The organism is Demequina lutea, from assembly GCF_013409005.1.
Classification (GTDB): Bacteria; Actinomycetota; Actinomycetes; order Actinomycetales; family Demequinaceae; genus Demequina; species Demequina lutea.
This window is the reverse complement of record NZ_JACBZO010000001.1, coordinates 2118200-2175568: the sequence shown is the minus strand read 5'-3', so window position 1 is coordinate 2175568 and position 57369 is coordinate 2118200. Positions and strand designations below refer to the sequence as shown.

Below are 57369 nucleotides of genomic sequence, written 5' to 3'. Positions count from 1 at the left end.
TCCATCCAGACGGCAAAAGACCAGTCCGGTAAGTGGGGCGTCACGGACCTGCCCGCCCTTAGCGGCATCGCCGGCGCCACCAACTACTCCGCCAACGGTGGTTCCTCATGGGCGGTGAGTTCGAACGCAAACGTAGCGCTCGCGACGGACTTCCTCGCCAAGACGTTCGCCGGATCCACGAAGCTCTACGACACGATCCTCCCGGGTGCCGGCGCGATCGCGAACTGGACTCCAGCCTCCAAGAGCACCGTCTACGCCGAGCCGCAGCCGTTCTTCGGCGGCCAGCCGATTTACGCCGATGTCATCAAGTTCGGGGCCAAGGTGCCCGCAAACAACACCGGCGCGTACTACTACGAAGCGCGTGATGCGGTCAGTGCCGCGATCACGCAAATCATCGCCGGGAAAGACATGACCAGCGCGCTTGCAGAGGCGCAGGCCGCAGTCGAGTTCGCGCAGAATTAACTCCAACTAGCACAGGGGAGGGGGCCGGTCCACCGGCCCCCTCCCTCACAACACGCAAGGAGAGACTCTGTGTCAACGATGACACCGGTAGCGATTCCCGCTCGCCCTCCAAAGAGAGTCAAGACCCCCAAACAAAAGCCGTCGCCTGCCGCTCGCCGGCGCAGCCTCACCGGTTGGGTCTTCCTGATCCCGGCCGCCGCGCTCATCGGCATCATGATGTTCTGGCCGATGTTTCAGGCGCTCATCCTGTCGATGAAGTCAGGCCGCGGTACCGCCCTCAAATTTGCGGACCCGCTGTGGTTCAACTACTCGCGGATGCTTCATGATGAGGTCTTCAAGCTCACCATCACGAATACGCTGACGTACCTGGCGATCCAGGTGCCGCTCATGCTCGTCAGCGCCTTGGTCATCTCGAACATCCTTAACGATCCCCGACTGCGCCTCAAAGGTCTGTGGCGCACCGCGATATTCCTGCCGGCGGCAATCTCGCTGGTGTCCTATTCGCTGGTGTTCCGCACCATCTTCTCCAACGATGGGCTGGCCAACGACTGGCTGACGGCTCTGCACGTGATCGACTCGCCGGTCAACTGGCTGGGTCAGCCCGACACGGCCCGGTTCGTGATCATCCTTGGCCTGCTGTGGCGCTGGACCGGTTACAACATGATTTTCTATCTGGCTGGTCTTCAGAACATCGACCCGACCACTATCGAGGCGGCCAAGATCGACGGCGCTGGCGCCATCCGAACCTTCTGGTCCGTCACTCTTCCTCAGTTGCGACCCATGATTCTGCTCACCGTGATCATGTCCACCAACGGCACACTTCAGTTGTTCGACGAGTCGTACAACCTCACCAGGGGTGGACCTGCGTACACCTCAATGACGATGTCTCACTACCTCTACGAGGTGTCGTTCCAACGAAACCCCAACTTTGGCTACGGAGCGGCACTGTCGTACGTGATCTTGATCATGGTCGCGATATTGGCTGCGATTCAGATGAGAGTCGGTGATAGGCGTGACTAGGTCCGTGCGCGGTATTTCCAAGTACGTGCTCCTCGCGGTCGTGTCCCTGGTGTCCGTGTTCCCGCTGTACTTCATGGCAGTCGGGGCCACCAACTCCAGCAACGACGTGCTGGCGTCGAAGATGCTGCCGGGCTCCAACCTCATGCAGAACTGGCATAACCTTGTGGCGGCCCAGGACGTGGGCGCCGCGATGTACCACTCGACGCTCAACGCGGTAGCCACGACAGTGCTCGCGCTGATCGTCAGCTCGATCGCCGGCTACGGTTTCGAGGTCTTCCATTCGCGCAACAAGGACCGCCTCATGTGGGTCCTCTTGCTGGCGATGATGATCCCGTTCGCCGCGACGATGATCCCGCTGTTCCAGTTGTTCGCCGACTTTGGCCTGGTGAACTCCACCTGGGCCGTGGTGCTCCCGGTGGTCGCAACGCCGCTGTTGATCCTGTTGTTCAGGCAGTCGGCGCGGAGTTTTCCTCACGAGATCATCGAGGCCGCGCGACTGGATGGGCTCAGCGAGATCGGTATCTTCGCCCGGATGTTCGTACCCACCATGAAGCCCACGTACGCCGCGGCGGCGGTGATTACCTTCATGGCGGCGTGGAACAACTTCCTGTGGCCCAAGGTGATCTTGATCAATAACGATTATCAGACGATGCCCATGTTGATCTCCAACTTCACCGCTGGCTATGTGGTGGACTACGGAGCGCTGATGCTCGCCGTGTTGATCGCGTCGATACCGACGATCTTCATCTTCTTCGTTCTACAGCGCGCGTTCGTCGCGGGATTCACAGGAGTTGTCAAGTGACGTTTGAGGTCAATCGGATCTCCGATCCCGGGTACGTGTCCGAAAACCGTATGGTGGCCCACTCCGATCACCGCTGGTTCGCCAGCGGTGACGAGGTGGCCGCGGGCCGGAGTTCGTTCGAGCAGTCCCTGAACGGGCTGTGGAAGTTCCATCACGCCAAGAACCCGGCGATGACCCTTCCAGGCTTTCAACAGCCCGACTACGACACCGAGGGCTGGGACGACATCCCCGTGCCCGCGCACGTCCAGCTGCACGGGTACGACCGGCCGCAATACGTCAACGTGCAGTACCCGTGGGACGGGCTTGAGGATCTCGATCCCGGCCAGGTTCCTGAGCGCTGGAACCCGGTGGCGAGTTACGTCCGCGACTTCACGCTCGACTCCGCGCTGGCGTCGGGCGAACGGCTGTCGGTGTCCTTTCACGGGGCCGAGAGCGGGATCGCGGTCTGGCTGAACGGCGACTTCATCGGTTGGGCCACTGACTCGTTCACGCCGTCGGAGTTTGACCTCACCGACGGCGTGCGCGACGGCCGGAACCGGCTTGCCGTGCAGGTGTTCAAGTGGACGGCCGCGTCGTGGCTCGAGGACCAGGACTTCATCCGGTTCCATGGGCTGTTTCGCGACGTCACTCTGTACCGCCGCCCGGCGGTCCACGCTCAGGACGTCAAGGTCTCCACCGAGTTGGCCGACGATTACGGCAGCGCCGCGATCACGGTCGAGGTGACCGGCGTCGAGAACGGCTCGGTGCGCGCGGTCATTGACGGCGTCGGCCCCATGACTGCGGGCGACGGTGGCGGTTTGACGGCACACGTGGGCCAACCGCGCCTGTGGAGCAGCGAAGACCCATTCCTCTACGAGGTGACGATCGAGGTGCTGGGTGCCGATGGCGTTGTCACCGAGGTCATCCCTCAATTGGTGGGTGTGCGCCGCGTCGAAATCACCGATGCGATCCTCAGGGTCAATGGCAAGCGGGTCGTATTCTTGGGAGTCAACCGCCACGAGTTCGGTGCTCGCGGCCGGGCGATGACCGCAGCGGAGATCGAGCAGGACATCCAGATCATCAAGCGCGCGGGCATCAACGCAGTGCGCACCAGCCACTACCCGAACGCCAGCGTGTTCTACGCACTCTGCGACCGCTACGGGCTCTTCGTCATCGACGAGATGAACCTCGAGACTCACGCCATGTGGGACAAGATCATTCAGGGTGAGCTTCCTGTCGAGCGGGCGCTTCCGGGCGACCGTCCCGAGTGGTTACCGGCGCTCATGGACCGCGCGGCCAGCATGCTGGAGCGCGACAAGAACCACCCGAGCGTCATCATCTGGTCGCTGGGCAATGAGTCCTTTGGCGGCACCGACCTCCTTCAGGTGAGCGACTGGTTCCGAGCGACCGACCCGACCCGCCCGGTGCACTACGAGGGAGTGCACTGGGATCCGCGATACCCGGAGACCACGGACATCACCAGCCACATGTACACGCCCGCCGCGGACATCGAGGCACACCTGGCCGAGCACCGCGACAAGCCATTCATCCTCTGCGAGTACGCGCACTCGATGGGCAACTCGTTCGGCGCGGTTGACAAGTACCTGGACCTCACCGAGCGCGAGCCGTTGTTCCAGGGAGGGTTCATTTGGGACTTTGCCGACCAGACGCTCCCGCTTACTGATCGGTACGGCCAGCCGTTCATGGGTTACGGCGGCGACTTTGGCGAGGCTCCCAGTGACTACGACTTCAGTGCCAATGGCATCGTGTCCTCTGACCGCCAGCTCACCCCTGCCTATCAAGAGGTTCGCTATCTCTATCAGGCGTTCCGAACGGCCATCACGGCCGACACCGTGACCATCACTAACCGGCGCCTGTTCACCGGGCTAGATGACCTCGACGTGGTGGTCACACTGCGTCGCGAGGGCGTCACTCTTCGTGAAGAGACCCTCGAGGTCGAGGTCCTTCCCGGGGAGAGTCGCACGTATCCGCTTCCGTTCGCCGCGCCGACGGCGCCGGGGGAGTACACGATCGACGTCGCATACCGGTTGCGCGCCGCCACAGCGTGGGCGCACGTCGGATACACGGTCGGATGGGAGCAAGAGATTGTCGCCATTGCTGGTGACGCCAACCCAGTACGACCGGCGGCGCCGGCTCCCCGGGTCGTCGAGAGCACCCACAACATTGGCGTCCACGGCAAACACTTCTCGTTGCTGTTCTCGCGGCTTTATGGTCATCTGGTGTCCTACCGCTACGGGCGCACTTCCGACGGCGGCCGCGAACTGCTGCGCGACTTGCCGTATCCCAGCTTCTGGCACGCGCCCACGTCAAACGAGCGGGGCTGGGGCATGCAGTTCCGGGATGGACAGTGGCTGCTAGCGTCCAAGAGCCGCAAGCTCCGCGAGGGCTGGGAGAAGCCTCGTGTGACCCACCTCCAGAATTCGGTGGAGATCACGTATGGCTATGAGCTCCCCACCACGCCCCGCAGCGAGGTCGACGTCTCCTACGTGGTGGACGGCGATGGCCACGTGGGCGTCACCATGACTCTGCGTCCGGGCGAGGGACTGCCGGACCTGCCGGAGTTCGCGATGACCCTCACCGTGGACGCCGACCTACGACGGCTGCGCTGGTACGGCGACGGGCCGGGCGAGAACTACGTTGACCGTCGCGGTGGCGCCCGGCTCGACGTCTGGGAAGGCGACGTGCGCGACCAGCTCACCCGCTACATGACACCTCAGGAAGCTGGTAGCCACACCTCGGTGCGGTGGGCGGAGGTGCTCGATGATGCAGGCTTTGGCCTTCGCCTGGATGCCCCCGGCGGCATGGAACTGTCCGCCCTGCCGTGGACGCCGTTCGAGATCGACAACGCGCGGCACCACACGGACCTTCCTCCCATCCAGCGCACCATTCTGCGTCCCGCCCTCGCGCGCCGCGGCGTCGGGGGAGACCAGTCGTGGGGAGCCATGACCCACCCCGAGTACCTCGTTCCCGGCGGCGAGCTGACCTTTACGTTCGGTTTCCAGGGGGTGCTCCGCTAGCGGCGCACGCGGTTGACATCCATCGCACCAAGGCTTGCAAGGGACTCCGCCGAATGCGTCGCTGGCTTCTTCCCAGGCTGTAAGCGTGGCAGTGTCCTGGAAGGCCTTGATAGCTGCGTCGAAGCCCTTGGTGGTCATGGCAAGTCGTGCCTCCGCGCCTGACCCAAGGAATTCCGAACGAACAGGCTCAGAGCGTTCACCGCCTGGATCGTCGCGCGCGAGATTTTGGTGTGAGGACAGCCCTTCGTAGGCAATGTGTGTTGGAGGTACGGCCGTGACCTTCGCCACCACGACGCGGTGGGGTCAGCCAAGTATCAGCGTCAGGGGTATGCGATTCGGCGTGAACCGATGTGAACTCCGTCGATGAGATCAGTGGGTTCCGGGTTCAAGTCCCGGGGGTGTACCAACAGAAGGCCCGGTCCTCACGGACCGGGCCTTCGTCGTTGGCGAGCTGCTCGTTGGCGAGCTGCTCGTTGGCGAGTCCCTAAGAGGCGAGCTCGCCGTCAGAGCTGAACACGAGGCCCACCGCGATGTCACCCTTGCGGATGGCCGTCTTGGTGAGGGGGCCGCCCGCATCGAGAGCCGAGAAATCGGTCACGTTAATGCCGTACACCTTTTCAAGACCGGGCTGGCAGAATGTGCGCTGGGGGCACTCGGGAGGTCCACCGAGGGCGATCCCCGTGCAGTTCTTCGCGAGATCGGTCAGCGACTTCACGTTGTACTTGGCCGCGAAGGCGGTCGTCACGGCGAAGGCGTTCTGATCCTGTGCCGCCGAGGCGGTGCCGAACACGAGACCCACCTTTGCGCCGAGGTCGGCGAGCGCGGCAGTCGTCACCGCGATGTCTCCGGAGGCCACGGGCGGGGCGCTGTCGCCGTTGAGCTTGTGGTTGAGGAACTCCGCCGCGGTGGCCGCATACTCGGGCACGACGTTGACCTCGCCGGACTCGAGAGCCGGCATGTAGGTCTCGCGGTTGCCAATCGGGCGAACCGTAACGTCGTAGCCGGCGTCCCTCAGCACGGCGCCATAGATCTCCGCGATCGTGATGTTCTCGGAGAAGTTGGCCGCGCCCACGGTGAGCTTGCCGCTTCCCTTCTTAGGGGCGGTCAGGCCCTGGTCGGCAACGAACTTCGCGGCGACCTCGGACGACGTCTGGCGATCGATGTCGACCGCCTTGTTGAGCGTGATGAGCGTGCTCGTGTCGAGCGCGGCCGACACCACGTCGAGGGCCGCCATGACGGACGCGTCCTCCGCGGTCTTGGCGTTCACGGCGGGAATCACGTTGTCCGAGTTCTGCAAGTGCTTGTCGTCCGTGAGCACGACGAGCGAGTCGCCCGGCACGGGCAGGCACGCCTGCGCGGTCATCGCGGTGGGGGAGCTGGTCATCGCGGCGGCGGTGGTCGCAGCGGGAGTGCTCCCACCGGATGCGCAACCCGCGAGCAAGAAGGCCGATGTTGCGAGAGCGGCGAGTGGTCCGAGACGGCTGTGCATGAGGCTCCTCGTGGGTGGGCGTAGGTGACAAGGGATAAACCCATTTGCCGTTCGGCATCTTCCCCAAGCGCAGCGGATGACACCGATTCGTGACCAACTGCTTCGTCACCTCCATCTAAGCCGATGGGTGCGACATCACGCCACCGCGCGGGCTCCTACCCTCAGCGGAAGGGGAGTGAGCCGCCTTTGCAGCAAGCCCATCGCCGCATCGACCCCGAGGGTAAGCGCGGCCACCAAGACGCCCCCCGCGAGCACTTGTCCGTAGGCCTGAGTGGCCAATCCCGTGTTGATGATGACGCCGAGCCCCCCGCCCGCCACGAGGGCCGCCAAGGGCACGGTGGCGACCGTCTGAGACGCGGATGTGCGTAGGCCCGAGGCGACAAGGGGCCATGCGAGCGGAAGTTCCACGCGCAAGGCGACTTGGAGTCGGGTGAGACCTTGGCCGACAGCGGCCTCCGTGACGTCGGCGTCGACGTTTGCCATTCCCGTATACGCATTGGTCAGGATCGGGGGGAACGCGAAGATCGCCGCGGCGATGATCACGGCGCGGTTGCCGAATCCGATGCTCGACGCGGCAAACAGCGTCAGCAGCGCCAGAGTGGGCATGGCTCGCGACACGTTCGACAGCATGACGGTGAGGCCTCCACCGCGCCGCGCATGTCCCAGTGCCATTCCCAGCGGCAGCGCGATCGCCGCTGCGGTGATGACGGCGGCAGCCGACATGTACAAATGCTCGATCGTCAGCGCCGCGATCGAATCGTGGGCGAATTTCCAGCCACCATCAAACGTGGGGTGGGTGAGCCCGTGTTTGCCGGTCCAATTGACACCGGTGGAGACGTACGTCCACGCATCTGCCCAGATGCTCATGCGGACCTCCCCCGGCGGGCCCACGGCATGGCCGCTCTTGCTGCGGCCACGATTGCCAGATCAAGGACGAGCGCGAGGGCGACGCACAGCAGCGAGCTCGTCGCAATCTCCGCCCGATAGCTCGACTGGAATCCCCTGAACATCAGCTGACCGAGGCCGCCATAGCCGACAACGACGCCGACGGTCACGAGTGCAACCGTGGTGACGGTGGCAATCCGCAGGCCGGCAACAATCGAGGGAAGGGCGTTCGGCACCTCGACCGCGAAGAGCATCTTGCTCTTCGAGTAGCCGAGGCCGCGCGCGGCGTCGACGATGTCGGGGTCCACCCCCTCGAGGCCGGTGAGGATATTGCGCACCAAGACGAGTAGCGCGTACGTGACGAGGCCGACGAGCACCGTCGTGCGGCCGATGCCCGTGAATGGGGCGAGCAGGGCGAACAAGGCGAGCGAGGGGATCGTGTAGAGCACGCTCGCGGTTCCCAGGATGGGGCGCGTAAGCCACCGCACGTTCCGGGCCAACACCGCGAGGGGAAAGGCGAGGGCGAAGGCGATCGCAACGGCCTCGAGGGTGAGCGTCGTGTGAATGCTCAACTGGTGGCTGATCTCCGCCCAATTGGACTCGACGTACCGCCACGACAGCCAGGGGTTGGGTGCGGCGGAATGCATCTTGCCCACTTTAGCGGCGGGTATGACACACGGCCCATGTAGCGTGAAGCGCATGCACGGAATGGGAATCGTCTTTGAGCACACACGCAAGTCCTTTCCGGACGGCACGGTCGCCGTCGCTGACTTGAATCTTGAGGTGAAGCCTGGCGAATTGCTCGCGTTAGTAGGGCCTTCGGGGTGCGGCAAGTCGACGACGCTACGGATGGTCAACCGACTGGTCGAGCCCACGTCGGGTGTGATCAGCGTCGGTGGCACGGACGTGCTCTCCCAGGACGCGGTGCAACTCAGGCGCGGCATTGGCTACGTCATCCAAAACGTCGGGCTGTTTCCGCATCGCACGGTCGCGCAAAACGTCGCCACAGTTCCGGGCCTTCTCGGTTGGGACTCGCAGCGCACGGGCGAGCGCGTCGACGAGCTGCTGAGCCTCGTGGGCCTGGCGCCGGCGACGTATGGCTCGAGGTACCCCCACGAGCTCTCTGGAGGCGAGAGGCAGCGCGTGGGCGTCGCAAGGGCACTCGCCACCGAGCCTCCCGTTCTGCTGATGGACGAGCCATTCGGCGCGGTCGACCCGCAGGGGCGACGGCGGCTACAGAAGGAATTCGCCCAGATTCAGCGCGACCTGGGAACCACGGTCATGATGGTCACCCACGACATTCGCGAGGCGGCGCTGCTTGCCGACCGCATCGCCGTGTTCTCGGGTGGCGCGGTGGTTGAGCAGATCGGCACGCCTCAACAGGTCACCGAGGCTCCGGTGAATGCGTTCGTCGCCGACTTCGTGGCCGACTTCGCGGCCTAACTGCCGTTTGTCTCCGAGGAAACCTCCGGCGTTGCCCCGCTGTGCGGGTGGCTGTCGGAGTTCCTCTCCCCGTAACGCTCATAGCGCTCACGCCAGGAGCGCCACCACGCGACCTTCTCGCCGCGCGCGGAGGCGGCCTCGCGCTCGAGCCGTTCCTGGGTGAGCCTGATTTCCCTCGTGCGACGCCGCCGCCTGCCGGTGGTGACGATGTAGTACACCGCGCCGCCGATCGCCACGAGGAACACCGTGACCAGGATGGGCGCGAAGATGGCCGTGAGGCTGAGGCCTACGGCGGTAGCGTCCTCGGCGAAGGAAGCGAGAGGGGCGCCCGTGCCTCCCGTGGCCGCATTGATCGCGGGGCGCGAGGTGGATTTCCCCGTATGAACCAGGAACGCGATGATGGCGCCAACGATGCCGCCGATGAGCGGGTTGTGCGACCAGAATTGACCCTTGTCGATCTCCGCTGCCGATGCCACGGCGGAGAAGATCACGCCGCCAACGAGAGGACGCACGGTCGTCTGAATGAGGTCGTTGACGTGGTCGACGCCGGGAATCTTGTCGAGCACCAACTCGGCTGCGAGCAGGATCAGGCCGATGATGATGGTGGGCCAGTCCTGGAGCCACATGAGGTTTGCGGGCAAGTCGATGAACGTCGAGAAGCGCGCGAACACGCCGACGAGCACCAACGGGATGAAGGCGTTGAGGCCCGCGGCGGCCGAGAGCCCAGCGCCTGTCAGCGCGGCGATCATGGTGTCTCCTAGGGGTCCCTACTGCACGGCGGATCTTGCTCAACGATAGCCTGGCGGAGTGTAGGGATGCTCCCGGCATACCTTGGTGGGGGAATTGGCTGGCGGGCATCGACCGGATGCGAGAAGGCCCCCTGCGTGTGCAAGGGGCCTTCGTCGTCTGGGGTGAGTGACGGGACTTGAACCCGCGGCCGCCTGGACCACAACCAGGAGCTCTACCAGCTGAGCTACACCCACCATCGGCCTGACGGCCAGCGAGCAGTGTATCAAGGCCAAAGAGTCCCCGCACACCACCGCCTCGCCTCGCGGCTCGTCAGTTAGTGTCCGTTTGGAGGCGGAGCGTGCTCGGTGACCTCGGCCGCGGCTGCCTTCGCGGCGTCCGAGTCGGGGCCTGGCAACGGCGCGAATACGGTCTCGCGGTAGTAGCGGAGTTCTTGAATCGAGTCCTCGATGTCTCCCATTGCGCGGTGACCGCCCGTCTTGGCTGGGGCGTTGAAGAACACTCGGGGGTACCAGCGGCGCACCAGTTCCTTGATGGAGCTGACGTCGACCACGCGGTAGTGCAACAGCCCCATGAGCTCGGGCATGTCGCGGTCGAGGAACGCCTTGTCCATTCCCACGGTGTTGCCCGCGAGGGGGGCGCGAGTGGAGCCGATCTGCGACTTCACGTATTCCATTACCGCGCGCTGGGCATCGGCCATGGTCATGCCGCCGTCGAGCTCGGTGATCAGGCCCGACGTAGTGTGCATCGTGGTGACGAATTCGGACATGGCCGCGATCGCGTCCGCGGGGGGCTTGATGACGACGTTGACCCCGGTGCCCAAAGGGTTGAGCTCCGCATCGGTGACGATGCACGCCACTTCGATGAGCGCGTCCGCCTCGAGATCGAGTCCCGTCATCTCGCAATCGATCCATACGAGGGGGGCATCTGACATGACAACCACTCTAGGCCTAGCGGCGCGCGACGCCGCGCGCGTAGTAGGCCCGCAGGCCCGGCCGGTATCCCGTTCTAGACCCGCTCGTCCTCGGGCCACGCCCCGCGCGTGTACTGCTTGGGCAGCTCGATCTGTACCCCAAGCGCGTGAGCCCAGCGCATCGGGAGGTGCGGGTCGCGCATGAACTGGCGCGCCACGAACACCGCATCGGCGTCGCCCGATGCGACGATCGACTCCGCTTGGGCGCCGGACGTGATCAGGCCTACGGCCGTCGTCATGATGTGAGCGCCGCTCTTGATCGCCGACGCATGCGGGACCTGGTAACCGGGTCCCACCGGGATCGAAGCGCCGGCGATGTTTCCGCCGGTCGAGACGTCCATGAGGTCGCCACCCGCCTCGCGGACCCATCCGGCAACCGTCACAGACTCGTCGAGAGTGAGGCCTTCGGGCTCGAGCCAATCGGTCGCGCTGACGCGCACAAACACGGGGACCTCTCCTCCGACGGTCGAACGCACCTCGCGCACGACGTCGAGCAACAGTCGAGCGCGGTTCTCAAGCGAGCCGCCCCACTCGTCTGTGCGCTCATTGCTGAGCGGGGAGAGGAACTGGTGGATCAGGTAGCCGTGGGCGCCGTGAATGTCGATGACCTCGAAGCCCGCGTCGAGCGCCAGCCGGGCCGCCTTGCCAAAGGCCGCGACGACGTCGGCGATGCCCTGGGCGTCGAGCGCGATGGGGGCGTCATAGCCGGGGAAGGGGATGGTGGAGGGCCCGACGGTCTGCCAGCCGCCGTCGGCGACCGGAACCGTGCCCTTGCCTGACCAATCGCGATACGTGGATGCCTTACGGCCCGCGTGCTGGAGTTGGATGGCGGGGATGGCGCCCTGACCCTTGATGAATTCGGTCACCCTGGCCCAAGCGTCGCGTTGCTCCTCGTTCCAGATGCCGGTGTCCCACGGGGTGATGCGACCCTCCGGGAGCACCGCGGTGGCCTCGGCCATGACCAGGCCCGCGCCGCCGCGTGCGAAGGAACCCAGGTGGACAAGGTGCCAGTCATTCACCACGCCATCTTGGTTCTCGCACGAGTACTGGCACATGGGACTTACCCACACCCGGTTGCGCGTGGTGATCGAGCGGACGGTGAGGGGCGAGAACAGGGCTGACGTCATGCTTCTATCCTCGCGCACGTTGGACAATGCTCTTCCGTCGTTGGTCCCACCGGTCGCACAGAGAGGGACGTGCAGAAGTGGACCAAGAGTGCCCCCGACAGGATTCGAACCTGCGACCGCCGGATTAGAAGTCCGATGCTCTATCCAGCTGAGCTACGAGGGCGGGACTGCGGAGTGAGCGCCTTGCGCACCATATTCGGCGCGCATCGACGCTCGTTCCATCGTCGTGGGACAGATTACCCGGACTGGCGGGTTCGCCGTCTAACTCTGGACGAGCGCCGGGCGCCGAGTAGGGTTTTAACGGCGCCTATCGGCGTGCGTTTGCACGTTCGTCGGCGCGGTAGCCTCATGCCAAAGCGGCGAGGAGGCAGGCTAGCACCATGGACTTCAGGCCGATCAAGACGTGGTCGTATCCGGGAGCGCTACTTGACGCGCTCACGGACACGCGACGCGTGATCTCCGTGGTCGAGATGCCACTGCCCACCGGGCGCGAACGCGAGGCCAACGAACTCGTCGCGCAGATGATCGATCAGCTCGACCACCACCTGATTCCGCGTGTCCGTGAGGAGACCTCGCCGGCAGTTGTCGTGGTGGGCGGGCCCACTGGCGCAGGCAAATCCACGGTGGTGAATGCACTGCTCGGCGAGGAACTCACCGCATCGGGCGTTCTGAGGCCCACCACCAGGGTTCCTCACCTGTTTCACCACCCGCTCGACGGCATGGTGCTCGACGCGGTGGCGAAGCGAGCGACTACCCACCCCACCGAGGCGGTTCCCCGCGGGCTTGCGATCGTCGACAGCCCCGACCTCGACAGCGTGCGCGGCGAGAACCGTGCGGTCGCGGAGGATCTGCTCGAGGCAGCCGACCTATGGGTATTTGTGACGACTCCCGCGAGGTATGGCGATGCGATTCCCTGGAACGCGTTGCGCAAGGCAACAGATCGAGGGGCCTCCGTCGCGATCGTCCTCAACCGCGTGACCCCCGACGTCGCCGCGCAAGTGCGCAGGGAACTCGTTTCTCGACTCGCCCAGGAAAGGCTGCAGGGTCTGCCGCTCTTCGTGATCCCGGAGGATGCCAAGGTTGATATCCCCCGGGACGTCGTCGGCGGCTTGGGGCGCTGGCTCGACACCGTCGCGGCCTCATCCGCCAACACGATCGTTGAGCGCACGCTACACGGCGGAATTGCGGCGATGAAGGAGTGGCTCGAGCAACTCGCCGAGCACATGGACGACCAAGCCTCGGCCGCCAAGGATGTGCGGTCCGAGGTGCGAAGGTGCGCGGCTCAAGCCGAGGTCGAGGCCGGCGACGAGTGGTACCTCGAGATCGGCGCGGGGCCGGTGGACGCTCGGTGGCGTCAAGCGACCGCGGAACGAGGGCCCTTGTTCCGGCTCAGCAATTCGATGTGGGTCAAGAGGCGCAGCGCACGCGAGGCGAGGGACTCGGCGCTGGGCGCCATCAGGGCCGACCTCATCGCCGCCGTGGAGGCGTCCCTGTCCCACGCCGCGGCGACGGCGACGTCGAAAATGATGAAGTCGCTCGGCAAGGTCGACGGCGGTGTGGGGGCCTGGCTCGCCGAACAGCGTGACCCGAGGGATGCGCGCATCGTGCGCGAACGCAGGGCGGCCGACGCCGCTCGCACCTGGCTGGACACTTGCGGATCGCTCGCGCTCGAGCTTTCGGGAAGCGAGGGAGGCAGGGCCGTCGTTGGCGATGCGGGATTGGGTCTGACCCTGGCATCGGCCGCCGTGGGCGTCGACAAGGCGGCGGGCGCGCTGGCAGTGCTCACGCGCGAGACGGGGACCGACGCGATGGACAAGGCGAGGGAGCAGCTTGGCGGCGCGAGGCGATACGTCATCAGCAAAGAGGCGCTCGACATGATGAAGCCGACCGACATCGTGTCGCTGAGTCCCGAGGCCTCGTCCAAGGTGCGCCTGCGCCGGGCGGAGTTGAGAGCACTCCTGTGAGCCCCACATTCAATGAAGTGCCTCCACGCACGGAAACATCGCGTCTCAAGGACAGGGTCCAGCGGCTGCGGGCATCGATGGAGTGGGCTTCGGAAGCGATCGATCCCGCGGTGCGCGATGAGGTGTCGCGGACCATCGAACGATGCGATCAACGGCTCGAGCTGGGCGTCGACCACACGATCGTCGCCCTCGCGGGTGGAACGGGTTCGGGCAAGTCGAGCCTCTTCAACGCGATCGTCGGCACCGAATTTGCAGTGCCGGGCGTGGCGAGGCCGACGACCTCGGCCGTCGTGTCCGCGTCGTGGGGCCCAGCTGACGCGCTTCTTGAATGGCTTGGCGTCGAAGTGCCGCGCCGGCTCGATCTGGGACCCTCCGCCACCATGCACGGCGTCGTGTTGCTTGATCTTCCCGATCACGACTCGATCAACGAGGAGAACCACGCCACCGTCGACCGCGTCGTGCCGCTTGCGGACCTGATCGTATGGGTTGTCGACCCGCAGAAGTACGCGGATCACGCGCTCCACTCCGCTTATCTCAAGGTCGCCTCGGATCACGGGCAACCATCGCTCATCGTGCTGAATCATGTTGACAGGCTCAGCGACGAGGACGCCGTCGCCGTGGCGCGTGATCTCACCGCACTCATTGAGGCGGAGGGCATAGCAGACGCTCCGGTGATGCTCACAAGCGCGCGGACGGGCCGTGGGGTTGCCGCCTTGCGCGCCGAGATCGCTGGTGCCGCGGCGACACGGTCGGTGGCGGCGGAGGCGGTGAGGTCCGACCTCGTGTCCGCCGGGCGATCGCTCGCGGGTGCACTTGCTCGCGATGCCGACCCCGTCGTTCCCGATGTTGAAGGGCTGGTCGCCGCTCTCGCGAGGGCGGCTGGAGTCGAGGCTCGAGAGGATGCCGCGTCGGCCATCGCCTCGGGTAAGCCGGGGGTGCTTCCCGAGTCGCTCAGCGCGTCGTTGGCCGCCGTGGACCAGGTGCGGCTCGAGTGGGTCGACGGGGCCACGGCGGGGCTGCCCCTCGCGTGGCGGCTTGTGATGAACGACGCGGTGTTGCCGGCCCCGCAGCTCGCCGAAGAACTGGCGCACGCGCTCGCGGCGGTCGTGTGGCCCGAGGTGCTTCCGCCCAAGGGGCTCCGGGGCTTGTGGTCGAGGGCTCTGAAGGGGCATTCCGCGGGTCAGGCAGTGCGCGAGGCCGGAGGGGCCGCGATTCGTGTCGCCGTGACCCCTCACGTCATCGAGCCGACCGAGATGATCCACGAGGCATATCGCAACCTCGACGAACTGGCTGACCTCACGTAGTCGCTTCAATACGTTGGTGGTTGGTGGTCGTCCCCAGGCCCGCAACTGCGAACCTCTCCTCCACGTGCCACCGATCGCGCCGGGCTCCGGCGCCTCTTCCCGCATCCTGGCAACAGGGCGCCGTGAGGGCTCCCACGGAGGAGGACGACATGAACGACTTGACGATGACAGTGACGGGTTGGGTGGCGACGGACCCGCGCCACGTGGTGGGACCCACTGGAACCCGGCTGACGAGCTTCAGGCTCGCGTCGACGAGCAGGTACTTTGACCGCGACAAGGGCGTGTGGGCTGACGGAAACACGGAATGGTTCACGGTGCGCACGTTCCGCAGTGCCGCGATCACGGTCATGAACTCGATCGAAAAGGGTCAACCCGTGGTGGTACAGGGGCGGCTGCGCACTCACCAATGGGATGCGGACGCGGGGCCCCGCACGGACTTGGTCATCGACGCCTCGAGCGTGGGGCATGACCTCACCAAGGGCGTCGCGACCTTCACCCGTGCGACGGCGGATGCGAGCCTGGTCGACGACGTTTCGAGCGGGGACGCGGCTAACGACGGTGGAGATCAAGATGCCGGGCCGATTGAGGCCGAGTCGGAAGCCGAGGTAGGAGCCGACGCCCTGCTCGACGAGGTCTCCGCCGCCTGAGTTCGCGTGGCGGGCCCCGATACGGAAGGCGCCCGCCCGCCGGGGCCGCTGGCGCTGTCCGCCCCGGGGCCCGCGTAGGCTTGGGACCGGTTCCGGCGGCTCACGCCGCCTCGACGATTCCGACGGAGTGGCAGTGGCTGAGTTTATTTACACCATGTACAAGGCGCGCAAGGCGCACGGCGACAAGGTCATCCTCGATGACGTGACGCTTTCGTTTATGCCCGGCGCCAAGATCGGCGTGGTAGGCCCTAACGGTGCTGGTAAGTCGACAGTTCTCAAGATCATGGCGGGCCTCGAACACGCCTCCAACGGTGAGGCGAAACTGAGCGACGGTTACAGCGTCGGCATCCTCATGCAGGAGCCGGAACTCAACGAGGACAAGACGGTGCTCGGCAACGTCCAAGAGGGCGCGGGCGAGACGATGGCCAAGCTGCTGCGCTTCAATGAGATCAGCGACGAGATGTCGAAGCCCGATGCGGACTTCGACAGGCTGCTCGCCGAGATGGGAAACCTTCAGGAGTTCCTGGACCACGCGGACGCGTGGGACCTCGACGCGCAGCTCGAGCAGGCGATGGATGCGTTGCGTTGCCCGCCGGCGGACTCTCCCGTGACCAACCTGTCCGGTGGCGAGCGCCGCCGCGTGGCGCTGTGCAAGCTGCTGCTTCAGAAGCCCGACTTGCTGTTGCTCGACGAGCCCACCAACCACCTCGACGCCGAGTCGGTGCTGTGGCTTGAGCAGCACCTCGCCAAGTACGCGGGCGCCGTCCTTGCCGTGACACACGATAGGTACTTCCTCGACAACGTCGCCGAATGGATTCTCGAGCTCGACCGGGGTCGCGCCTACCCGTACGAGGGCAACTACTCGACGTACCTCGAGAAGAAGTCCGAGCGCCTTGCGGTGCAGGGCAAGAAGGATCAGAAGCTGCAGAAGCGCCTCAAGGACGAGCTCGATTGGGTGCGCTCAAACGCGAAGGGCCGCCAGACCAAGTCAAAGGCGCGGCTCGGTCGCTACGAGGAGATGGCGGCCGAGGCCGACCGGACCAAGAAGCTTGACTTCGAAGAGATCCAGATCCCCCCGGGTCCGCGTCTTGGCAGTGTCGTACTGGAGGCCAAGAACCTCAAGAAGGGCTTCGGCGACCGCACTCTCATCGACGGGCTGTCCTTCACCCTTCCCCGCAACGGCATCGTCGGCGTGATCGGGGCCAACGGCGTCGGTAAGACGACGCTGTTCAAGACGATCGTCGGACTCGAGCCCCTCGACGGCGGTGAACTCAAGATCGGCGAGACCGTCAAGTTGTCCTACGTCGACCAGGGCAGGGGAGGGATCGACCCCACCAAGACGCTGTGGGAGGTCGTCTCCGATGGCCTCGACTACATCAAGGTGGGCAATGTCGAGATGCCCTCGCGCGCCTACGTGGGGGCGTTCGGGTTCAAGGGTCCCGATCAGCAGAAGCCGGCCGGGGTGCTCTCCGGTGGTGAACGCAACCGACTCAACCTGGCGCTCACGCTCAAGGAGGGAGGAAACCTCCTCCTGCTCGACGAGCCGACAAACGACCTCGACGTCGAGACCCTCGGTTCCCTCGAGAACGCCCTGCTTGAGTTCCCCGGTTGCGCCGTGGTCGTCTCACACGACCGGTGGTTCCTCGACCGTGTCGCGACGCACATCTTGGCGTACGAGGGCACGGAAGAGAACCCTTCGGCTTGGTATTGGTTCGAGGGTAACTTCGCGTCGTACGAGGAGAACAAGGTTGCGCGCTTGGGCGCCGATGCCGCTCGTCCTCACCGCGTGACGTACCGCAAGCTCACGCGCGACTAGCAGTCGCGAACCCCTCGACGGGTACGACAAAGCGCCAGCCACCCGAAGGTGACCGGCGCTGAGTCGTGTGAGGTGACTCAAGCGGTGAGAGAGTCAACCCACTGCTGGTGGGCGGCGACCCAGTCGGCCACGATGCCCTGATAGTCGCTCTCGCTGCCGGCGGCCTGGAGCTTGTTCTCCAGGTCGTAAAGCAGGTCGGAGCTCATCTTGAAGTTGGTCATCCAGGCGTTCACCTTGGGGAAGTCCTTGGCGAAGCCGGTGCGCGAGTACGTGTAGATGGACTCGGAGGTGCCAAGGGTGCCCTTGGGGTCGGCGAGGTTCTTCAGCTTGTACGCGCCGTAGGCCCAGTGTGGCTCCCACAACGTGACGGCGATGTTCTTGCCGTTCTTCATCGCGCTGTCAAGTTCCGCCAACATGGCGGGGGTCGACGACGTGATGAAGTTCATCTTTTCGAGGCCGTATCCGGGGATGACCTTGTCCTCCATGGCGGTCGTGAGACCGGCACCGGGCTCGATGCCGACGATGCGGTTGCCAAAGGCGTCCGCATTGGCGGCGAGCTCGGAGAGGGAGTTGATCGGAGCGTCGGCGTTGACCGCGACGGTCAGCGAAGCCTTGTCGAACCAAGGACCAACCTTGACGATCTTGTCGCCGAACTGGTCGAGGTATTTCTTGTGCGTCGCGGGAAGCCACACGTCGGTCACGAGGTCGTAGTCACCATCGGCCAGGGCCTGGAAAACAGGCGCGGGGTCGGCGTACTTGAGCGAGACGTTGTAGCCCTTGCTGTCCAGGATGTTCTGCCACAGCAGCGAGGAGGCGGTGGCCTCGTCCCAGCCGTTGAACACACCGAACGTGATGTCGCCGCCCGCTGCGGGAACGGCCGCGCTGCCAGAGGCAGACGTGGTCGGGTTGGCGGCCGCGGTTGACGAGCAGCCAGCAAGCACGAGGCTTGCCGCTGCCGCGGCGGCGAGGAGCGCGGTAGAGCGCATCTTCATATGTTGTGTTTCCTTTCCTTGCACAGGGAATCTCCCTGCGCTTGCATCGTGGCCAGAATTGGTCCGGCCGATGCGCGTGACCGCCGACGTGCGCGGTCGCGAGGTCTGTGTATGGGTCAGGCGAGGCCCGACTGCTTGACGGCACGGTTCTCGGCCTTGATCTGGTCGACACCCTTGCCAGCAGTGGTGTCGCCTGGTCGCGCGCCGCCGCCTGGGAACCTGCTGAACCAGCGGCCCATCAGTGACTTCGCGCGCTTGTTGCCGAACGCGCCGGTGAAGCGGTCCAGGATGATCGCGAGGATGACCACGGCCATGCCGGACTCGAAGCCGAGCGGCTTGTCGAGCGCAGACAGCGACTTGACGACTTGGCCACCGAGGCCACCAGCGCCGACGAAGCCGGCGATGACGACCATGGAGAGCGACAGCATGATGATCTGGTTGATGCCGGCCATGATCGACGGCATCGCTAGAGGCAATTGAATCTGACGCAGGATGCGTGAGGGAGAGGCGCCGAAGGCCTGTCCGGCCTCAACCACTTCCTTGTCGACGCCGCGGATCCCGAGCTCGGTGAGGCGAACGCCGGGCGCGAGCGCGAAGAGCACGGTCGCGAATATGCCGGGTGCGACGCCGATGTGGAAGAGCGCAATCGCGGGGAGCAGGTAGACGAGGGCCGGCATCGTCTGGAGGAAGTCCATGATGGGCTTGAGAATCTTCGAGACGACGGAATTTTGCGCCGCCCAGATTCCCAGCGGGATGGAAATCAGGATCGCGAACAGTGCCGCGACAATGACGAGGGACAGGGAGTCCATCGCGTTTTCCCACTGGTTGACGCCCAGGATGAACACCAAGCCCGCGGCGGCGCCGAGGCCGAACTTCCAGCCCCGGGCCAGGAAGGCGAGAAGGCCGAGCGCGACGATCACTACCAACGGAGTCGGCGTCGTGAACAGCCAGTTCAGGGCGTGGTACAGCCCCAAATAGACGTCCTTGAGGAAGCCGAAGAACCAGCCGAGGTTGTTCTCGACCCACACGAGTCCAGAGGTGATCCAGTCGCCAAAGTGAATGCGGAACTCCATCAGTTGGCCTCCGTGCTTTTGATCGAGCTGGATTCGATGGAGCCGGTCTCGACTGCAGCCTCGAGGGCCTGGTCAACCACCTCGGTGGGGAGTGGGTCGGGCCGCGGGCCGGCTTGAGCGTCTGCGTCGGGCGTGCCTCCGAGGGCGGCGAGCAGGGTGACACGCGGGACGACGCCCACCAGGCGGCCTTTGGCATCCAGCACGCCAAGCGGAAGCTCGGCCTCGAGCGCGGGGATGAAAAGTTCTGAGAGGAACGTGTCCTGGGACACCGCGCCGTGGTCGGTGCGGACGATGGTCTCCAGGCGAGGCTCGCCCTTGCGCACCAGGTCGAGGGCGTCGCGGTCGGTGACCCAGCCGATAAGCGTCCGGTCGCGGTTGACCACATAGACGGCCGAGATCTGCTCGTCGCGCATCGTCTTGAGCGCGCCATGAGGGCCCGCCGAAGGGTGGACCACAGCGCGCGGCTTGCGCATGACGGACTCGGCGGTGAGGACTCGGGTGCGGTCGACGTCTTGAACGAACTGCTCGACGTATTCGTTGGCCGGATCGGTGAGGATCTCCTCGGGCGTGCCGATCTGCACGATGCGGCCGTCACGCATCACGGCGATGCGGTCGCCAAGGAACATGGCCTCGTTGAGATCGTGGGTGATGAAGATGATGGTCTTGCCCAGGGAGGCCTGCAACTCGAGCAGTTGCTCCTGCATCTCGCGACGGATGAGCGGGTCGAGGGCGGAGAAGGCCTCGTCCATGAGCAGGATCTCTGTGTCGGCCGCGAGCGCGCGGGCCAGGCCGACGCGCTGCTGCATTCCACCAGACAACTCGTTGGGGTGCTTGTCTTCCCAGCCGGCGAGACCGACGATGGCCGTGACCTCACGAGCCTTCGCATCGCGCTCGGCGCGGGGCATGCCTTGGATCTCTAGGCCGTATGCGACGTTGTCGAGCACCGTGCGGTGGGGGAGCAGCGCGAAGTGCTGGAACACCATCGACATGCGGGTGCGGCGGTACTCCCTGAGTTGCTTGTTCGAGGCGTCGGTGACCTCCTCATCGCCGATCGTGACGGTGCCTGCCGTGACCTCGTGAAGGCCGTTGAGCATGCGGATCAGCGTGGACTTGCCCGAGCCGGACAGGCCCATGACCACGAAGATTTCGCCACGCTTGACCTCGAAGGAGGCGTCGATTACGGCGGCGGTCGACCCGCTGGGGAGCACGTCCTTTGCGGAACCGGAGCGCAGCTTGCGCACCGCGGAATCCGCATGCTTGCCGAAGATTTTGAACAGGCCGTCGGCCTTTAGCGCAATCGTGTCCGTCACGTGGTCCTCAAGGGGAGCGGCTCAAAGGCACACTCACATTACGGGCACCGCTGACCACGAAGGATTCGCAGCCGTCGGACGGCAATCACGGACCCGCAGCCCCGATTGGCGGGGCCTGCGTAGCCAGGCGAAAAGCAAACTCGCATAACTGCGAGGCGCGGCGACCTGGGCTTGTATTTGGTGCCTCGGAAACGTCAATCGCATCGACAAGGCAACGTGTCAATCGTAGCAAGCCCTGGGCCAGGAGCCTAATGTCCCTGGTAAATACCTATTTTACTCGGTGTTGGGAAGGCGAAGCATGCCCTCCTGGGCCACCGACGCAACGAGTCTTCCATCCTCGCCAAAGACCCAGGCGCCGCACATTCCGCGGCCTCCCTGGGCGGTGGGCGAGTCCTGCACAAAGAGCAGCCATTCGTCGGCGCGTGCGGGTCGATGCCACCACATCGCGTGGTCGAGGCTCGCCACGGCGAGATGAGCCGAAGCCCACGACGCGCCGTGTCGGCGCAACGCCGGTTCGAGTATCACTTGGTCCGAACCGAATGCGATGAGCGCCCTGTGCATGAGGTCGGAGACCTCGAGGGGGCGCCGCACCCTCATCCACGCGGTCTGGTACTGCTTGGGCCTGGGATCGGGGGTCGCGAAGATCGTCCCCTCGACGTGGCGCACATCGAAAGGCGCCGAGCTGAGCCAGAAGTCGGCCGAGGGGTGCCCCTCCAACGGTGCCAGAACGTCCACTCCCGAAGGCACGGAGTCCGGCGGCGGAACCTCTGGCATGCGCACCGAGTGCTCGGGACCCTCTTGCGGCAACTGGAAGGACGCGATCATCGACAGGATCGGCACTCCACCTTGGAGGGCGTGGGTGCGCCGCGCGGAAAACGAGCGCCCGTCCCGCAGCAGCTCGACCTCAAAGTCGATGGGCTTGGAGGCGTCGCCCGGTCGCAGAAAGTAGCCGTGCATGGAGTGGACCACGTGATCCGAATCGACGGTGTGGCCGGCCGCGAGCACCGCCTGCGCGACCACTTGCCCTCCGAAGACGCGCCCACCCGGCATCGGCAAGGAGTCGCCCTCAAACGTGGTGTCGCCGGTGCGGCGCAAATCGAGGGACGCGAGGCCCGCCGTGACAGATCGCTCGGCCCAGGTGTCTTCGAGGTGCTGCATGTTCAGAGGCTAACCCGAGTTGGGATGTCTTGCGGCGCACCAGGCGCGCAGCTTCCACGTCCGCGAGTCCCGTGCCCAACGGCGGATCTGCCGCAGCAAGCGGGATCGCGCTAGGGTTTTCCCATGGGGGACGCAATCGATCCATTTTCCGCTCCGCGGCCGACTTCTCAAGGCGTGCTGCCGCAAGGCCAGGTGCCGTCATCTTTGCCGCTTGGGTCGCAAGAGCCGCACTCGCCGCCGTGGGCGACGCCGGGCCATCCTGACGCACCCGAGTACGCCGCCCCTTACGGTCTGCCCCCCGCCTATCCGGGCGCACCTCAATACGCCGATCGGTACAGGCGGCCTCCGGTCAATCCGGATGCACAGCAGTACTCGACCCCGCACGCTGCGCACGATGAGTCGCCCTACGCGGCACCGTACGCGGCGTACGCCCCCCCCGCGTGGAAGCGCTCGTGGCGAACCACGATGGGGCGTTGGGGAATCGGCGTTGGCGTCGCGTTCATCACCTCTTTCCTGTTGGGAATGGCGGCAGGGCACGGCCAGGCAACTCCCGAGGCGGGTGGGCAGGTCGCGGGCGCGCTCGCGTCGGGGACATGGATGTATGTGCTTCTCGTTCCGTGGTGGCTCGACCACGTCGTCGCGAGGTTGGGCAAGGCCGAGACGTGGGCGATCCACGGCGGGGTGTCGCTAATTCTCGCGTTGGTGAACTTCGGCTATTTGTCTGTCGTGGCGAGGACAACCGACTCAGGCCTCAACGTGGGAGCGGAGGCCTGGATGGTGTTGGTCATGTGGGCGGTGGCGTTCGGGCTCGGCATGCTGCTCGCGGACCGCTTGCCCAAGTCATATCGACCCACGTCGTATCAACCCCAGGCGGCCTAGCGCTTGGGGGTTGGCTCAAAGGTGTTGATCATGGAGTGCGCCGCGCGCTCAAGGTAGTCGAGCAGAGTGGCCTGGTGCAGGGGAGACAGACCCGAGCCCTCCACGGCGGCCCTCATCAGCGATAGCCAGTGGTCCCTCGCCTCGGGGTTGACGTGAAAGGCCGCATGGCGCATCCGCAGGCGCGGGTGTCCGCGGCGGTCCGAGTAGGTAGTGGGGCCGCCCCAGTACTGCTCAAGGAAGAGCGTGAGGCGCTCGACCGCGCCATCCATGTCCTCGGCGGGGTACATCGGGCCCAGCACCGGGTCGCCCGCGACGCCGTCATAGAAGGAACGCACGATGCCGCTAAACGTCGGGTGCCCGCCCACCGCTTCGAAGAAGCTTTGGCCTTCGGCCTGCGTGGGGCCGGTCCCCACCGTCATTCCTGGTACCGATGCATTTATCGTGCCTGAACTCGCGTCGCCATCGGCGGGAGGAACCGTCACGACTTCGGCTCTGGGCGCGCGATGCCCTTGCTCGACGGGCGATCGTCCTCGAGGTAAAGGGTGTCGCCCGGCATGGCCAGGCGAATGCCGCGCTCGGCAAAGATGAAGCGCATCTGCTTCCGCACTGCCCTCATGACGGTCCACTGAGTGGTGGGGCTCACGTTGACCATGAGTCGAACCACGACGGAGTAGTAGTCGAAGTCCTCGATCCCAGGCACCTCGGGATCGGACAGGATCGCGGCGTCGACGTCGGGGTCGGCGGCACGCGCGGCTGCTAGCGCGTCGAGCATGGCGGCACGCGCCAGGTCGATGTCTGTCTCGAAGTCCATACGTACCTCGATGAGGGCGCGAGACCACATCTTGGTCATGTTCCCCACCCTGCGAATCTCGCCGTTGGGAACGAACCACACTGTTCCGTTGAGAGATCTCAACCTGGTAGACCGCAACCCGACCTCCTCAACCACTCCCGTCGCGTCGCCGACATCGGCGATGTCGCCCACGCCAAACTGATCCTCGATGAGCATGAAGAATCCCGCGAGCAGGTCCTTGACGAGCGACTGGGCGCCAAAGCCAAGCGCGACTCCCGCGATCCCCGCCGATGCGAGGAGCGGAGCCACGGGAACCCCCACCATCTGAAGCGCGGTGACGACGACAATCGCCAGAACAACCACGGCCAGCGCGGATTGAAGGACGGCCCTAATGGTTCCCGCTCGCTGTTGCCTGCGCAAGGTGGCCAAGTAGTGCTCTTGAGCGGTCGCGACCGGCAGGTCGATGTGGGCGCGAGCCAATGCCTTGCGGGCCCTCTTGCTCACCGGGAGCCCGGTCTCGATGCTGCGAGTCAGTGCGCGAATCACGAGCCGTCCGATGATCCACACGAGTAGGCCCACGAGCAGCAGGGCGCCCACGGCAATGGCTTTGGTGGCGATTGCATCCGTCCACTGGGACAGCGTGCGGCCGCCGATGGTCGTCTCAAACTGAACGGAGTGAGCCAAAGGGAGGATGGTTCGCATCGTTCCAGCGTAATGGGCGGCGGCGAGGCCCACCGAATTATCCGACGAGACCTGGCAGGATAGGGCGCATGACCGAGGTGCTGAACGACGCCGTTCCGTCCGAGACGCTGCAGATGCTCGCAAGAGCCTGTGGAGTAGCGACGGACGTTCACCTCATCGACGGCACTCACGTGCGTTGTTCGAGAGCCGCGATCGTGGCGGCTCTCGAGGCGATGGGCATCGGCGCCGATACCGACGAGGCGTGCAGGGCCTCCCTCCACGAGCTCGAGGACTACGTCTGGAAGCGCATCGTGCCTCCCGTGACCGTGGTCCGCCAAGGGCAGACGCGCGACATCCCGATCCACGTTCCTGACGGCTCGCAGGTGACAGCTTCGCTTCGCCTCGAGTTCGGCGGCAACGTGAAGCTGGAGCAGGCCGATGTCTATACCCAGCCCCGCGACGTGGGCGGCGCACCGGTCGGCAGGGCGATGTTCCGCGTGCCAGGCGACCTTCCACTCGGATGGCACGTGGTCGAGGTGACCTTCCCTGGCAGGCGAGGCCGTGGCTACGTGGTCGTCACCCCCGAGGCGCTTCAGCTGCCGCAGGCCGTGACCGCGCGCAGGCCATGGGGGTTCATGACCCAGCTGTACTCGTTGCGATCACGCCGTTCGTGGGGCATCGGCGATCTCGGAGACCTCGCCGACCTGTGCGCGCTGAGCAAGATCAGGGCGGGAGCGGACTTCGTCCTCATCAACCCTCTGCACGCGAACGAGGCCGTGCCGCCGCTCAGCCCCTCGCCGTATTTGCCCTCCTCGCGCCGCTTCTTGGCGCCGATGTACATCCGCGTCGAGGACATCCCCGAGGTGGCATACGTGCCTTCCCAGCAGCGCGCGGTCATCGAATGGGAGTCCGAGCGGCCGAGTCGCCACAACGACACGGACGACCTCCTCGACAGGGACGAGTCGTGGCGTGCCAAGTTGAGCGCCCTTGAGCAGGTGTTCCTGGCTCCTCGATCGCCCGGAAGGGAAGCGCAGTTCGAGGCGTTCTGCGTGAGCCAGGGCAAGGCCCTCGAGGACTACGCGACCTGGGCGACAATTTCCGAGGCGCACGCCGAGGGAAGCTGGCCAGAAGAGCTCTCCACGCCATCCTCGCCTGCCGTGGCCGCGTGGCGCGAGGAGCATTCCGACAGGGTGCTCTTCCATGCGTGGATGCAATGGATTGCCGACGAGCAGGCTTCTCACGCACAGGCAACGGCAGTCCAGGCAGGCATGGCGATCGGTGTCATCACGGATCTCGCGGTCGGTGTCCACCCCTCCGGCGCCGATGCGTGGAGCCTTCACCGCGTCTTGGCGCTTGGCATGAGCGTCGGCGCGCCCCCGGACGCATTTAACCCGCAAGGGCAGAACTGGTCGCAACCGCCGTGGCAGCCGCGCGCGCTCGAAGCGTCCGCATATCTGCCTTTCCGCGACGTCGTCCGTGCCGCCGTGCAGCACTCGGGGGCGGTGCGCGTCGATCACATTCTTGGGCTGTTCAGGCAGTGGTGGATTCCGTTGGGCCACGGCGCCTCTGACGGCACCTATGTCCAGTTCGATTTTGAATCGCTCATCGGAATTCTGGTGCTCGAGGCTCACCGCGCGGGAGCGCTCGTCATCGGTGAAGACCTGGGCACGGTTGAGCCGTGGGTGCGCGAGTACCTCAAGTCCCGCGGGGTCCTGGGCACGTCCGTCATGTGGTTCGAGCGCACGGACGGCGGCGGCTTCACGCCCCCCGAGCACTACCGACGCGAGACGCTCGCGACCGTGACGACTCACGACCTGCCGACGACGGCGATGATGCTCGCTGGCACGCAGGTTGAATTGCGCGCCGGGCTTGGCCTGCTGACCGACGTGGAGGCGGCCCAGGCCGAGGCGCGCCGCGATCTCGATTCCCTGAAGCGCCTCCTGCTGGATCGACACCTCATGATTCCCGACTACGAGGATGAGGATGTGATCGCCGCGACTCACCGTTTGGTGCTGAGCGCGCCTAGCCTGCTGACCGGCGTGGCGTTGACCGATGCGGTGGGGGACATGCGCGCCCAGAACGTTCCTGGCACGTTCCAGGAGTACCCCAACTGGGACATCCCGCTCACCGACCGCAACGGTGTTCCGGTGCTGCTCGATGATCTCTTCGACCACCCGCGCATGCAGCGGCTGGTGGCGGCGATCAGGGGCGCGAGAGCCTAAGTCGGCCGCCGGTCCCTACTTCGCCGTAACGGCCTGAACCGCGATCGCTCGCCTGACGTCGTCGAGTCCCTCGCGCGCGATCTTGAGCAGCACGGACGAGGCATCTTCATTGTCGGCTAGCCAGTCCTCGATCAGGCGGTCGAGCCCCTCGACGCGGCCTGCGGCCCATACGGGAAACACGAGCTTCGCGACACGGGCGCCGACAAAGCCCTCGTTGGCCTCGTAGTAGCCACGCAAGTCCGCCATCAGCGCGCCGACAAGGGGAGACAGCAATGCGGGGTCGATGACCCGGGCGAAGCCCGCGGCGATTTCGTACTGAACGGCGTTCGGAACGGGTGCGCTTGGCCTAGCGAGCGTGTCCCAGGCGTTGGCCTTGGCCTCGACCGTGCCGATCGCGGCGCGCGCTCCCGCAGCCCTGCGCTGGCCAGCCGCGCCAGGGTCGGTCGCCAGGCGACCGGAAATCGATCCCTCCGCGGCGGATCCGGTGGCGGTGAGCCCCGTGATCAGGTCCCAACCGAGGTCGGCATCCACCTTCAGGCCCGCGAGCGCAAGCGCGCCGTCGAGGAGATCGGCGAGGCGGGCGGCCTGCTCGGGTGTGGCGGCCAAACGCGCGTAGGCCCTCAGCGATTGGAGTTGCAGGTCTGTTCCAGGACCCGCGTTTTGGGTGATGGTCCACAGCCGCTCGGCGGCCGACGCGGTGAGCTCGGCGGTGCGTGCGGGCGGCAAGTAGCGCGAAAGCGCGATGGACATCGTCCGGATGTGAGACTCCGCGGTCTCGGAATTACTCACGTTTGGTAGCGCGACCAGAACGGCGTCGATGTAACACTCTGCGGGAAGTTCGGCGTCGCGACACATGTGCCAGGCGGCGTCAAGCACATTGGCGAGCGGCATCGCGGCGGTGAGGTCTCCCAGGTGCTCGGTGACGGTATCGACAGAGACGTCATCGAGTTGGGTCTTCGCATAGGTGCGATCGCCGTCGTTCACGAGGAGTAGGTCCGGGCGGGCCTTGCCAGTGATGGAGGAGACGCCCGTGAGAGGGCCGCCGATCTCCGCATCGACGGCCCACGTGCGCGTGAAGGCGCCGTCGCTGTGGGTATATCCGGCGATCGTGATGCTGTGGGACCTGTGCACGGGGAACTGCGCTGGAACGTCCTCCGCGATGGCGAACGACGTGATGATGCCCTCGGGGTCGGTATCGATAACGGGTCGCAATGTGGTGACGCCCGGCGTCTGGAGCCAGGCCGATGCCCACGTATCGAGCGGGCGTCCCGCCGCGGTTTCGACCTCGGCCAGGAACTCGGCGAGCGTCGCGTTGCCAAACGCGTAGCGCTTGAGATAACTCGCTACGCCACCGAAGAATGCATCCTCGCCCACGTAGGCGGCCAACTGCTTGAGCGCCGATGCGCCCTTGGCGTAGGTGATCATGTCGAACGCGCTGATGGTCGCCTCGGTGTCGGGGACTTCCGTGACGATCGCGTGAGTGGTCGGGAGCTGATCCTGGATGTACGCGACCGACTTGCGGCCGGCGCCAAAAGTGACCCAGGCGTCCTTCCACTCGGTGGTCTGCTCGGTTGCCCACGTGCCGATGAACTCTGCGAAGGACTCGTTGAGCCACAGGTCGTCCCACCAACGCATCGTGACCAGGTTGCCGAACCACATGTGGCTGAGCTCGTGAAGCTGGATGTTGCGGCGGTTCTCGCGCAACGCGTCCGTGGGGCGCGAGCGGAACAGCAGGCGGTCCTCCGAGAACGTCACGCAGCCCACGTTCTCCATGGCGCCCAGGTTGTATTCGGGCACGAACACCTGGTCGTACTTCTCGTACGGGTACTCGGTGTCGAAGACGCGCTCGTACAGATCGAGCCCCCCCTGGACCGTGGCGATCATTTCGGCGGCGTCCAGGTGTGCGGCGAGGTTCTTGCGGCCGTAGACGCGGGCGCTGAGTGTGCCCTTGCGGCTCGTCAGCGTGCCCTCTTCGTAGGCGTATGGCCCCGCGACCACGACGGCGACGTACGTGGGCAGTGCAGCGGTGGTGGGGAAGACCCATAGGTTCGCCGACTCGCTTGCGACGTCGCCCTCGGGGCCCGCGTTGCCGGTGGCCGACGCGGGAACCTGCTCGGGCATCGGCGTGGGGGTGTTCGAGACGACGACCCAGTGCGCAGGGGCGACCACGGCGATCGAGAACGTGGCCCTGATGTCGGGCTGGTCGAAGCACGGGAATGCCGAGCGGGCGTCGTTCGCCGCGAACTGGCTGTAGAGGTAGGTCTCGCCGTCCACCGGGTCAATGAAGCGGTGGATCCCTTGGCCATCGGTCCGGTAGGCGAACTCGGCGTCGATCGTGAGGATGTTGTGTTCGGCGAGTCCCGTCAGGGCGATCCGGCCGTGAGCGAGGGCGGCTGAGGCGTCGAGTTCGACGCCGTTGAGTTCCAGCCTGCTCGTGGCGACGGCGGCGCACTCGATGAAGGTCTCTGCGCCCTCCGTCGCGTCGAAGGTGACGGTGGTAGTGGCCAGAAACGTGTCCCCTGGGTCCGTAAAGTCCCACGTAATCTCGTAGGTAACGGCCGAAACGAGAGCGGAGCGCTCGATCGCCTCGAACTTGGTCAGATTCGTGCCAGGCATAGTTCGAGTTTGGCACGATGCGCACGGCCGTTTGACCGGTTCACATCACGGTTGGGAAACGACCCGGTGGAGTGGCGCCGCATCTGGCTGTGGGAACCGTGCCGCTAACCTGACCAGGTGATTGATACTTCGGCGCTTACGTCGATGGGCACCCTGGTGGCCGTCGGTGCGGTCGTTGCCTTCGCGGTGATCTTTGCTCTATTGCGCGGATTCGGGGGTGATCCGCTCGAACGGCTCGCGCGCTGGGCGAATTCCACGGGCCTTCACTACGTGGCCCCTGTGAGCGGCGAGTTGCTCGCCATGTTCGTCGGCCAAGTTGAAGGTCGTCGCGTCGAGATCCGCGTCGCCCGGGTGGCGCGGGGATTTGGCGTTGACCTACCCACCACCTTGACGACGGTGACCGTTGGCAGTCCCGGCGGGGGCGCGGTGTGCGTGCTCCAACCCGCCGCATGGGTCATGGATCGTGACGGCCACGAGGTCGGCGAGCCAGTTGCGAGTGGCGACGAGTACTTCGACGAGCGGTGGTCGGCTCGTGCGGATGCGGATGCGGATGCGGATGCGGTAGCGCTGCTCGTGACCCCCGGGCTTCGCGCGCGGCTGCTCGCCGCGGACGCCGACGGCCTGGTGATCGAACTGTCCCCACGCGCGGTGGCCATTCCCATGCCGGGCGTGTGCTCCGAGGCGCGCGAACTGGACCGGCGTTTGGCCCTCGCCCTCGCACTGATCTCGCCCGAATGACCTGGCCCGAATGACCTGGCCCGAATGACCTGGCCCGAATGACCTGGCCCGAATGACCTGGCCCGAATGACCTGGCCCGAATGACCTGGCCCGAATGACCTGGCCCGAATGACCTGGCCCGTACCGCGCGGCAGCCTAGTTCGCGGCACAGGCCCTCACCGTGAGGCGCGCATCACACGGCTTCTTATCCAGACACGCGCAGATGGTAGTATCGCCTCACAGAATCCGGCCCCCAGCCCCCGGGCCGCCAGGCGCTATCGACTCATCGCTGAGCCATGCAGACCTCCTGTCGCCACATTCTCAGGTCCGCACCGGGAGGATTCATCATGACTCAATTTGCGCATGCCACAACAAAGTCATCCCATAGAGTCGCCAGAATGTTCGCCGTAGGCGTTGTCTCATCGGCGCTCGTCGTTGTGGGCTCCAGTGCGGCGTCTGCCGCAGTCGTGCCTGTCGCGCTCGGGACCGCAAGCAGTTTCGTGGTGCTCGCTGCCACTGGGGTAACTGACACCGGACCGACCACCCTCAACGGGGACCTCGGTACGTCTCCCACGACGTCCATCACCGGCGTTGGATCAATCACCGTTCATGGCACCAACCACGCGGGCGATGGGGTCACGCAGGGCGCCAAGAGCGATCTGACCGCGGCCTACCTAGTCGCTGCGGGCGAGGGACCCACGTCGCCCATCGCGGCCGACCTTGCGGGCCAGACCCTCACCGCAGGCATCTATAACTCCGCGAAGCAGATCCTCCTGACCGGCGCGCTCACGCTCGACGCCGCGGGAGATCCCAACGCTCTGTTCGTTTTCCAGGCGGGCTCGGACCTGATCGTGGGGCCGGGGGCGTCGGTCGTTCTGAAAAACGACGCCCAGGCGTGCAACGTGTACTGGCAGGTGGGGAGCTCGGCAACGCTTGACACGGGTGTGAGTTTCAAGGGCAGCATTCTCGCGTTGACCTCGATCACTTTGAAGACGGGCACCACCGTCGAGGGAAGGGCGCTCGCGCAAACCGGCACCGTCACCCTTGACACGAACACCATCACCGCGCCGGTGTGTGCGTCGGTGATACCCGCTGCCGCTGCGGCCCAGACCCCTCAGGGTGGAGTCTCGACCGGTGACGGTAGCACTGCCGTGGGAACCGCGATCAACCCCGCGCTTCCCGTAGCTGGCGTGATTGCCGCGCTCGGGTTGGTCGCCGTCTGGGTGCGGACTCGCCGCCGCTTCCTCCGAGCTTGAGCCTTCGCGAGAACCGGCCTTGGGCGCCCTTTAGCGCCGCTGTTGGCCGCCACGGCCCGTTGCCAAGAGCCGTGCTGGTGCTCGTGGTCGTGCTCGTTTTCGCGGCGCTGGACGCGACCTTCTGGATCGCGCAGTTTGCGGCACGCGGCGCCGGTGCAATGTCGGCGCGCGCCGATACCGCGGTGGTCACGTCAGTGCCTGAGGGCGCTGCGGTGCTTACAGTGATCACTCCGCTCGCTATCCCCCCCGTTGCCGCCAGTCCCGATGCGTCTGCGCCCCTCGCGGAATCTGCACCCGTGCGGCTTAAGATCCCCTCCATCGGCGTGGATACCGCCCTCATGACGTTGGGCCTCATGGCCAACGGCACCCTTGAGGTGCCCCCCGACGGGAGCATCGCGGGATGGTTTACTGGTGCGCCTGCGCCGGGATCCGTGGGCCCCGCCGTGATCGCGGGCCACATCGACTGGAATGGTCCCGGTGTCTTCTACAAACTGCGCGCGGTGGCGGTAGGTGACACGATCACTGTGTTGCGCGCGGACGGCATCGCCGCCGTGTTCAAGGTCATCAAGGTGGGTCAGTACGCCAAGAATGCCTTTCCTACAGACGAGGTGTACGGTCCAGTGAACTTCGCCGCGCTGCGCGTCATCACATGCGGAGGCAGTTTCGACCATGCCACCGGTCACTATGTCGACAACACCGTGGTGTTCGCGAAGCTGGTCTCGTCCGGGCCCGCATCGCCGCGTTAATGGCTTGATTCATACCGTGTTCGGGGGCTGATTGGGTCCTGGTGGCTTGATCCGTATCGGGTCCACCAAGCGGGCGGTACGGATCAAGCCATTACCTCGCAGTGGTGGCTCAAAACCGGTACGAATTGAGCCACCGCGCGGGTGGGTAGCGCTATTCGACTACTGACTCCCAGTCGGCGGACGCGTCGGCCTCCTGAGCAACCAGGGCCCTGCGCACGTTGTCGCGGCCCTCGATCACCAGGCGCTTGAGCGCGTCGTGAGCGTCGTCGTTGGATGCGAGCCAGGCATCGGCCCTGTCCTGAAGGTCGAGCACGCGGCCGGCATGATGTGAGGGGAAAAGGCCCTCGATGAGGTTGGAGGCCATCTCGTTGGTCTTCTCGCTGTAGACCCGGCGCAGCATCGCGAAGTATTCGTCAACGTACGGCTCGAGCAGGGCGACGTCGTGCACGTGGTTGAAGCCGCTCGTGGTCTCCGACTGGATCGCGTTGGGCAGGTCCTTGCCCTTGGGAGCGTTGATGAGTGCGTCCCAGGCGGCACGCTTGGACTCTGCGGTCGGGATCGCCGCACGTGCGTGTGCCGCGCGACGCTCGCCCGACGCGGTCGCGTCCTTGTTCAGTTGCAGCTCGATCGCGATTTCTGTGGCACGGCCGCCCGCAACAAGCGAGCTGAGCAGGTCCCACGACAGGTCGGTGTCGAGGGGCAGGTCGTCGAGATGCAGCTTGTCGTCGACGAGGGCCTGGACGGTATCCAACTGAATCTCGGTCGAAGCCAGGGCCGCGAACGCCCGCAGGAACTGCAGCTGGTTGTCGCTGCCGGGCTCCGCCTCGAGGGTGAGCGCCCACAGGGAGTCGGCCGCGTGCTCCGTAGTGAGGTCGGCCGCGGCGGGGGACACGTAGAAGCCCAGCGCCGTCTGGAGCTGACGCAGGAGCGTCAGCGTGAGAGTGGACTCCTTTTCGGCGCCGATGTTCTTCAACACTAGGTCGATGAATGCGCGGGCGGCCATTTCGCCGTCGCGAGTCATGTCCCACGCCGCCGCGAGCACCATCGAACGGGGGAATGGCGGCAGGGTGGCGACGTGCTCGGTCGCGGTCGCAAGCGAGGCCTCGTCGAGGCGCACCTTGGCGTAGGCGAGGTCGTCGTCGTTCACCAGGATGAGCGCGGGGCGGTCCTTGCCGACGAGCTCGGGGATCTCGGTGAGGGCACCGTCGATGTCCGTCTCCACCAGGAAGGTGCGCGTGAGCGCGCCGTCTACCAGGTCGTAGCCGCCAATCGCGAGCCGGTGCGGGCGCTGCGTCGGCCATTCGGCGGGGACCTCTTGGGCGACGGCGAAGCGGGTCATGACCGGTGCCCCATCCACACCGCCGTCGTCCGTTTCACCCGCGCTCGTTTCAATGACCGGACGAAGCGTGGTGACGCCCGCCTTCTGGAGCCAGACGTCGCTCCACGCGGCCAGGTCGCGGCCCGATGCCTTCTCGAGTTCGACGAGCAGGTCGTTTAGCGTGGCGTTGGCGTGGTGGTGCTTGCGCATGTATTCGGCGACGCCCGCAAAGAAGGCGTCCTGGCCCACCCATGCGACCATCTGCTTGAGCACCGAGGCGCCCTTGGCGTAGGTGATGCCGTCAAAGTTGACCTCGACGTCCTCGAGGTCGCGGATGTTGGCCATGATCGGGTGCGTCGAGGGGAGCTGGTCCTGACGGTAGGCCCACGACTTCTCCATGGAGTTGAAGGTGACCCAGGCGTTCTTGTACTGGGTGGTCTCCGCGGCGGCGAGGGTGGACATGAACTCCGCGAAGGACTCGTTGAGCCACAGGTCGTTCCACCACTTCATGGTGACCAGGTCGCCAAACCACATGTGGGCGAGCTCGTGGAGAACGGTGATGGTGCGGCGCTCGATGCGGGCCTTGGCGGCCTTGGAGCGGAACACGTACTCCTCGAGGAACGTGACGCAGCCGGCGTTCTCCATGGCGCCCGCGTTGAACTCGGGCACAAAGATCTGGTCGTACTTCTCGTACGGGTAATCCGTCTGGAACTTGTCCTCGTAGAACGTGAAGCCCTTCTGGGTGTCGTCCAGGATGACGTCGGAATCAAGGAAGGGCGCGAGTCCCTTCCGGCAGTAGACGTTGGCCTGCAGGGTGCCCTTGCGCGACTCCACGGTGCCCTTGACCTCGTGGTACGGGCCAGCGACGATCGCGGTCACGTAGCAAGGCAAGCGCGTGGTGGGGGTGAACTCCCAGCGGGAGACCCCGCGGGTGTGGCCCGCGATCGTGATGGTCGCGCCGGCGACGGGGGTGATGGTCGAGGGGTTGTTGCTCAGCACGTGCCAGTGTTCCGGTGCGGTCACGGTGAACTGGAAGGCGGCCTTGAGGTCGGGCTGCTCGAACACGGCGAACACGCGGCGCGTGTCGGCGACCTCGAACTGGCTGTAGAGGTAGACCTCTCCGTCCTCGGGGTCGGTGAAGCGGTGCAGGCCCTCGCCGGTGTTCATGTAGGCGCAGTCGGCCACGACGGTGAGGGTGTTGCTCGCCTGGAGGTTCGGGAGGGTGATGCGGGAGTCTTCGAAGTGCGTCGCGGGGTCCAGCTGCTCGCCGTTGAGGGTGATGCTCAGGACCGTCGGGGCGATCAGGTCGATGAAGGTCGACTGACCCGGCGTGCCCGCAAAGGCGACGGTCGATGTCGAGCGGAAGGTCTCCTCGGAGGTGGTGAGGTCAAGTTCGACGGTGTACGTCTCTGTAGAGACGATGTTGGCGCGGGCCTCGGCCTCAACGCGCGTGAGATTGGTTCCAGGCATGGAAATGATTCTGTCACGTGGGGCCGACGCTGGGGCGCGTTCGGCCCCGTCAGTTGCGCTCGCCTCAGCGGATCTTGCTGGCGGCGTCGCGCAGCAATTGCTCGGTCACCGAATCGCGCGGCACGGGGAGCGCTTGCCTCCACTCGCCAGCTCCGATGGTCGCCACCGTAACGTCGGGGTAGAGCGGGTGGGGCGCGAAGTCGAGCCGGTCGGGGGCGCCAAAGGGGATCACCAGGTGCGACGTGGAGTAGGTCGGGACGCGGCCCCGCATGAGCCAGGAATGCCGCCCAAAGACTTCCATCGCGACCTCGTCCGCCGCGAACAATGCTCCGTGCAGTGTCATCGGCGATAGTGCGTGCTTCAGCCGTTGAACAACTCCCTGCATCCCAGCGGCCTCCGGGACCAGACGCCTACTCCCGTGTGCCGCCCACGCGGAGAGGCGGGGGTTGGCGCTGCGGGCCTCAAGGAAGGCAGTCTCCAGGAACCTGTCGACAGGGCCGAGCCCCGACACCACGGGCCGAGCGAGCGGACCGCCCGCTGCAAGCAGCGCCAAGCCGACGGGGCTCGCAGGCTTTGTGCAGGCGACCTCCCTGAGCGCGCTGACAAACGCGAGCACCACGTCTCCTGCCGATCCGTTGTACGACACGCTGATCGGGGTTCCCTCGGCCGTGGAGACCGTCAGGCGACCATCCAGAAGGTTGAGAGAGTTGCGGATGGCGACCACGTCGGCAAACGGGATGGCCACGACGTCGTACCCCTTGCCGCTGTCCGCACTACCTTTGCGCGACGGCGTGCCCATGCGTCGGCTGAGCACGGTCAGCAGGTCCTGCCCCAGCATGATCAGATGGTCGTACAGGTCCATGTCTGGCGTTGCGTTCCTGCGCGTGATGTTGCGCGGCACCTTCAGGACAAGGCGCTCAACGCCGAAATCGATCGGGTGGTTGCGATACAGGCGCGGCAAGTCCTCTATTTGCTTGACCTCGTCGACCCAGGGTCCAAAGCGGTCGTACTCGCTGAATCCCGTGAGGGCTTTTTTCATGACAACTTCCATTCGGGGTTGTGGGGGGCCGTGTCGGTCTCGCAGATGCGAGACGGCCCGGCGGCGGCCATCCGGAGGTCGACGCCGTCGAGATGGTCGAAGACGCGCCGTCTCACGCTCGCCTCTGCCAGATCGCCGATGCGCATCCGCCTTTGCGGAGTGTCGGACGGGGGCATCACGTTGAAGTCCTCGCTCCTGGGCAGCCCGTGCTCCGGGCCAGGGGCAACCACGAGGTCTTGAGGAAGGCGCACCAGGTCGCGCGCGAGCGCCCGCAGGACAACCTGCTCCTCGTCGCTGAGGGGCTCAGAAAGTACGCCCTCATGGGCCATGCTTTCCACCTTAGCCCTGAAGCGTTTTTGGCGCCGAAGTACTCCAGTCGGGGCACGCGCGGTAGCGAGACCGCTGGCGCCGTGGCGCGGGCGCGTCGTCGCTGGCGTCTGCGCGAGCACGAGACGCCCACCGATTTCGTCGGCCGCGCGCCGCCGCCCCTAGTTGGCCAGGGTGAGAATCTCGGCCCCGTCGTCGGTGATCGCAATCGTGTGCTCGCTGTGCGCGGTCCGGCAGCCCGTGGCGCTGCGGAGCGTCCATCCGTCGGCGTCGGTCACCAGCTCGTCGGTGTCAACCATGACCCACGGCTCGATCGCGAGCAGGAGGCCCGGGCGCAGCTTGTAGCCACGGTGAGGCTGCCCGATGTTGGGCACGTGCGGGTCCTGGTGCATCGTCGATCCGATGCCGTGGCCGCCAAAGTCGCCGTTGATCGGATAGCCGGCCGCGCTGAGGACCTCGCCGACGGCGTGGGAGATGTCGCCGATACGCGCACCCGGCCCCGCCACCGCAATGCCCGCGGCCAGCGCGCGTTGCGTCGCCTCGATCATCGCGACGCTCTCGGGTGGCCGGGAGTCGCCCACGATGAAGCTGATGGCGGAGTCAGCGGCGATGCCGTCCTTGAGGAACGCAAGGTCGAGGGTGAGGAGGTCGCCGTCGGCGAGCGTGTGGTCGCGGGGGAGTCCGTGCAGCACCGCGTCATTTACGGACGTGCAGATGTAGTGGCCGAAGGGTCCGTCACCGAACGAGGGCGCGTAGTCGACGTAGCAGGACACGGCCCCGGCCTCGGCAATCATGGCCTGGGTCCACTGGTCGATCTCCAGGAGGTTGGTGCCCACTTTGGTGCGCTCCCTCATGGTCTGCAGGACGTGGCCGACGAGCGCGCCCGTCGCCCTGGCGCGAACCAGTTGGGACCGGTTGAGGATCTCGATCATGCGGAGCCTTCCGTGCGAAGTCCTGAGTGCCGCGTCGTGAGCATCGGCAACACGTGGTGCTCGAGCAGCGGAGCGAGGTCGTCGGGGAGGGGCCGCGACGGGTCGAGCCACCTGAGCTCCGCGATCTCGGCGGCGGCGGCCGGATCCCCCAGCAGCGGGTGCTCGAACACGGAGCCCTGGAGCGTCAGGCCGGGCTCGTTTGCGGCATCGGCCATGAAGACGCCCAGGCTTGTCAGGCGATTGGGGTCGAGCGTGAGGCCAAGTTCCTCGGCGCACTCCCTGATCGCGGTGTGCGCCGCGGTCTCGCCCGGCTCGGGCTTGCCGCCGGGGAGCATGAAGCGTTGAGTGCCCGCCTTGCGGACGGTGAGGATCCGGCCCGATGCGTCCCTAAGGACCACCGCGCTGACGACGATGTCGGGGGTGGGCGCGTCGTTGGTGTCGTGGCCTGGCGTCATGGTGGACATGGTGGACATGGTGTCATGGCGCCCCCGTGCTCAGGACTGTGGGGATGACGTCACGATGAGATCGTCCACCGCGCCCGCCGCGAGGGCGTCGCGCGCGTCGGGCGTCTTGGGTACGGTGGCAAAGTGGATATCAGACCCGCGAAGGCGACCGACTTTGAGCGCGTCTGGCCGCTGATGCGCGACTTCCCGCTCGGTGCCGAGCCGACCTACGCGGTCGCCGAGCGGTCGTTTGCCTCGATACTCGCTCACCAGGGAGCGGCGCTGTTGGTCGCGTCGGCGGGGGAGGGCATCGTCGGCTATGCCCTTGTGTACGAGCAGCCGACGCTCTTTGCCGACGGGCCCTCCGCCTACGTGCAGGAACTCATGGTGGACGAGGCTCGCCGTGGATCGGGCATCGGCGGGGCGCTAATGGCTGCGGCCGAGCAGTGGGCGCGTGACCGCGGCTGCCGGTATGTGCGGCTCGCGACGAGTATGGCCGAGGAGTTCTATCGCGCGCGCGGTTACGACCAAGTCGCCGCGTTCTTCAAGAAGCCTCTCTAGCTTTGCTGTGGGGGTGGTGACTGCTGGGGTGGGCGCTGCGCGGGACGCGCCCGAAGGTATGGCCGTTTGCTCGCGTTAGATGTCAGTGGGTGGTGATTGACTGTATTTATGACGTTGACCACCGCTTCCGTTCGCACCGCGGCCGCCGCTGTGTGTGCTCGCGATGGTGCCGACGTCGCGGGGCTCTCGCGCGCGGAGTTGCTGGAGCTGTCGCATGATTTGGCGGGGTTGCGGCGCGCGGTGGATGTGGCGTTGGCGCAGGTGGCGGCCGAGGTGGATCGGCGTTCGGCTCCGGCCGACGGCTCGGCCGGGTTGGCCGCGCGTGAGGGCTTCCGCTCGGCGGGAGAGTTGATCGCGCGCGCTACCGGGGGGAGTGTGGCGGAGGCGCGGCGATTGGTGGCGGCGGGGGAGCTGCTGGCCAACGCTGCGGTGGAAGGCGCCGTGTTTGCGCCGCCGAGCCCACTTGCGCAGGTGCGTGTCGCGCTCGCGCGGGCCGTGCGTGAGGGGGCTCTTTCGGTCGACGCCGCCGCGGCCTTCACGTCGGCCATGGCGGGACTACCCGACACCGCCTCGACTCGCGACCTCTTCGCGCAGGCATTGAGCAAGGCGCCGGGGCTCGCGATTCATCAGGTGCGCAAACTCGTGTGGCGCGCGCAGGCGCTCGCGGATCCAGTGGGGTGGGAGGGGCGCGAGGAGCGTCAGTACGGCGAGCGGTCCGCTGGCCTGCGCGAAGATGCCGACGGCATGGTCACCCTCATCGCCAGGCTCACCCCGCTGGATGCCGCACCCGTCCGCGCCGTGTTCGACGCAAATGTGCGGTGGGCGATGCAACAGCGGCGGGACGATCCCACGTCGGACACCCGCACGCCGTGGCAGATGAGGGCCGACATCCTCGTGGACCTGTGCCGTCACGCGCTCGATTGCGACCAGCCCACGAGCGGTGTCAAGACCACCGTGGTGGTGCGGATGACGCGCGAGGAGTTGGCTGCGGGACTGGGTGTTGGTGAGGTCGATGGGGTGGCGCAGCCCGTGAGCGCCTCCGCGCTTCGTCAGGCCGCGGCCGATGCCGAGGTGATTCCGGCGATCCTTGGTGGGGCGTCGGAGGTGCTGGATTGGGGGCGGGGGCGTCGGTTGTTCACCACGGCGCAGCGCCTCGCGCTCGTGGAACGTGATGGAGGGTGCGCGTGGTGCAACGCGCCACCGAGTTGGTGCGAGGCGCACCACATCAAGTGGTGGGAAAGGGATGCGGGCATGACGGACCTGAGCAATGGAGTCTTGCTTTGTACGCGATGTCACCATCGAATACACCGGGACGGCTGGGAGATTGAAGTGCGCGGGGATGGCGCGCAGGGCGGGGTGGTGTGGTTCACGCCTCCGCGTTCCGTGGACCCTGCGCGCGCCCCGCGCCTAGGCGGGAGGGAGAGGTACGGCATCGCCGCCTGAACGCCGCCGCAGCCGGACCGGGGCATCAAATCGGCCCCCAGGGTCGTTGCACCTTGTGAGGACGTGGCGACTACGCCGGCGGCGGTCACTCCTTAGTCGCCTTGGGTGACGCGCGCATCTGTCGAGTAGCCGCTGCGGTGAGGAGCCAGCAATGGCCCGTCTGGCCGAGCGAGAGATTGCCACTTACCCCCTGCGCGACTACGCGTTTTGCGCCGATGGTGAGCGCGGCATGGTGGTGGGCCCCGACGGCACGATCGTGTGGTTGTGCGCCCCTCGCTGGGACTCTGACGCGGTGTTCTCGCGCCTGTTGGCTGGCGACGGCGGCTTCAGCATCTCGCCCACCGCCACTCCGCGCGTATCTGGCGGCTATTACGAGCCCGGCACCCTGATCTGGCACACCACGTGGACCACGGGCGCGGGCGACGTCGAGTGCGTCGACGCCCTCGCGTACCCGGGCGAGGACGGCCGCGCCATCATCCTGCGCCGCATCCAGGCTCTCGACGAAGACGCGGTGGTCGACGTGTGCCTTGCGCCCCGCGCGGGCTTTGGCGCGGCCGACGTCACGCCTGCCCACCTGGACGATGGTGCGTGGACGTGGTCTACCGGGGACATCGACGTGCGGGTGATCGGGCTCGAAGGCGCGCAGTTCACGACGGACGGCGCGCTTGTGGGCACGGTCGCGGTGCCCGCCGGCGGGAGCCACGACGTGGTGGTCGAACTGGCGGCGCGAGGAGGTTCTGGCGTGCGTGAAGCGGCTGCGGACCGGCCGAACCCCACGGGCGACCTGGACCCCGACGCGCTCTGGAGTCGCACCCGCCAGGCCTGGAGCGAGGTCGTTCCAGAGGTGAGGGGCACCGCAGCCGATGCCAACGTCACCAAGTTCTACGCCCTCGCCCATGGGCTCACGAGCAAACATGGGGGCATGGTCGCCGCCGCGACCACCGGGCTTCCCGAGCGTTTGCACGGGCCGCGCAACTACGACTATCGCTACGCGTGGATCCGCGATCAATGCTTCACGGGCCACACCGATGCCGCCTACGGCGGGCATCTTCTCCTCGATGGGGCCGTGAGTTTCATCGCCGCAAGACTGCTCGCCGACGGTGAGAACCTCAAGCCCGCCTACACCGTCGTCGGCGAGCCCGTGTCGGAGGAGCGCCCCTTGCCCGTTCCTGGATACCCAGGCTCCACGCCCATCGCGGGCAATCACGCAAACGAACAGTTTCAACTAGACGGCTTTGGTGAGGTGCTGGCGCTCTTCGCCCAAGCGGCACGCGTGGGCAGGCTGGATGACGACGGCTGGGAGGCCGCTCGCATTGCCGCCGGCGCGATTGGTGCCCGCTGGGACGAGCCGGATGCCGGCATCTGGGAGCTCGACGACCGATGGTGGACGCATTCGCGCCTGGCCTGCATCGGCGGTCTGCGTTCGATCGCCGACTACGCGCCCGACGACGACGCCCGACAGTGGCGGGACCTGGCCTACTCGATCGAGGCCAGGGTGCAAGGCACGTGCGTCACCGCACAGGGTGCGTGGAAGCGCGCGCAGGATGACGATGCTCCGGACGCCGCACTGATCATTCCCGCCCTTCGCGGTGGGTTCGACCCGCAGAGCACCACCAATTCCCGTACGGTCGATGCGGTGCTTCGCGACTTGGCGCGAGATGGTCACCTATACCGCTTCGCGCATGGGGCCGAGGAGCTCGGATCCACGGAGGGTGCGTTCCTGGTGTGCGAGGCGTCGATGGCGCTCGCGCTCTTGAGGTTGGGGCGCCGCGAGGAGGCCTGGAGGTGGTTCGAACGCGTGCGTGGACGCGTTGGCGCAGCGGGCCTGTTTTCGGAGGAGTGGAATCCACTCAAGCATGAGATGAGGGGCAATCTGCCCCAGGCGTTTGTCCACGCGATCGTTGCTCAAGTTGCGATCGAACTCGGCAGATAGTAGGTACTTAACTCGTCACCCCGCCTACCACGCCACCTATCACCCTACCCACCCATGAGGAGCAATTCATGAAGAAGACACACACATCACGCGTCGCCGTCGTCACCGGCGGATCCGCAGGCCTCGGCAGGGCGCTCGTGCGAGAACTCGCCGACCGGGGGTGGGACGTGGCGGTCATCGCCCGTGGTGCGGACGGCCTTGCCGGGGCCGTCGCCGACATCGAGAAAAGGGGGCGACGCGGTTTCTCCGTTTCGGCCGACGTCGCCGACGCGGAGGCGATCGACAAAGCCGCCAGCGCGATCGAGAAGGAATTGGGTCCGATCGACGTGTGGGTCAACGACGCCATGGCGGGGGTATTCGGTGAGTTCCTCGAGGTGTCACCCGCCGACTACCAACGCGCCACCGAGGTCAACTACCTAGGCTTCGTCAACGGAACCCGCGCCGCGTTGTCGCGCATGGTCCCCCGAGACCACGGACAGGTGATCCAGGTGGGTTCCGCGCTGGCACATCGGGGGATACCCCTGCAGTCCGCATATTGCGGCGCCAAGCATGCGATTAAGGGCTTCACGGAGTCGGTGGTGACGGAGTTAGGCCACCGCGGTTCCAAGGTGCGCGTTTCCGAGGTCGACATGCCCGCGCTCAATACCATCCAGTTCAACTGGGTCAAGAGCCTCTTGCCGCATCACCCGCAACCGGTGCCGCCCATTTTCCAGCCAGAGGTGGGCGCCCGCGTCGTCGCCGACGTCGCCGAGCGTCCGCGCAAGCGCACCTGGGTGGCCACGTCGACGGTGGCAACGATCGTGGGAAACAGGGTGGCCAGCAGGGCGCTCGATTGGTACCTGGCGCGGACAGGCGTCGACGGCCAACAGGCCCCCGACCTGAAGGAACCGATGTTGCCGAACAACCTTTACGAACCGACACCCGGAGACCACGGCGCCCACGGAGCGTTTGACGACGAGGCGCACGCGATCGCGCCTCAAGTCTGGCTGCACCGGAGGCGGCGCTTCATCTACGCGGGAGCGATGGCCGCTGCCGCCGTGGCGATGTCGACGCTCGCGACGCGCAAGGTGGCATCTTCCCGCTGAATCGGGCTCATGCCGGGCCGCACGCCTTCGCGCCAGCCCGCACTGACCCACGCGTCGGCTCACCGGCGAGCCAGGCTGCCGGAGGTGAGCCCGAGCCGAGCGTGCGGTGGGACTCGGCGGGCCACGCGATGCCGAGCCCGAGGGGTCTAGCGTTGCGTGACGTCTGCGGGCCGAGCGGCGCCTAGTTTCGAGCGAGCGGTCCCGAGACGACGGCGTTGACGAGCGCTGGCGTGACCGACGCGGGGTCTTCTCCGGCCAGGATGTGCCGCGACGCCGCCTGGACCATCGCGTCAATGAGCGAAGCCGTGAGCGACGGGTCGGGGACCCCAAGTTCCGTTAAGGCGTCCCGCAGCGGGGCGAGCGCCGCTCGGTGAAGCTCGGCGAGTCGCTCTTCCTGCGCGGGGCTGAGTCGATCACCAGGGATCGAGGCGAAGACGCGGTGAGTCGCATCGGACGCACGCGCGACGGCGTGCGTGACGTAGGCCGCGACGCGATCCACGGGGCTCGCGGCCTGCTCGACGGTGGCCGACAGGTGGGCGCTGGCCAACGAGAACGCATGGTCGATCACCGCATCCACGAGCTCATCGCGCGATGGAAAGTATTGGTAGACGCTCGTGCGGGCGATGCCTGCCGCTTCGCCCAATGCGGAGTGTGTGAGACCCGAGGGCCCCTCGGTGCCCAGTATTTCGATGCCCGCCGCAAGAAGCGCGCCGCGACGCATCTGGTGATGTTCGACGACGGTGGGGGCGTCAATGCGGGGCATGGGGGCGCTCCCTTCTCTCGGTGTCAACCAATTGGGCGACTATTGCCGTCCAGGTGATTTTACCGACACTCGCGTTGATAAGATACCGACATGACTGACGACAACCTGACAACCTCTGCCACGATTGATCCCAAGGCGCTCGGCTCCAAGCGCTGGTGGGCCCTCGCGGCGATCGCCCTGGGCGTGTCCCTAGTCATCATGGATGCGACCGTCGTGAACGTATCGCTGCCCGTGATCATCGGCGACATCAACCTCAGCTCCACACAGGCCGAGTGGATCAACGCCGTCTACTCGCTCGTCTTCGCGTCGCTCCTCCTCGTGTCCGGTCGCGCAAGCGACATCTGGGGCCGACGGCGGTTCCTGATCACCGGCGTGGTGATCTTCATGATCGCTTCCGTGTTCGCGGGAGCCGCCGATTCGGGTGCAACGCTCATCGCTGCCAGGGTCCTCCAGGGCATCGGTGCGGCGTTCCTGCTCCCCGCGACACTCTCAAGCCTCAATGCGATCTTTGTGGGCAGGGAGCGCGCCATCGCCTTCGCCGTGTGGGGATCCACGATCGGCGGCATGGCGGCAATGGGCCCGCTCGTGGGTGGCTGGCTCACCACAAATGCGACGTGGCGCTGGGCCTTCTGGATGAACATTCCGTTGGGACTGATCGTCGTGGCGCTCGCGGTGTGGGCCGTTCCGGAGAGCCGCGACGGCTCCACCCGAAGGTCCCTCGACATCGGTGGGGCCCTGCTCTCGGCCGCCGGGCTTGGCGTCCTCGTCTTCGGTCTCATTGAAGGTGAGAGCTACGGATGGTGGACCAGAGCCGACGGCTCCGCCTCGCCGATCCCCTTCGCCATCGCGGCGGGCATCGTGATCATGGTCTTTTTCGTCTTGCGCCTCGCCAGGCGTGGCGCCGCAGGCAAGACCGTGCTCGTTGACCTCGGCCTGTTCCACATCCCGACGTTCAGGTACGGCGCGATCGCGGCGCTCGTGGTCGCGATGGGGGAGTTCGGGCTGCTGTTTACCCTGCCGCTCGTGCTCCAAAACGCGCTCGGCTACTCCGCGTTGGGCACCGGTGCATTGGTCGCCGCGCTCGCCGTGGGTACCTTCTTCTCGTCGGGAATGACGCCGCAGCTCACTCGCAGGCTCGGTGCGCGCGCCATCGTGCGCGTGGGTCTGGCGGCGGAGGCTATTGCGATCGGCGGGCTGGCGTTGACGGTGTCGTCGAGCGTCTCCGGCCTCACGGTCGCATCCTTCCTGTTCCTCTATGGCTTCGGTGTGGGGCTCGCGACCGCTCAGCTGACGTCCGTCATCCTGGCCGATGTTCCCGTCGAGGAGTCCGGACAGGCGTCGGGCCTGCAGTCGACGGTCCGCCAACTCGGGTCATCGCTTGGTGTCGCGGTGCTCGGGACTTTGCTCATCGTGTCGCTGGGCCACATCACGGAGCGCAACCTCGCCAACGCGGGCGTGTCGAGCGGCCAGGCCGCCCCGATCGCCGCTGCCGTGCGCGACAGCCTCGGTGCGGCGATCCCGCCACTGGTCGCTCACGCGGCGACTGCTCAAGAGGGGGCGGCGGCGTCGGACGCCATGATCACCGCGACCCGCATCACCACCGGCGTCGCATCTGCGATCCTGCTCCTCGGCCTTGCGGCGACGCTCGCCCTTCCGCGCGAAGGCAAGGGTGAGGGCCGCGCAAGGGCGGGAGGAACGTACGATCGCGACGCGGATGGTGCTGGCGCGGGTGCTGGCGCGGCTGATGACGCGAATCGTGCTGACGCGGGCGATGCCACCGGAGAACCTGCAAAGAGTCTCTGACGGGTAGGCGTGGCGGCGAATAAAGCTGTCGTGGACGTGGCTGCCTGCCGGGCTACATGGCTTCCTTGACACCGCGCCTGATCAGCAGGGCGTTGACGGGAAAGGCGAAGGCGAACCCCGTGATCATGGCCCACTGCATCGCGAACCAAAACTCGGCCGAGAAGACGGAGGCGGTGCCGCCGAATGCGTGGGGGAACAGCGCAAGCTGAATGAGCGCCATGAGCCCGTACATGCCCACTTGCCACGAGATGATCGACGCGGTGTCGGCCTTGATCGCGTCGGCGAGGGAGCGGCGCCACGGCTGATTCCGCATCGGCGCGATGGCGAAGTACTGCAGCGCAATGCCAATGGCGAAGGCGAACACGAAGTCCCAAATCCAGGCGGCGTACATGTCACGCTCGAAGAACGCGCCCTTGCCGACCACCACCGCCAGAGCCGGGATGAGTGCCACGCCGAACTCCGCGATCACGTCTCCTATCGCGCAGCCGGCACCGCAGTGCGACGTGCTCGTCGCGATCGATATCCACTGGGGGGGCTCCGTTGCGACAGCGGCGTGCGCAGTGTCATGGCGAGGGGTGTCATGGCGAGGGGTGTCTTGGTGAGAGGTGTCGTGGTGCGCGTTTCCCTCATGCCCGCCAGCGCCTTCCAAGCGGAGGGGGGCTCTCCTGTAGCGCCGATAGAACAGGGCCCACGGCACGGAGCCAAAGAGCGTGACCACGGGAAAGGCCAGGTTCATGACGGCCATCGGTTGTGGCCTGCGGTGCACGTCGACGGCGACGGCCGCCGCGCACGCTCCCGCTATGACGAGCGAGGCCGTGGCAAGGATCGTCATCCACAGCGGGAATCCGGTGGACATGGGGCAACTCCGATCGCGGCGCTAGATGCGCACTACTACCTTGCCACGCACGTGCCCACCCTCGAGCGCGCGATAGGCATCGGCCGTATCGGCGAGATCGAATACCTGGGAGACCTCGACGCTCAACTTGCCTGCGTCGATGAGCTCGGCCAGTTCGGCAAGTCCGGCCGCGTCGGGGCGCACCCACAGGTTCACTCCGCCGAGCTCGACCACGCGAGCGTCGGCGATCGACACCACGCGCCCGCCGTCGCGCAACAGCTGTTGTGTGCCGTCCAACGAGGCGCCGCCCGCGAAGTCGAGGATCACGTCGTAGCCGCCAGCGGAAGCCTCGAGCGCGCGTTCGACCAGCCCGTCGCCGTACTCGATTGGTGTGGCCCCAAGCGAGGCGAGGTAGTCGTGATTGTGAGCCGATGCGGTGGCCACCACGGTCGCACCTGCGAGGGCGGCCAGCTGGATGCCAAAGCTGCCCACTCCGCCCGCGCCGCCGTGAATGAGCACGCGGTCGCCGGGGCCGACACCGGCGCGTCGAACGCTCTGCAGTGCGGTGAGGCCCGTGAGCGGAACGCCCGCGGCCTGCTCAAAGCTGATCGAGCGGGGCTTGTGTGCGAGCGTGCGCACGGGGACCGCCACCTGCTCTGCAAGCGTGCCGCCGGCAAGCACGTCCTTGCGGGCGTACGCGTAGACCTCGTCGCCCACGGAGAACTCGGGGGTGTCGATGCCCGTTTTTAGTACGACGCCCGCGACGTCCCAGCCGGGGACGATGGGGAACACCGCGTCCATGATGGGGTTCAGGTAGCCGAGTCGCACCTTGTAGTCCACCGGATTGAGGCCCGCAGCCTTCACCCCGATGACGAGGACGTCTGGGCCAATGTGGGGCTCGGGGATGTCGGTGAGGGTCAGGACGTCGGCAGAGCCGAACTCGCTATAGGTGATTGCACGCATACCTAGCGCAACCCCGCGGAAGGTGGCGCGATTCCCGTTCGGCCCGCGGGTGGCGTGGAGGTGAGGTTGGTCGGGCCCCGCTGGGAACAGCGAGTGCGCGATACTGGACGGTGTCCGCACGTCCCGCGGACGGGGCTCGATGAAGAGCGCTCCCGCACTCGCTTCTCAGATCGGCTCTCATGTCCTCGCTTGACCCGCCCGTGCTTACCCCCACACGCACCAGGATGGCCCTGTTCGCCCTGGCCCTCGGTGGCTTCGGCATCGGCACCACCGAGTTTGTCGCGATGGGCCTACTTCCCAACATCGCACGGGACCTCCTTCCGCACCTGTGGGCCACCAACCAGGCGGACGCTCTCGCCAAGGCGGGCATTGTGATCTCCGCGTATGCGGCAGGGGTCGTCGTGGGAGCCCCCACGATTGCCGCCATGGCCGCACGGTTTCCGCGCAAGACGCTGCTGGCGTGGCTCACCGTCGCCTTCACGGTGGGCACGATCGCTTCGGCCCTCGCGCCGACTTTCGCGACCGTCGTCATCTTCCGCTTCGTCGCGGGACTCCCGCACGGCGCGTACTTCGGGGTGGCGGCGCTCGCGGCCGCCAAGCTCATGGGTTCCGAGAAGAGGGGCCAGGCGGTCGCGTTTGTTCTTTCCGGCCTGACGATCGCCAACGTCGTGGGTGTTCCGGCGATCACCTACCTTGGTCAGCACACGTCGTGGAGGGTTGCCTACCTCGCGGTGGCGGGCATCTTTGCCCTGACCACGGTCGCGATCCTTGCAGTGGTTCCGCACCAGGACGGCGATCCGCACGCGACCGTCGCCCGCGAGCTTGGTGCCTTCAAGCGCCCCGCGGTCTGGTTCGCGCTGCTCACCGGCGCGCTCGGCTTCGGCGGGTTCTTCGCGGTCTACACGTATGTGTCGCCCATGGTCACCGAGATCACTGGCTCTCCCGAACGGCTTGTGCCCGCCGCGCTGATCACTCTCGGCGTCGGGACGACCATCGGCAACGTCATCGGCGGCAAGCTCGCCGACCACGGCGCGCTGAGGGCCGTCCTGTGGCTCTTTGGCGCCCTCACCGTTGCGTTCTTCGCGGTCATCGTGTTGTCGCCGACCCTGCCAGGACTTCTGGTGGCCCTGTTCCTCGTGGGTCTGGCCGCGTCGGCCATCTCGCCTGCAATCCAGACGCGCCTGATGGACGTCGCGGGCGATGCCCAAACCATGGCAGCAGCGGTGAACCACGCCTCGCTCAATGTGGGCAACTCGCTCGGGGCATTCCTGGGCGGCGCCGTGATCGCGGCAGGGTGGGGCTACCTCGCGCCGACGTGGGTGGGGCTTGCGCTCGTGGTGCCTGGCGTGATTTTTGCGCTCGCGGGTTGGTTCGTGACGCGCGGCCGTGCCGGGATTGGGCAACGTGACGTGAGTGGCACGACGCCAGACGACGGCGACGAGGCCGAAATCCTCGCGGCGGCCAGTGCCCCGTTGGGTTCGTAGCGCGGTCGGAAACGCAGCGGTCGTGGAAAGGTACGCGCCGCGGTGCGGCTACCCTCCGGGGCCCTGTTCGGGCTCGGGCCGCTGTGATACGTTTTTCGCAATGTTGCGCCCGCACACGGCACGCAGATTCCAGGCGGAGGTCAATCTCCGTGGTGAGCAGGGGGATAGCTCAGGCACATCCCGCCTCGAAGGACGGAATTGACGATGGGGTTCATTCAGATTGTGGCGGGTGCCGTGAGTGGCGCCGTCGGCTCGACCGCGGCGGACCAGTTCATTGACTTCTTTGTGCCGCCAAGCAACGTGTCCGACACGGCAGTCGTCTTCCCCGCGGTGATGCAAGAGACCAACGCGGGTCGAGGACAAAACACTCGCGCGTCGACCAACATCATCACCAACGGCAGCAAGATCGTGGTGCCCGAGGGCTACGGACTGCTGACGTTCCAGGATGGCGGCGTCACCGGTTTCATCGCCGAGCCGGGCGCGTACCAGTGGAACAGCGCCGACCAGAACTCGAAGTCGGTATTCACCGGGGGCGGCGTCTTCAGTTCGACGCTGCAGACGTCATGGGAGCGCTTCAAGTTCGGAGGCCAGCCGGGATCGCAGCAGCTGGCGTTCTACGTGAACCTCAAGGAGGTCCCGAACAACAAGTTCGGCACCCAGAGCGCAATCTATTGGGACGACGCATACCTGAACGCCCAGGCTGGCGCCATCACGCGCGGCACCTACGTCATCCGGGTTGTTGACCCCATCCTGTTCGTCAAGACCCTTGTTCCGGCGAACTACATCACCGCAAACGCGGCCCAATTCGACATCACGCAGTTCGACAACCCCGTCTCCGAGCAGCTGTTCAGCGAAGTGGTGGGGTCGCTCGCCGGCGCATTCTCGCGCTACGTGAATGATCCCGCCCAAGAGCACCGAATCACCCGCATCCAGGGCGACTCCGTCGGCTTCGCACAGTCGCTCGCGAGCGAGGTCGAGAAGAACTACACCTGGACGTCCGGTCGCGGCATCACGATCACGCAGGCGACGCTCGTGGCGATCGAGTACGACGCCGACACTCAGGCGCTCCTCTCCGACGTGCGGAAGGCCGACGCTTTGAGCGGCGGCCGTGCCGATTCGTTCCTCAAGCAGTCAATCGCCCGCGGCGTCGAGAGCGCAGGCGAAAACGGCGGCGGCGGCACGGGGCTCGCAATGATGGGGATGGGCATGGGGGCCATCGGCAATCTGGTGCAGCCCACCCCGGCCACGCCTGGCGTCGGCGGGGTGGCCGCTCCAGCAACGGCAGCGGCCCCCGATCCCGCCGTCCAGCTCACTCAGTACAAGAAGATGCTCGATGATGGGCTCATCAATGATGCGGACTTCGACGCGCTCAAGAAGAAGATTCTCGGGCTGTAACACGGAATGAGCACCGAAAACGTGGGTTCGGCGGGCGAGGGACAAGTGCCCGCTCAGGCGGCTCCGCCACCGGCGGGCGCCGAGTCCTCAGCGACCGGCGCCTTGCCCCTGCCGGGACCCGATCCGAACGCGCCGCAGATCATCGCGACCCCTGACGGAGGGGGAGATGGCGTCAATCGTTGCGCTCGCTGTGGTGCGAGCGATGTCGTCTACGACGCCGCGACGGCGATGTTCATGTGCGGCTTCTGTCGGTACGAGTGGCAAGCCGTGGCCATCGACGCCGCGATGGGCCTGAGCGACGGAATCGACAAGCTCCATGGAACCGTGATGTCGACCGCCGCCGTCGACATCGAAGACCAGGGCGCCCTGGTGACCCTCCACTGCGACGGCTGCGGCTCCGACGTCGTGATCGACACCGACCACAACTTGCGCGCCAGGTGTCACTGGTGCAAGCACGAGCTGTCACTCAACAACCGGGTGCCAAATGGCGCGGTACCTGACGGCATCCTGCCGTTCTCCGTGACCAAGGAGCAGGCGATGGCGAATATCGCGGCCTTCGTCGCCGAGCGCAAGTCCTTCGCCAAGGCCGAGTTCAGCACGACGTTCCGGCCGGAAAACGTGATGGGCGTCTACCTGCCCTACATGACGGTCGACGGGAACATCACCGCGCGACTTGACGGCGTGGGTGAGGTGCTTGAGAAGCGCATCCAGGTGGGCGAGAACCAGACGCGCTACCGCATTCGCAGGTTCTCCTTGCTTCGGACCTTCAAGATCGCGATCGACGACGACGTGGTCGCGAGTTCGTTTGACAAGGCCAACATTCGCTCGGAGGTCAGCACCAACAACATCATCGATGCGATCCTGCCGTTTGATGTGAAGAACATCGTGCGCTTCAACAGCAACTTCCTGGGCGACGTGTACACGTCCGAGCGCAGGGACATGGACATCGATCAAGCCAAGTCCTACGCGGGCGATCACTTTCTCACCATCGCGCGCGCCTCGGCCTATCAAACGGTGACCGGTTATGACCGAGGGGTTCGCTGGGAATCCGAGCAGGTCCAGATCGTGGGCAGCAGGTGGACCTCCGTGTTGCTTCCCTTCTGGCTATACGGCTTCGTCGAGCAGAAGAACGACGGAGAGGTGACGCACTACATGGCTGTCAATGGGCGATCCGGAGCCACCATGGGAAGCGTTCCCATCAACACCGGCAAGGCGGCCCTCGTGTCGTGGTCGGTGGCGATCGCGGTGTCGGCGATCACATGGCCCATCGCGATCATGGCAATACTCGCATCGCGATGATGAGGGCAGCGTGAAAATGCGCCAACGGATGGGAAGTGCGGGATGAGTGGTTCGTCGAACGGGGTCGGCTTTGTTGAGGTCGCGCTCTTTGTCGCGGGCCCTGCGTCAGGCATTTTCGTCTATCAGAGCATCCAGTCCAAGTACCGCAACCGTGGCGCGAGGTATATGCCTGAGCGCGACGTCTCTCGAGCTGTGACCGACATGGTCGTGGAGGACACCTTCACCGAAAGGGTGACGGTCGACAACTCCTCGACCACCCGCCGCAATGAGGCGACGCCTGCGGTGAGGGCGGCGTTCTCCAAGGTCACCGAGGCCTGACGCGCCCTGCGTCGGACTCGTGGGGTCGATGCCTTCGCGTCGAGGGTCACGGGCCGTGCGGTCGAGTTCCCGTGGAGCGCTAGCGTTCGCCGCGAATCCCCGAGTAGATCGTCGCGGTCGCATCCCGACCCTGCAGGGGGTTGGGGAATGTCACGACCTGAGACTCGACATCGGCAAAGACCTGGGCAAGGACCTCGAGATAGACGGGGTCTGGCGGGTCATTGGACCACATCGCATACACGCCGCCCTGCTTGAGGTGCGTGGCCAAGGAGCGCATGCCATCCACGCCGTAGAACGATGCGCTGCCGTCGTCCAGCACGTGAACGGGGGAGTGGTCGATGTCGAGGAGTATCGCGTCGAAGAGTCTGCCGGGCCTGCCGGGATCGAAGCCCTCGCCCGCCGCCATCGCGAAGAAGTCGCCTAGTTGGAGGCGGCACCTCGAGTCCGCCGTGAGCGTCGGCCCTAGTGGGACGAGTCCACGCTCGTGCCAGCTGATGACGGGCTCGAGCAGTTCGACCACGACCATCTCTCGCACGCGGGGGTCCTCGAGAGCGGTCACGGCGGTATAGCCGAGTCCGAGACCCCCCACCACGACGTCGAATCCGGCGCCGGCCAATCGCGCGAGCCCGATGCGTGCCAACGCCTCTTCGGCGGCAGTGAACATGCTCGACATGAGCCATTCGTCGTCGAGCTTGACCTCAAAGATGTCGATGCCCGTAGACGGGTCGGTGCGCCGGCGCAAGGCGATGTCGCCAATCGCCGTGGGACTGAAGTCGAGCTCCTCGAACCTCGCGCTCATGAGACCGTTCCCTTTCGCTGGCCGGGGCGGCTCGCTGCCGTCACCCTATCCGGCTGGCGGTGGCGCGAGGCGCGAAAGGATCAAGGCCAACTCGTTGGGGCTCACCTCCGCGCGTCGGCCAAGCTCACGGTCAAGCGCCAGGAGTCGTGCCGAGATCGCGCGGAACTCACGCTGACCGCTCTCCGTGAGTCGCACCAAGACGGCGCGGCCGTCTGTCTGGCTCTCGGATCGTCTGACCATTCCGCGCTGGGTCATCCGCCGCAGCATCTGCGTGATTGCGGGTGTTGTCATGCCTGACCGAGCGGCAACTTCTGTCATCGGAATTCCAGGATAACTATGGGCGAAGTGTCGGGCGAGCAGGGCTTGAGCGACCGTCATGTGGGCGTCTCCCGCGCGTGCCTCGACCTCGGCCGACACCGCGCGCGCCGCGTCGAGAAGCGCACCCACAAGTCCGCCTGCGCAGGCAAGGTCGGTGTCGTCGGTTTCCGCTGAGTTGCGTGCGGCACCCATCGAATGTGGCGAGTGGCAAGCCGCCGTGGCACTCGCTGAGCGTTCCGGGCCCGTCCTCGTAGCGGCGTCCGAACGTGCGGCTCCAAGGTTTCGCTGTGGCCTCGCGGTGGGGGTGTTCTTTTCCGTCATTGTTAACACGTTAATTAACTCGTCACACAAATGACCGGGAGAGTCCGCAGCGCGGTGCGAGATGGTGCGGGGCACGACCGCGCGGGGCAAGACGGCACAGGCGTCCGGGGGTGGCAAACCGGCACCCGGAGCCACCTCTATTCTGCTGGGGTGACGCACCACGAGACCCAGCCGGTCAGGCATCGGCGCCTCGTCGACCTCGCACCTCTGAGGACCAATCCCGCTTTTGCCCGCCTCTGGATTGGTGGGCTGATCTCCGGCATCGGCGCGCAGATGTCCATCGTTGCCGTGGGCCTGCAGATCTATGCAATGACGAGGTCCACCTTTGCGGTGGGTCTCGTGGGCGGGATCGCGCTCTTGCCCATGGTCGTGGCGGGCCTGTGGGGCGGCATGATTGCGGACGTCCTGGACCGGAGGCGCGTGCTGATCGTGGCCGCACTCGTGGGTTGGAGCAGCACCCTGGGCCTCGTCGCGCTGTCGACGTGGGACGCGGTCCTCACGAGCCACGGCCACGCCCATGCGCAGGTCTGGCCGCTGTACGTCGTCACGACCCTCAATGCGGTCGCCGCGACAGTGTCAAACGCGACCCGTGGTGCCGTGGTGGGACGCATCGTGCCGCCGGACATGATCTCTCGCGCGACCGCGCTCAATGGCATTTCGTTCGGCGCAATGCTGACAGTCGGCCCGGCCGTGGCTGGCGTCCTTGCCGCGAGTGTGGGCCTGCCGTGGACCTTCGCTGCCGATGCGGTGCTCTTCAGCGCGGGGTTCATCGGCATCTGGACTTTGCCTGCACTGCCGCGATTGGGGGAGAGGGTCGAAGCGGGATGGGGTGTGCTGACCGAGGGACTCCGGTTTTTGCGGACGGCGCCAAACATTCGCATGAGCTTCATAGTGGACATCGTCGCCATGACGTTCGGGCGGCCCTATGTGCTGTTCCCTGCCCTTGGCGCCACCGTGGTGGGGGGAGGCCCGCTCACCGTGGGTGCGCTGACTGCCGCGGGCGCGGCTGGCACCATCCTCACCAGCCTCTTCTCGGGACCGGTGGCACGCGTGCATCGCCACGGCCTCGCGATTGCCAGGGCGATTACGGTGTTCGGCGGCTTTGTGCTCCTGTTTGGCGTGGTGACGCTCGCGATGGGCGCGAGCCACCACGTGCCGGCACCTGGCTGGGGAGGCATTCACTGGACCGCGCTGATCCTGTTGGGAATCGCGCTCGCAGGCATGGGGGCCGCCGACGAGGTGAGCTCGATCTTCCGCCAATCCATGATCATCCAGGCCGCGCCGGACGAGATGCGTGGCAGGCTGCAGGGCGTCTTCGTCGTGGTGGTGACGGGTGGACCGCGCATCGGCGACATGTACGTCGGGCTGTTTGCTCTCGCCGCCGCCGCGTGGTGCCCCCCGCTATTCGGAGGCGTGATGATTATCGGCCTGATCGCCCTGCTCACTCGCGTGCAACGGTCGTTCAGGGACTACGACGCGCGCGATCCGACGCCATAGCGGCACGCGTAGCGAAAGGCTGGAGTGGTCCCCGAACCTACTTCGAGATCTCCGGTGCCACGGGTTGAGCGGTCATGCGTCGCAGCACCGAGTCACGGCGCAGCCAACCGACCACTACGCCTTCGGAGTCGAGCACAGGGATGCCGTCGTAGACCTCCTCACCCAGTAAGACGCCGAGAACCGACTCGATCGGATCGTCCGGACCCACGTATTCGCGCCACTCGATGAGCTGAGACACCGTGACGGCCTCGGCGTCGTCGTCACCCATTGCCGCCGCTGCGCCTACCGCGGTGATGACGCCCACGTAGTCACCGTGCTCAGTGAGCACCGGCAACCCTGGCCGCCGCGATATCCGAAGCGCGCGTAGCGCTTCCTGCAGCGACATGCGCGTGCCGACGGACTTGGGCGCCGGGAGCATAAAGTCGCGAACGGTGAGTCCCGCCAGTTCGGGGCGCGGTGGCTGCGCCGAGATGTCGACGCCTCGCCTCATGAGCTTCGCTGTGTACACCGACTCCTTTGACATTCCCGTCGAGACCATCGTCGAGATCACGACGGCGAGCAGCAGCGGCAGGATGATCGAATACTCGCCGGTGAGCTCGAACAGAATGATGACGGCGGTAATCGGTGCGCGTGACGCGCCGGCAAAGACGGCGCCCATCCCCACGAGGGCATACGCGCCGGGGTTGATGCCGACGCCGGGGAAGGCATGCGCGGCAACTTGACCGAATCCCGCGCCGAGCGTCGCACCCAGGAAGAGGGCAGGAGCGAACACTCCTCCGGAGCCGCCGATCGCGATGGTGAGCGAGGTGGCGATTATCTTGCCCACCAGGAGGAGGAGGAGGAAGCCCACCAGGTACTTGCCCATGACGGCGTTCTCGAGCACCGGATAGCCCACGCCGTACATCTGGGGAAGCACAAGCAGGAGCAGTCCCAGGAGCAGCCCACCCACCGCGGGGCGAAGCCACTCCGGGCCCTTCCACAAGCGGTCGGCCACGTCTTCGAAGCCGTAGAGCACCTTGACGAATGCGGTGGCAACCACCGCCGCGAGAAGGCCGAGTACCGCATACAGCGCGTATTCGCCCATCGAGTGGACGGTGAATGAGGGCAGGCTGAGGAACGCCACGTCGCCAAACGCGGCGCGGCCGATCACGGAGGCCGTCACCGAGGCCAGCACGACCGCGGCGAAGGCGCGGGCGACGAAGTTGGCGAGCAACAATTCAAGGGCGAAGAACACGCCCGCGATGGGTGCGTTGAATGTGGCCGCGATGCCACCGGCGGCGCCGCACGCCACCAGGAGTCGCACCTGCGACTCGTTGAGTTTGGTCCATCGCGCGAGCGTGGAGCCCATCGCCGATCCGATCTGGACGATGGGTCCCTCGCGGCCGACGGAACCTCCCGCACCGATCGTGATGGCCGAGGCGAGCGCCTTGATGAGCGCCACCCTGGCGGGAATCCGTCCGGCGCGCTTGTTGATGGCGTACATGACCTCGGGCACACCGTGACCGCGGGCCTCGGGGGCGAAGCGGTGCACCAGCGGTCCGTAGACGAGCCCGCCAACGACAGGGACGAGCACGATGAAGAATCGGCCCATCCAGGGAAGCCACGGATGCGCCGCGTGGCCGGCGTCGGAATAGTCGGCGGTGCCTGTGAAGAAGTGGGTCGCTATCTTGATGAGCCAGCGGAATGCCACTGCGCCGACTCCCGCCAAGGCGCCCACGACGATCGCAAGGACGATCATGGCCGAGTTCTCGGAGCGGCGGAGCCAGGCGTTTACGCGCCGGCGGAGGGGCATTTTGGGGAGCGGGGTCACGTGGTTCCTCAACAGTTACAAGGGGTTCCTCAACAGTTGTATGACAACAACAGTTGTAGAATAGCAGGTGAGCGGGTTACCTTTGTGGCGTGTCCCCTGAACCAGCGAATGTGGTGCCCGCAACAACCGTGCGTGCACGCCGCACTATTGACGAGGCGGCGATGGCGACCCTGGTCGCCTCCCGATCCCTCCTCGGCTTTGTCGCGCAGTCACTCGCGCCCGCGCTCGAGGAGATGACGATGCCGCAGTTCAGGGTCCTCGTGGTGCTCGACGGGGATGGGCCCTTGCGTATGGGGGACCTGGCCGAGCGCATCGGCGTGCATCCCTCTACGCTCAGCCGCACCGTCGACAAGCTCGTCGGCGCCGGGTGGCTGGAACGCGCAAGCGGCGAGGAGAGCAGAAGGGAAGTACACGTTGCGCTGACTCGGCGCGGCCAGAAGCTGGTCGACGAGATTACCGCGCAGCGTCGTTCGGGGATTGCGGGCGTATTGAAGGGTCTTGGCCCGGAGGACCGTGCTGCGGTCCACCGCGGAATGGAAATCTTTGCGGCCGCCGCGGGCGAGGCGTCGCCCGACGACCTGCTTGAGCTTGGTCTCTAGTCCCCATTGACGCGGGTCGACAGTCGCCACCTCGACCCACGGGTGCGTCGCAGGTTCGTCGGAGACCTCGCTTAGGCTGAGCGCATGTCCCACCCGCCCACGGGCTCCCGTCGCGCTGCCACCGGAGGTGGAATGCCTGGTAGGGGTCTGACCGGTCGCGCCGATCCGGACGTACTGCGCGCCGAGAACGCCGCGGCCCCACACGTGCCTGACCTGTGGAAGCGCGTCGGCGCCATGTTCATCCCCTATCGGAAGCACATCGCGCTCACCGTGGTGCTGGTGTTGGCGACGTCGGCGGCAAGTGTTGTGCCTCCTTTGCTCGTCCAACGCATCTTTGACGGCGCGCTCTTCCCGACGGACGGAGCGGGGGGGACCGCGCCCCCTCACCTAAGTCTGCTGACCGGGTTGGTGTCGCTCATGATCGGCATCTTCGTCGCGTCGGCGGGCCTGAGCGTCTGGCAGACCTGGGTGACCTCGA

Annotated in this window: 50 protein-coding genes and 2 tRNA genes (2 of these 52 only partly in view); 26 read left to right on the top strand and 26 right to left on the bottom strand. The window is 66.1% G+C overall.

Annotation, left to right across the window (positions count from 1 at the left end; genetic code table 11):
* The 4 genes from BKA03_RS10485 to lacZ form a co-directional block, all read left to right on the top strand.
* Positions 1 to 462: the 3' portion of an extracellular solute-binding protein gene (locus BKA03_RS10485; protein ID WP_218856025.1), read on the top strand. It extends 678 nt beyond the left edge of the window; only the last 462 of its 1140 coding nucleotides appear in the window; the start codon falls outside the window, past its left edge; its stop codon occupies positions 460 to 462.
* A 78-nt stretch (positions 463 to 540) separates the two neighbouring features.
* Positions 541 to 1482, top strand: coding sequence for a carbohydrate ABC transporter permease (locus BKA03_RS10480; protein WP_062076001.1), 942 nt, complete (start codon positions 541 to 543; stop codon positions 1480 to 1482).
* Between the two features lie 4 nt (positions 1483 to 1486).
* Positions 1487 to 2284, top strand: a complete 798-nt coding sequence (locus BKA03_RS10475; protein ID WP_308477974.1) for a carbohydrate ABC transporter permease — start codon at positions 1487 to 1489, stop codon at positions 2282 to 2284.
* Positions 2281 to 5301, top strand: coding sequence for a beta-galactosidase, LacZ type (gene lacZ, locus BKA03_RS10470; protein ID WP_062076003.1), 3021 nt, complete (start codon positions 2281 to 2283; stop codon positions 5299 to 5301). Before BKA03_RS10475 ends, lacZ begins: the two co-directional genes overlap by 4 nt.
* 484 nt (positions 5302 to 5785) lie before the next feature.
* Here lacZ and BKA03_RS10465 read toward each other — a convergent pair whose 3' ends face one another.
* The 3 genes from BKA03_RS10465 to BKA03_RS10455 form a co-directional block, all read right to left on the bottom strand.
* A complete protein-coding gene (locus tag BKA03_RS10465) occupies positions 5786 to 6790 on the bottom strand; it encodes a glycine betaine ABC transporter substrate-binding protein (protein ID WP_062076004.1) in 1005 nt (334 codons plus the stop codon).
* 135 nt (positions 6791 to 6925) lie between these two features.
* Positions 6926 to 7657 (bottom strand): ABC transporter permease, encoded by a 732-nt coding sequence (locus tag BKA03_RS10460; RefSeq protein ID WP_062076005.1) that lies wholly within the window; start codon positions 7655 to 7657, stop codon positions 6926 to 6928.
* On the bottom strand, positions 7654 to 8322 hold the full coding sequence (locus BKA03_RS10455) for an ABC transporter permease (protein ID WP_062076006.1): 669 nt from the start codon (positions 8320 to 8322) through the stop codon (positions 7654 to 7656). The genes BKA03_RS10460 and BKA03_RS10455 overlap by 4 nt, the downstream gene beginning before the upstream one ends.
* Before the next feature lie 52 nt (positions 8323 to 8374).
* On the opposite strand from BKA03_RS10455, the gene BKA03_RS10450 reads away from it, so the two are divergent.
* Positions 8375 to 9118: an ABC transporter ATP-binding protein gene (locus tag BKA03_RS10450; RefSeq protein WP_083972010.1), complete on the top strand. Its 744-nt coding sequence runs from the start codon at positions 8375 to 8377 to the stop codon at positions 9116 to 9118.
* On the opposite strand, the gene BKA03_RS10445 is transcribed toward BKA03_RS10450, so the two are convergent.
* The 5 genes from BKA03_RS10445 to BKA03_RS10425 all read right to left on the bottom strand — a co-directional run bounded on the left by BKA03_RS10445 (position 9115) and on the right by BKA03_RS10425 (position 12128).
* Positions 9115 to 9867, bottom strand: a complete 753-nt coding sequence (locus tag BKA03_RS10445; RefSeq protein WP_083972012.1) for a DUF4126 domain-containing protein — start codon at positions 9865 to 9867, stop codon at positions 9115 to 9117. The genes BKA03_RS10450 and BKA03_RS10445 overlap by 4 nt on opposite strands.
* Before the next feature lie 158 nt (positions 9868 to 10025).
* Positions 10026 to 10101 (bottom strand) — tRNA-His (locus BKA03_RS10440).
* Positions 10102 to 10181: 80 nt separating this feature from the next.
* A complete protein-coding gene (orn, locus tag BKA03_RS10435) occupies positions 10182 to 10799 on the bottom strand; it encodes an oligoribonuclease (protein ID WP_062076007.1) in 618 nt (205 codons plus the stop codon).
* A 74-nt stretch (positions 10800 to 10873) separates the two neighbouring features.
* The gene (locus tag BKA03_RS10430) at positions 10874 to 11965 is read right to left on the bottom strand and encodes an NADH:flavin oxidoreductase/NADH oxidase (RefSeq protein WP_062076008.1); all 1092 of its coding nucleotides are present in this window, start codon (positions 11963 to 11965) and stop codon (positions 10874 to 10876) included.
* A gap of 89 nt (positions 11966 to 12054) precedes the next feature.
* Positions 12055 to 12128: transfer RNA gene (locus BKA03_RS10425), tRNA-Arg, on the bottom strand.
* A 217-nt stretch (positions 12129 to 12345) separates the two neighbouring features.
* On the opposite strand from BKA03_RS10425, the gene BKA03_RS10420 reads away from it, so the two are divergent.
* The 4 genes from BKA03_RS10420 to ettA all read left to right on the top strand — a co-directional run bounded on the left by BKA03_RS10420 (position 12346) and on the right by ettA (position 17696).
* Positions 12346 to 13929: a GTPase family protein gene (locus BKA03_RS10420; RefSeq protein WP_062076009.1), complete on the top strand. Its 1584-nt coding sequence runs from the start codon at positions 12346 to 12348 to the stop codon at positions 13927 to 13929.
* A 17-nt stretch (positions 13930 to 13946) separates the two neighbouring features.
* Entirely contained in the window at positions 13947 to 15233 is a 1287-nt protein-coding gene (locus BKA03_RS10415; RefSeq protein WP_152649625.1) for a GTPase, read from the top strand.
* Between the two features lie 149 nt (positions 15234 to 15382).
* The gene (locus BKA03_RS10410; protein ID WP_062076011.1) at positions 15383 to 15880 is read left to right on the top strand and encodes a single-stranded DNA-binding protein; all 498 of its coding nucleotides are present in this window, start codon (positions 15383 to 15385) and stop codon (positions 15878 to 15880) included.
* A 133-nt stretch (positions 15881 to 16013) separates the two neighbouring features.
* Positions 16014 to 17696, top strand: coding sequence for an energy-dependent translational throttle protein EttA (gene ettA / locus BKA03_RS10405; protein ID WP_062076062.1), 1683 nt, complete (start codon positions 16014 to 16016; stop codon positions 17694 to 17696).
* Between the two features lie 77 nt (positions 17697 to 17773).
* Here ettA and BKA03_RS10400 read toward each other — a convergent pair whose 3' ends face one another.
* The 4 genes from BKA03_RS10400 to BKA03_RS10385 form a co-directional block, all read right to left on the bottom strand.
* Positions 17774 to 18688 (bottom strand): glycine betaine ABC transporter substrate-binding protein, encoded by a 915-nt coding sequence (locus BKA03_RS10400; protein WP_062076012.1) that lies wholly within the window; start codon positions 18686 to 18688, stop codon positions 17774 to 17776.
* A 116-nt stretch (positions 18689 to 18804) separates the two neighbouring features.
* Positions 18805 to 19761, bottom strand: a complete 957-nt coding sequence (locus tag BKA03_RS10395; protein ID WP_152649626.1) for an ABC transporter permease — start codon at positions 19759 to 19761, stop codon at positions 18805 to 18807.
* Positions 19761 to 21071: a quaternary amine ABC transporter ATP-binding protein gene (locus tag BKA03_RS10390; RefSeq protein ID WP_062076014.1), complete on the bottom strand. Its 1311-nt coding sequence runs from the start codon at positions 21069 to 21071 to the stop codon at positions 19761 to 19763. Before BKA03_RS10390 ends, BKA03_RS10395 begins: the two co-directional genes overlap by 1 nt.
* A gap of 273 nt (positions 21072 to 21344) precedes the next feature.
* Complete coding sequence (locus BKA03_RS10385) at positions 21345 to 22229, bottom strand: acyl-CoA thioesterase (protein WP_062076015.1); 885 nt, start codon at positions 22227 to 22229, stop codon at positions 21345 to 21347.
* Positions 22230 to 22352: 123 nt separating this feature from the next.
* On the opposite strand from BKA03_RS10385, the gene BKA03_RS10380 reads away from it, so the two are divergent.
* A complete protein-coding gene (locus BKA03_RS10380) occupies positions 22353 to 23108 on the top strand; it encodes a hypothetical protein (protein WP_152649627.1) in 756 nt (251 codons plus the stop codon).
* Here BKA03_RS10380 and BKA03_RS10375 read toward each other — a convergent pair.
* Together BKA03_RS10375 and BKA03_RS10370 are read right to left on the bottom strand one after the other, a co-directional pair.
* Positions 23105 to 23527: a globin gene (locus tag BKA03_RS10375; protein WP_062076017.1), complete on the bottom strand. Its 423-nt coding sequence runs from the start codon at positions 23525 to 23527 to the stop codon at positions 23105 to 23107. The two genes, BKA03_RS10380 and BKA03_RS10375, sit on opposite strands and share 4 nt — an antisense overlap.
* A gap of 59 nt (positions 23528 to 23586) precedes the next feature.
* Positions 23587 to 24600 (bottom strand): mechanosensitive ion channel family protein, encoded by a 1014-nt coding sequence (locus BKA03_RS10370; RefSeq protein WP_062076018.1) that lies wholly within the window; start codon positions 24598 to 24600, stop codon positions 23587 to 23589.
* A gap of 68 nt (positions 24601 to 24668) precedes the next feature.
* Between BKA03_RS10370 and malQ the strand changes: the two genes are divergently transcribed.
* Positions 24669 to 26801 (top strand): 4-alpha-glucanotransferase, encoded by a 2133-nt coding sequence (gene malQ, locus BKA03_RS10365; protein WP_062076019.1) that lies wholly within the window; start codon positions 24669 to 24671, stop codon positions 26799 to 26801.
* A gap of 15 nt (positions 26802 to 26816) precedes the next feature.
* On the opposite strand, the gene pepN (BKA03_RS10360) is transcribed toward malQ, so the two are convergent.
* Positions 26817 to 29417, bottom strand: a complete 2601-nt coding sequence (pepN, locus tag BKA03_RS10360) for an aminopeptidase N (RefSeq protein ID WP_062076020.1) — start codon at positions 29415 to 29417, stop codon at positions 26817 to 26819.
* A 117-nt stretch (positions 29418 to 29534) separates the two neighbouring features.
* Here pepN (BKA03_RS10360) and BKA03_RS10355 point away from each other — a divergent pair, with 117 nt between their 5' ends.
* From BKA03_RS10355 to BKA03_RS10345, 3 genes are all read left to right on the top strand, one after another.
* Complete coding sequence (locus BKA03_RS10355; RefSeq protein ID WP_152649628.1) at positions 29535 to 30155, top strand: hypothetical protein; 621 nt, start codon at positions 29535 to 29537, stop codon at positions 30153 to 30155.
* Between the two features lie 377 nt (positions 30156 to 30532).
* Positions 30533 to 31390: an ice-binding family protein gene (locus BKA03_RS10350; RefSeq protein WP_062076022.1), complete on the top strand. Its 858-nt coding sequence runs from the start codon at positions 30533 to 30535 to the stop codon at positions 31388 to 31390.
* 71 nt (positions 31391 to 31461) lie between these two features.
* On the top strand, positions 31462 to 32136 hold the full coding sequence (locus BKA03_RS10345) for a class F sortase (protein WP_062076023.1): 675 nt from the start codon (positions 31462 to 31464) through the stop codon (positions 32134 to 32136).
* A gap of 151 nt (positions 32137 to 32287) precedes the next feature.
* Here BKA03_RS10345 and pepN (BKA03_RS10340) read toward each other — a convergent pair whose 3' ends face one another.
* The 5 genes from pepN (BKA03_RS10340) to BKA03_RS10320 all read right to left on the bottom strand — a co-directional run bounded on the left by pepN (BKA03_RS10340) (position 32288) and on the right by BKA03_RS10320 (position 37686).
* On the bottom strand, positions 32288 to 34924 hold the full coding sequence (pepN, locus tag BKA03_RS10340; protein ID WP_062076024.1) for an aminopeptidase N: 2637 nt from the start codon (positions 34922 to 34924) through the stop codon (positions 32288 to 32290).
* A gap of 64 nt (positions 34925 to 34988) precedes the next feature.
* Positions 34989 to 35963: a hypothetical protein gene (locus BKA03_RS10335; RefSeq protein WP_062076025.1), complete on the bottom strand. Its 975-nt coding sequence runs from the start codon at positions 35961 to 35963 to the stop codon at positions 34989 to 34991.
* Complete coding sequence (locus tag BKA03_RS10330) at positions 35960 to 36292, bottom strand: hypothetical protein (protein WP_062076026.1); 333 nt, start codon at positions 36290 to 36292, stop codon at positions 35960 to 35962. The genes BKA03_RS10335 and BKA03_RS10330 overlap by 4 nt, the downstream gene beginning before the upstream one ends.
* 159 nt (positions 36293 to 36451) lie before the next feature.
* Positions 36452 to 37222 carry a type I methionyl aminopeptidase gene (map, locus tag BKA03_RS10325; protein WP_062076027.1) on the bottom strand — a complete coding sequence of 257 codons (771 nt, stop codon included), beginning with the start codon at positions 37220 to 37222 and terminating at the stop codon, positions 36452 to 36454.
* Positions 37219 to 37686, bottom strand: a complete 468-nt coding sequence (locus BKA03_RS10320) for an NUDIX hydrolase (RefSeq protein WP_238579471.1) — start codon at positions 37684 to 37686, stop codon at positions 37219 to 37221. Before BKA03_RS10320 ends, map begins: the two co-directional genes overlap by 4 nt.
* 123 nt (positions 37687 to 37809) lie before the next feature.
* On the opposite strand from BKA03_RS10320, the gene BKA03_RS10315 reads away from it, so the two are divergent.
* The 4 genes from BKA03_RS10315 (at position 37810) to BKA03_RS10300 (ending at position 42687) form a co-directional block, all read left to right on the top strand.
* A complete protein-coding gene (locus tag BKA03_RS10315) occupies positions 37810 to 38226 on the top strand; it encodes a GNAT family N-acetyltransferase (protein ID WP_062076028.1) in 417 nt (138 codons plus the stop codon).
* A 108-nt stretch (positions 38227 to 38334) separates the two neighbouring features.
* Entirely contained in the window at positions 38335 to 39669 is a 1335-nt protein-coding gene (locus BKA03_RS10310) for an HNH endonuclease (RefSeq protein WP_062076029.1), read from the top strand.
* Positions 39670 to 39820: 151 nt separating this feature from the next.
* Positions 39821 to 41602, top strand: coding sequence for a glycoside hydrolase family 15 protein (locus BKA03_RS10305; protein WP_062076030.1), 1782 nt, complete (start codon positions 39821 to 39823; stop codon positions 41600 to 41602).
* Positions 41603 to 41670: 68 nt separating this feature from the next.
* Complete coding sequence (locus BKA03_RS10300) at positions 41671 to 42687, top strand: SDR family oxidoreductase (protein WP_062076031.1); 1017 nt, start codon at positions 41671 to 41673, stop codon at positions 42685 to 42687.
* A gap of 181 nt (positions 42688 to 42868) precedes the next feature.
* Here BKA03_RS10300 and BKA03_RS10295 read toward each other — a convergent pair whose 3' ends face one another.
* Entirely contained in the window at positions 42869 to 43450 is a 582-nt protein-coding gene (locus tag BKA03_RS10295; RefSeq protein ID WP_062076032.1) for a TetR/AcrR family transcriptional regulator, read from the bottom strand.
* Between the two features lie 90 nt (positions 43451 to 43540).
* Here BKA03_RS10295 and BKA03_RS10290 point away from each other — a divergent pair, with 90 nt between their 5' ends.
* Complete coding sequence (locus tag BKA03_RS10290) at positions 43541 to 45253, top strand: MFS transporter (RefSeq protein WP_083972019.1); 1713 nt, start codon at positions 43541 to 43543, stop codon at positions 45251 to 45253.
* A gap of 52 nt (positions 45254 to 45305) precedes the next feature.
* On the opposite strand, the gene BKA03_RS10285 is transcribed toward BKA03_RS10290, so the two are convergent.
* Entirely contained in the window at positions 45306 to 46109 is an 804-nt protein-coding gene (locus tag BKA03_RS10285) for a DUF4396 domain-containing protein (RefSeq protein ID WP_062076033.1), read from the bottom strand.
* A gap of 21 nt (positions 46110 to 46130) precedes the next feature.
* Positions 46131 to 47051: an NADP-dependent oxidoreductase gene (locus tag BKA03_RS10280; RefSeq protein WP_062076034.1), complete on the bottom strand. Its 921-nt coding sequence runs from the start codon at positions 47049 to 47051 to the stop codon at positions 46131 to 46133.
* Positions 47052 to 47230: 179 nt separating this feature from the next.
* Between BKA03_RS10280 and BKA03_RS10275 the strand changes: the two genes are divergently transcribed.
* The 4 genes from BKA03_RS10275 (at position 47231) to BKA03_RS10260 (ending at position 51547) form a co-directional block, all read left to right on the top strand.
* Positions 47231 to 48535 (top strand): MFS transporter, encoded by a 1305-nt coding sequence (locus BKA03_RS10275; RefSeq protein WP_062076035.1) that lies wholly within the window; start codon positions 47231 to 47233, stop codon positions 48533 to 48535.
* Between the two features lie 204 nt (positions 48536 to 48739).
* Complete coding sequence (locus BKA03_RS10270) at positions 48740 to 49930, top strand: SPFH domain-containing protein (RefSeq protein WP_062076036.1); 1191 nt, start codon at positions 48740 to 48742, stop codon at positions 49928 to 49930.
* 6 nt (positions 49931 to 49936) lie between these two features.
* Positions 49937 to 51229: a hypothetical protein gene (locus tag BKA03_RS10265; protein ID WP_062076037.1), complete on the top strand. Its 1293-nt coding sequence runs from the start codon at positions 49937 to 49939 to the stop codon at positions 51227 to 51229.
* 42 nt (positions 51230 to 51271) lie between these two features.
* Entirely contained in the window at positions 51272 to 51547 is a 276-nt protein-coding gene (locus BKA03_RS10260; protein ID WP_062076038.1) for a hypothetical protein, read from the top strand.
* Between the two features lie 79 nt (positions 51548 to 51626).
* Here the strand turns inward: BKA03_RS10260 and BKA03_RS10255 are convergent, their stop codons facing one another.
* Positions 51627 to 52346, bottom strand: coding sequence for a polyamine aminopropyltransferase (locus BKA03_RS10255; protein WP_062076039.1), 720 nt, complete (start codon positions 52344 to 52346; stop codon positions 51627 to 51629).
* A 45-nt stretch (positions 52347 to 52391) separates the two neighbouring features.
* Positions 52392 to 52856: a MarR family winged helix-turn-helix transcriptional regulator gene (locus BKA03_RS10250; protein WP_062076040.1), complete on the bottom strand. Its 465-nt coding sequence runs from the start codon at positions 52854 to 52856 to the stop codon at positions 52392 to 52394.
* Positions 52857 to 53135: 279 nt separating this feature from the next.
* On the opposite strand from BKA03_RS10250, the gene BKA03_RS10245 reads away from it, so the two are divergent.
* Positions 53136 to 54482 carry an MFS transporter gene (locus BKA03_RS10245; protein ID WP_238579472.1) on the top strand — a complete coding sequence of 449 codons (1347 nt, stop codon included), beginning with the start codon at positions 53136 to 53138 and terminating at the stop codon, positions 54480 to 54482.
* A 37-nt stretch (positions 54483 to 54519) separates the two neighbouring features.
* Here BKA03_RS10245 and BKA03_RS10240 read toward each other — a convergent pair whose 3' ends face one another.
* Positions 54520 to 56220, bottom strand: coding sequence for a chloride channel protein (locus tag BKA03_RS10240; RefSeq protein WP_218856024.1), 1701 nt, complete (start codon positions 56218 to 56220; stop codon positions 54520 to 54522).
* A 161-nt stretch (positions 56221 to 56381) separates the two neighbouring features.
* Here BKA03_RS10240 and BKA03_RS10235 point away from each other — a divergent pair, with 161 nt between their 5' ends.
* The gene (locus BKA03_RS10235) at positions 56382 to 56891 is read left to right on the top strand and encodes a MarR family winged helix-turn-helix transcriptional regulator (RefSeq protein WP_152649629.1); all 510 of its coding nucleotides are present in this window, start codon (positions 56382 to 56384) and stop codon (positions 56889 to 56891) included.
* A 132-nt stretch (positions 56892 to 57023) separates the two neighbouring features.
* Positions 57024 to 57369 carry the 5' end (the start) of an ABC transporter ATP-binding protein gene (locus BKA03_RS10230; RefSeq protein ID WP_062076043.1) on the top strand. Its footprint extends 1520 nt past the window's final position, so the window shows 346 of its 1866 coding nt (coding positions 1-346); it begins with the start codon at positions 57024 to 57026; the stop codon falls past the right edge of the window.

Excerpts from the sequence above, each read along its gene's own strand:
- BKA03_RS10480 (WP_062076001.1), top strand. The coding sequence starts at position 541 with ATGACACCGGTAGCGATTCCCGCTCGCCCTCCAAAGAGAGTCAAGACC.
- BKA03_RS10465 (WP_062076004.1), bottom strand. The coding sequence starts at position 6,790 with ATGCACAGCCGTCTCGGACCACTCGCCGCTCTCGCAACATCGGCCTTC.
- BKA03_RS10460 (WP_062076005.1), bottom strand. The coding sequence starts at position 7,657 with ATGAGCATCTGGGCAGATGCGTGGACGTACGTCTCCACCGGTGTCAAT.
- BKA03_RS10455 (WP_062076006.1), bottom strand. The coding sequence starts at position 8,322 with ATGCATTCCGCCGCACCCAACCCCTGGCTGTCGTGGCGGTACGTCGAG.
- BKA03_RS10450 (WP_083972010.1), top strand. The coding sequence starts at position 8,375 with ATGCACGGAATGGGAATCGTCTTTGAGCACACACGCAAGTCCTTTCCG.
- BKA03_RS10445 (WP_083972012.1), bottom strand. The coding sequence starts at position 9,867 with ATGATCGCCGCGCTGACAGGCGCTGGGCTCTCGGCCGCCGCGGGCCTC.
- orn (WP_062076007.1), bottom strand. The coding sequence starts at position 10,799 with ATGTCAGATGCCCCCCTCGTATGGATCGATTGCGAGATGACGGGACTC.
- BKA03_RS10430 (WP_062076008.1), bottom strand. The coding sequence starts at position 11,965 with ATGACGTCAGCCCTGTTCTCGCCCCTCACCGTCCGCTCGATCACCACG.
- BKA03_RS10420 (WP_062076009.1), top strand. The coding sequence starts at position 12,346 with ATGGACTTCAGGCCGATCAAGACGTGGTCGTATCCGGGAGCGCTACTT.
- BKA03_RS10410 (WP_062076011.1), top strand. The coding sequence starts at position 15,383 with ATGAACGACTTGACGATGACAGTGACGGGTTGGGTGGCGACGGACCCG.
- BKA03_RS10400 (WP_062076012.1), bottom strand. The coding sequence starts at position 18,688 with ATGAAGATGCGCTCTACCGCGCTCCTCGCCGCCGCGGCAGCGGCAAGC.
- BKA03_RS10395 (WP_152649626.1), bottom strand. The coding sequence starts at position 19,761 with ATGGAGTTCCGCATTCACTTTGGCGACTGGATCACCTCTGGACTCGTG.
- BKA03_RS10385 (WP_062076015.1), bottom strand. The coding sequence starts at position 22,229 with ATGCAGCACCTCGAAGACACCTGGGCCGAGCGATCTGTCACGGCGGGC.
- BKA03_RS10380 (WP_152649627.1), top strand. The coding sequence starts at position 22,353 with ATGGGGGACGCAATCGATCCATTTTCCGCTCCGCGGCCGACTTCTCAA.
- BKA03_RS10375 (WP_062076017.1), bottom strand. The coding sequence starts at position 23,527 with ATGACGGTGGGGACCGGCCCCACGCAGGCCGAAGGCCAAAGCTTCTTC.
- BKA03_RS10370 (WP_062076018.1), bottom strand. The coding sequence starts at position 24,600 with ATGCGAACCATCCTCCCTTTGGCTCACTCCGTTCAGTTTGAGACGACC.
- malQ (WP_062076019.1), top strand. The coding sequence starts at position 24,669 with ATGACCGAGGTGCTGAACGACGCCGTTCCGTCCGAGACGCTGCAGATG.
- pepN (WP_062076020.1), bottom strand. The coding sequence starts at position 29,417 with ATGCCTGGCACGAATCTGACCAAGTTCGAGGCGATCGAGCGCTCCGCT.
- BKA03_RS10350 (WP_062076022.1), top strand. The coding sequence starts at position 30,533 with ATGTTCGCCGTAGGCGTTGTCTCATCGGCGCTCGTCGTTGTGGGCTCC.
- pepN (WP_062076024.1), bottom strand. The coding sequence starts at position 34,924 with ATGCCTGGAACCAATCTCACGCGCGTTGAGGCCGAGGCCCGCGCCAAC.
- BKA03_RS10335 (WP_062076025.1), bottom strand. The coding sequence starts at position 35,963 with ATGAAAAAAGCCCTCACGGGATTCAGCGAGTACGACCGCTTTGGACCC.
- BKA03_RS10330 (WP_062076026.1), bottom strand. The coding sequence starts at position 36,292 with ATGGCCCATGAGGGCGTACTTTCTGAGCCCCTCAGCGACGAGGAGCAG.
- map (WP_062076027.1), bottom strand. The coding sequence starts at position 37,222 with ATGATCGAGATCCTCAACCGGTCCCAACTGGTTCGCGCCAGGGCGACG.
- BKA03_RS10320 (WP_238579471.1), bottom strand. The coding sequence starts at position 37,686 with ATGTCCACCATGACGCCAGGCCACGACACCAACGACGCGCCCACCCCC.
- BKA03_RS10310 (WP_062076029.1), top strand. The coding sequence starts at position 38,335 with ATGACGTTGACCACCGCTTCCGTTCGCACCGCGGCCGCCGCTGTGTGT.
- BKA03_RS10305 (WP_062076030.1), top strand. The coding sequence starts at position 39,821 with ATGGCCCGTCTGGCCGAGCGAGAGATTGCCACTTACCCCCTGCGCGAC.
- BKA03_RS10300 (WP_062076031.1), top strand. The coding sequence starts at position 41,671 with ATGAAGAAGACACACACATCACGCGTCGCCGTCGTCACCGGCGGATCC.
- BKA03_RS10295 (WP_062076032.1), bottom strand. The coding sequence starts at position 43,450 with ATGCCCCGCATTGACGCCCCCACCGTCGTCGAACATCACCAGATGCGT.
- BKA03_RS10290 (WP_083972019.1), top strand. The coding sequence starts at position 43,541 with ATGACTGACGACAACCTGACAACCTCTGCCACGATTGATCCCAAGGCG.
- BKA03_RS10285 (WP_062076033.1), bottom strand. The coding sequence starts at position 46,109 with ATGTCCACCGGATTCCCGCTGTGGATGACGATCCTTGCCACGGCCTCG.
- BKA03_RS10280 (WP_062076034.1), bottom strand. The coding sequence starts at position 47,051 with ATGCGTGCAATCACCTATAGCGAGTTCGGCTCTGCCGACGTCCTGACC.
- BKA03_RS10275 (WP_062076035.1), top strand. The coding sequence starts at position 47,231 with ATGTCCTCGCTTGACCCGCCCGTGCTTACCCCCACACGCACCAGGATG.
- BKA03_RS10270 (WP_062076036.1), top strand. The coding sequence starts at position 48,740 with ATGGGGTTCATTCAGATTGTGGCGGGTGCCGTGAGTGGCGCCGTCGGC.
- BKA03_RS10265 (WP_062076037.1), top strand. The coding sequence starts at position 49,937 with ATGAGCACCGAAAACGTGGGTTCGGCGGGCGAGGGACAAGTGCCCGCT.
- BKA03_RS10260 (WP_062076038.1), top strand. The coding sequence starts at position 51,272 with ATGAGTGGTTCGTCGAACGGGGTCGGCTTTGTTGAGGTCGCGCTCTTT.
- BKA03_RS10255 (WP_062076039.1), bottom strand. The coding sequence starts at position 52,346 with ATGAGCGCGAGGTTCGAGGAGCTCGACTTCAGTCCCACGGCGATTGGC.
- BKA03_RS10250 (WP_062076040.1), bottom strand. The coding sequence starts at position 52,856 with ATGGGTGCCGCACGCAACTCAGCGGAAACCGACGACACCGACCTTGCC.
- BKA03_RS10240 (WP_218856024.1), bottom strand. The coding sequence starts at position 56,220 with ATGATCGTCCTTGCGATCGTCGTGGGCGCCTTGGCGGGAGTCGGCGCA.